We start from the raw sequence: 57,671 nt of genomic DNA, 5'->3' as shown, positions 1-57,671 counted from the left end.
GATCAATCATATCGTTAAAATTTTCAGCCAGTCGGCCAATTTCATCTCTGCGTTTAAAATGAAGGCGGATATCCAGATTCCCGTTTTTCACCTCGGTGGATGCTTGCGTCAGTCTGGTCAGCGGGATGGTAATATGCCTGGAAAGAATATAGGAAAACAGAAAGGCTGCCGCAAAAATCGCCAAGGCAATATAGAGAGTAATCTGCCGAATCTGTCCGGTTTGTTCGTAGAGTGAGCTGAAATCTTTGTAAAAACGCAGTATGCCCACCTTTGAACCGTCTATAACAACCGGATAGGAGAAAAGGACAGTCGTCTTATTACGATCATAAGTAATGCTGTACGCTGTATTGCCATCAATCGCCTGCTGTAGATCGCTTTGCATTTGCTGCTGAAATAAGGAGCTGTCCGGGGCATAAAGCAATTTGCCTTTCACCGTATATACGCCAACACTGCTGTCCGTGGTATGGTTCAGATCAGTTGCTATCTCCCTGGCAATCTCTCCAAAATACAGCTCATTGCTGCTGAAATGGTTAATCAGGAAAGCCTGGCGCACATACACATTGCTATTGTTTTTCAGTCCGACCAATTCGGAGGTAACCAAATTCTGATTGCTTGTCCGGATAAATTCCTTGACTGTCTGATTAAGCACGACAAAAGAAAACGAAAAAATCAGAAAAAAACCGATCAGAAATTTGATGCTGATTTTACGTATCATGCTTATCCACCCATTTTTTTAAATTTGTACCCGATTCCGAAGACGGTAGTAATGCATCCAGTGGCATCCAGCTTTTTGCGGAGTCTTTGGATATGCGTATCAACCGTACGGGTATCTCCGGCAAAATGATAACCCCATACCAGATCAAGCAGTTCGGAACGTGTAAAGTTTCTGCCCGGATGTTTAACCAGCATCATAAGCAGGTCAAATTCCTTGGGGGTCAATTCAACGGGACGGCCCTCTTTTTGGACAAGCCGTTCTTCTTCGATCACTTCAATATTTTCAAACCTAATGACGGCTTTCGCGGCTTCTTCCCTGTCCGGGCTGCTCGCCTGCTCCACTCTGCGCAAAATGGTTCGAATGCGTGCAACAACTTCGCGCAGATCAAAAGGCTTGGTAATATAATCATCGGCACCGAATTCAAGGCCGAGAATCTTATCGGTAATATCCGATTTGGCCGTAATCATGCAAATCGGTATGTTATAGTCCATAGTCACCTTTTTGCAAATATCTAGACCGCTCTGGTCAGGCAGCATCCAATCCAGCAGCAGCAAATCGGGCTGAAACGACTGCAACTCATGCATTCCCGCTGCTCCGCTGGCCGCTGTGCGTGTCTGGAACCCCTCCATAGAAAGCCCGTACGAAAGCAAGTCGGCAATCGGGGCATCATCTTCAATAATAAGAATCTTTGCTTTATTCATAGCAATCCTCATCTCTATTTTTAATACGGCAGGTTTATGACATTGTCCATTATATTAATCATTCAGGGGAAAACAATCAAATGTATATTGTAAATGTTTTTACGTAAAAAACCACGCGCAAATGACTGCGCATGGTTTTGATTACAGCATAGAGAGCTATGAAATATTCGGAAACAAAAGGAGGCTGCTTTAGCGATCCAATAAATTCAAGGAAATATAATCACATGTTTCCAACAAGTATGACATCTTACAAACTAGTAATTATTAAACAAAATATTTCTCCCGTTTAGACTCGGTGCATACTACAATTAATCTTAATTATAATTGCAGATAATTCTTATTCAGTAATTCCTCTTCTAATAATTACTCACATGTGTGGTGTCATAATTAATGAGAAAACAACAGCAGAATACATGCATTATTTGAGGATCATTTTCATAATTAATGAGAACTCATTGACTCGAAGTTATTAAATCTGCCCTAATTTTCATATTTCATGAGAATATCCACAACTCTAAAAATGAGTATTTATACAATCAATAATTTGTATAACTTCTTCTTTGTCAATTATGATGATTTTTCTCGTATAATCTGAAAATTTTTTCATTAAATATGACACCTCTCTTCAGACAATAAAGTTGTGTACTAGCGAGTCAACTAAAATTTGTGCGATAAACAATAAAATTGAGTACCAAAATCCAATATCTTTGATAAGGAATTCTCTATCTTTTTTATATATTTTTATTAATTGGTTCAGAACAAAGGACCTTTGGACCATATTTTCACAAAAAAAACCAAGCTGACGATTATAAGATGGACTTTTTCTTGTACAAAAAAAGAGTCTGCCCTTGGGCAGACCCGATACAAATGAACAGTCTCGTGCAAGTTGTGCTCAGATAGATTGAACCTGCTGGATGGAGGCTGTTTCAATTCGGATTAATGAAAGCGCATGCTCTACCGATGCCGCTGCTTCTTCGGGGGTACTCCCCCCTCCCAAAAAATATCCTATATAGTTTTTGTTGCTAGTCGCCGGGACGAGCTCCGAGTGTTCTCCTACATCTAAACTGGATTCGATGGATTCCATCCATATGCTCCGCCTCGTTTACTCCATTGACGCTCATAATGACGACCTTTCCTTCCACTTGTGGCAGCAACAATTTTATGCAGCAGAACGGATATTTCACCTTCTCTTTCACATAAGGAATGTCGAGCAAATGACACACGGTAGCACGCTGCATGTTAAAGCCTGTGGTTAGCCGAACCATATCCCAAATTTGATTGCCACCGTATCGTGTGTGAGACTCGATAATGTACGGTATGCCTCGCCGTAGCTTGATTTCTGTATGTGAGGGGCCTTCAAGATGTCCAATGGAAGTGAGTAAACTGCATACCGTTTCTTGAATAGCCTCTCGATCTTCCATTTTCAAAGGTGCGGGTAACAGGTGACCAGCCTCTATGAAATAAGGCATTACCACCTCTTTGGTTGTGATTGCAAGCACTTCGTGCCTTCCATTAGTCGTCAGCACCTCAACGCTGTATTCTTCCCCGTCGTCTATATACTCCTCAATCACCAGCGTACCATCCAATATATATTCATCCTGCTGTGTGCTATGACGCAACGCGTCTTCAATCTGTTCGAAAGAGCGGATAATTGAAATCCCCCCCTACCTTACTGGGCTATCAAAAATATCTCTTGATAATCGTATAAGATGGACTTCTTTGTTTTCTTGTTTTCGGCCGATTATTTCGTGATAAAGTCAAAATGATCAGCGTTAAAGTTCAATTCCCTCACCAGCTTCAAGAACTACCCCTACCCCGGTCGGCAGTAACGAAACAAAGAAATGGGGGTCTTGCTTAATGAACGGAAACGTGTTGAAATGGATCGGTACAACCTGTTTGGCCTGAAGCCATTCTGTAGCCACTGCGGCGTCTTCTGGACCCATAGTGTGATTGTCCCCGATGGGTAGAAAAGCCAGGTCAATTGCATTGCGTTCTCCAATCACCTTCATATCGTAAAACAGGCCTGTGTCCCCGGCATGAAACAGCGTTTTGCCTTCGGCGGTAAACAGTATTCCCGTGGGCATCCCCGTATAAATAATTGTTTTTGTTTCTTTGTATACATAACTTGAACTATGAAAAGCTTGTGTCAATTTTACTTTCCCAAAGTCAAATGTATACGCTCCTCCGATGCTCATTGCATGTGTACGTACGCCTTCCCATCCGAGCAGGTCCGCCAGTTCTGCCGAAGCAATAACCAGCGCGTTGTTACGTTTGGCAATCTCTACGGTATCTCCCACATGATCGCCGTGCCCATGGGTTAACAGAATCACATCCGTCTTTACCGTGGATGCATCCAGGTCCGTATTGGCGTTCCCTGTAATAAACGGATCGATCAGAATGATTTTCCCGAGGGTCTCAATTTTTACAACAGAATGTCCATGATAGGTCACCTTCATTATGCTTCCTCCTTGAATTCATTGATTGTTGCCGGGTTTTCTGCGGGTGAAGATCATATAAAACGCAACCATGTTGGATAACACAATAATTAGGCCCATGGGTATGGCCGATTTACCCCCACCGAGGCCGGTCAAAGGTGCCGCTTGTACATAGTTTTGCATCGCAAGGGAGAAACCGGTTGTGGTTACGATACCGACGCTGGAAACGGTGAAAAATAGAGGGGTGCAAACGGCATACAGTCTCCCACCACTGATCAGCACAATGAATAAGATTAAACCACTCACAGTTGCCAGCGTAATTTCGCTTATAAACAGAGTTTGCCCGCTAATGCTCACTGACAGTCGCCCTGTAATCTGACCTGGAATGATTAGTCCCAGTCCGTTCAGGGCAAACAGTATGCTGAATAGCTGCGGAGACGTACCGAACAGATTTTGAATGACAAACGTGAGCCGGAGATGTATGCAAACATGTTTTACGATACATGCTTCATCATTGCTTAGAAGTTTTGCGCTGCTGTACGTGCTTGTCCAATGGCTTCGGCTTTGATCTGAGGCGCACGCTCTCCTGCTGAAGATATACCCTCGATGTATAGATGATCCACGTCAGTAATTCCCACAAAATTCAGTACGGTTTTCAGGTGACGGCTGCCGTTCTCCCGATCAGCGACAGGACCTGCGGAGTACACGCCGCCACTAGCTTGGATGTGGAACGCTTTTTTGTTTTTGAGCAGGCCGACCGGGCCGTTTTCGGTGTATTTGAATGTTTTAGCTCTGACACAGAAGGAATCAATGTATGCTTTCATCACCGGAGGATATGAGAAATTCCACATCGGTGTCACGAACACATATTTGTCTGCGGTCACGAACTCCTCCAGAAGTTCATTTAACTGAGTTACTTTTTGCTGCTGTTCCACTGTCAGTTGATTGAACGTACCGCCCGTTTGCAGCTTGCCCCACGCTTCCAATACGTCAGCATCAATGTACGGAATGTTGCGTCGATACAGATCCACATAAATAACCTCATCCTGTGGGTGGCTTTCGCGATAAGCTTGTACAAATTGTTCGCCGGCAGCAAGGCTGTAGGATGCTTCCGGGTTACCAGGGTGAGCAGTAATATATAATAATGTTGACATGGTTATGACTTCCTTTCTTATATAAACGAAATTTATGATGGGTAATGAGTTAGGCGAGGAATGGACCAAGACCATTGCCATACGACCAGTTTTCTTTCGTAACCTCAATAAGATTGATGAATACATCCTCTTTACGAATACCAATCTTCTGATGCAACTGCTCGGCAAGTGCCGCGTAAAAATCTTTTTTCACTTCATCAGAACGACCGATGTTCAAAGTGATTTGAATGATAAGAAATCCATCACTTCTTTCAATGTCGAGACACGTTGGATCAAAACTCAAATTTTCGCGATCCAGTTCTTCAATAATCAAAAACCGATCGTTTGCAGGTACATGCAGTTTATCCACGACAGTTTGCAAGACAACTTCCCCGATCTGCGTTTTCTCTTTACTCGGACGACCCTTCAGTGTAACAATGCGAGTTAAAGGCATCAGTGTTACCTCCTTGTTTTGTTTATGTTGATATGGATTATTTTATCTGCTACAATCCAGAGCACGAATGTACATAAGTTCGTGTTTGTTCGTGTGTTCAAGTTGCTCAAACTATGAAATTCAGGTGATTGAATGGATGACAGTAAATACGCAAAAGATTGGCCCCATGAATGGATCAAAAAAATTCGTACAAGACCTTCCAGACAAGAGACGTCAAAAAAGATGCGGCAAGTGGATCTGGCGAAGCGGGTTGGTGTTGATCCAAGGACGGTACAGCAATGGGAAAGTGGAGATCGTCTACCCAGCATCGGAAACCTCAAGCAGATTATTCAGGTTTTTTGGGAAGAAGGGTTGTTTCTGAAGGGAGATCCTCGCCAGGAAGCTGAACAGCTTTGGATGGCTGTAAAGCGTTTATCGGAAGCGCGTTCAGCCACGAGACGCGAGTTTGAGGATTTTGATAAAGCCTGGTTTGATACGCTGATGACAACCAAAGCTATACAGCCGGAGACAGGCAAAGAAAAGCGAGGTACCGCGGTCACGGCACCAGCCCGATTACGGAAGATGCCATCCACCTTTGTTGGACGACATCAATCCAGAGATGCCTTGGCGGAGCAGTTAACTCACCACGCGCTAGTTTCCATCATTGGATCTGGTGGAATCGGCAAAACGTCCCTTGCTGTCGAACTGGCTTCGACGCTTACGGAACGTTTTCCGCAAGGCATCTGGATGTTTGAATTTGGTGCAATCAGTGAAGCGCATGACGTGGGTCCGTTTCTTTTATCCACGCTGGGGCTGTCAAACCAAGGGAGCCAGCCCGATGTACAAGTTGTACTGGAAACGGCAATCAACCGTAATATGCTATTTATTTTCGATAATTGTGAGCATCTCATTGATGTCATCGCCACGGTGGCCGAGTCTCTTCTGGCAGAGGCACCAGAGTTATCCATTTTGGCGACCAGTCGAGAGCCACTTAACATTGCAGAAGAGTATGTTTACCGAATCCCTCCGCTTTCTTTTCCCGTGGATGAAGTCACACTGGATGAACTTTCCGAAACGGAATTGATAAACTATGAATCCGTACAACTGTTCCTGGAACGAGCCAGCATTCAGGCTCCCCATTTTGCGGTCTCCCTTCCCCATCTGAAACGGATTGCTTCGATATGCAAGAAAATTGGGGGCATCCCGTTAGCGATTGAGCTTGCTGTGGCACGAATGAATATGCTGACCCTGGAACAGATTGAAGAACGTCTGACGAATCAGCTGACCCTGCTGACCGTAGGCAAACGAACAGCCACGCCCCGGCACCAAACGTTACGTTCAACAATTGACTGGAGCTATAATCTACTTACGGGCAGGGAACGTCTTTTATTAAGACGGCTTAGTGTATTCGAAGGAGGTTTCACACTGGAGGCGGTGGAAGGAATCTGCATCTGTGAACCAGACATACCCGATCGGGAAGACCGCATAACTGTGGTAGACGTGGTTGATCTCTTGTCGAGCCTAGTTAACAAGTCTCTAGTCTCCACACAAATCAGCTCGCACTATGGCTCCATTCGCTATTTTCTGCTGGAGGCCATCAAGGAATATGCGAGTGACAAGTTCCGTGAAGAATCCGATGATCGCAAGCGAGATGCTCTCTATGAGCGTCATGTGAGGTATTACATGAAGTACCTTCTACAGGCTGAATCCCAATTTCGGAGCATTGAACGTGAGTCCTGCATCGAGGCGGTAAGACGGGAATATGCCAATCTGCGTTCTGCACTTCAATGGTCTTATTCAAGTGTTCAGGTCCGTCCTAGTGGTCTTCATATGGCGGCGCATCTGTATTGGTTCTGGCTTCACGAAGGCAGGTTGAAAGATGGGTTGTTTTGGTTGGAGAGATTTCTGTACACGGAAGAAGAAAGCCATGCCTTTCGTACGGATTCAGCCAAAGCGTGGCATGGATTGAGTATTATTCAATTTATACAGGGCCATACAAAAACAGCTATGGAAGCAGCGACACGAAGTGTGGAAATTGCCCGTGAACAACAAGAGATTTCCCTGTTAGCCTCATCCCTGCGTTTGCTCGCTTTTCTCCACATTAAGCAGAATTGTATCGAGGAAGCGGAAACGGTTGTACAGCAGAGTGCAGACTTGGCGAGAAGCGCTCATGACTCATGGAATCTTGCCTCTTCTCTGCATGCATACGGCAAAATACGGCTGGAACAGCACCGATACAATGATGCTTCCGTATTGCTGAGAGAAAGTGTACATCTCTTTGAAACGGTACAGGATCAGTGGGAAGTGTCCGGTCCCTATGAATGTCTTGGGTATACCGCTTTGAAACTCGGGAAGCTGGATCAATCAATCGAATATTTCAAGAAATGCATTGCCGCAAGCCAAATATATCGAGGGTCCTGGGTTCTCTCCCGAGGAATTGAGGGGTTAGGGATTACCTTATGCGCTCAGGGAGCGCTGACCGATGCAGCGATCCTTCTTGGAGCAGCCGAGAAAGGTCGTCAAGCCTATGATGAGGGTAGCATACCCAATTTTCCTGACGAACATCGTAAGAGTGTAAGCGCCATTCAGCAGGGTTTGCAGGAACAGGAATGGTATAGATGGTGGAACAAAGGGAAAGAGATGACCCAAGCTCAAGCGCTTGCCTACGCTTTGGAGATATAGAGGGTTGCCAATCGAATGAATAGATAAACTAGACGAACCATACGCTGTCCCCCTTGAACTACAAAGTGATGAAATTCATTTGCTTGTGGCCAAAGGGATTTTTTGATAACAACAAAAGTCGCCATAACACAACATTAAGCAAAACGAGCATACCTATGTTGTGTTGAAAAAGATTCTGTTTCCGCAAGTCAGGTAACCAGAACTGATCCAGGTCGGAATCACTGAAGGTGCACCCTCGCTAACAGTTTTTTCAGAAGTACAGACGGGTCATTACCTCGCACTAAAATTGTTAATAATCCTGATTCACTGGAAAATAAAGCATTAAAGATATAAACCTCGAATAATCTTTTTTCTTGAGCCCTCTCATATGATGAAAGTAATTCAATTTGCGCCTTGGAAACCACGTTGAACCAGAATAACGAGTGCACAGCAGAACTATGGTTACGATACCAACAAAAACCGGACTTTTCACTGGTTTACTTTACGGGCTGTGACAGCTTCGCTGGTACTACCCCGACCTACAATATACGCCTCCTCAGCCAGAGAGCAAGAAGCAGCTTGTCGCCAAGCTGGAGGAAGCAAGGCGCCACATGCATGAGATTGGGGCGTCGCTGCAGAACATAGACCCAGAGCGGCTGGACGCTCTCTTACAAACTGCAGTGTTATTTGGCTAACGGGACACGATGTTGAATGTTGACCACAACAGCGGCCAGTCTAGGATTTTATTTTCGCTTCCTTATCTGCCGCTGTTGCATTTGTCGGATCAGTCGAAAAACATATTTCTCAAAAGCTGACGACCTTTGAAATGGACAATCGCGTAAAATCAGCAACTCCAGTCTACAACTTTATTTTCTTCGAACATCAATTATGATAATTTTCTCGTTTAATCTAAAAATTTTCTTATTTAATATGACACCACTTTCTTCGAACAATAAAGTTGTGTACTAGCGAGTCAACTACAATTATTTCCCCCTGTGCGGATACAATAAAGTTGTGTGCCCGTCTTTACCTTTTCTAATATTTCTTTACGGGGTAACGTCAGGAAAATGCGGAATTACAACGTTCAGGAAATCCTCATATTAAAAGCCTGATTTTTCAATAAATGCTGGGAAATAAGACTTTTTTCGTTACTCCATTACAGCGCCCGTTTCAAGAAAAACCGTTTATGGTTTAGCTATAGGTATTAAGATTTCAAAATGAGGGTCGCTTGAGTCTGAATCATTTGCCTATTTTTCATGCTTTAAGCTGCTATTATGGAGGAGAAAATGTAACTAAGGCCTCCGGTTGCCTTAACAAATAATTTCCTCTCATGACCAGTCTCTTGTGTGTTTCAATGTAATATCGATAAACTTTGATAGAGCGGGGGAAATCCACTTGTTTTTATGATAAACAACTTGGGCTGAGATCTGTTTAAGATCACCTTTGCAAGGAATAACCTTTAACCTTCCATCCTTGATTTCATTATTTACAGTTATTAATGGTAAACAAGCAATACCCAGCCCACTCATTACGCAACGTTTTATCGCCTCAATACTCCAAAGTTCCATCGTGTTGGAAAGTAAGATTCCTCTTTCTCGAAGATATTCTTCAAACATGGTTCGATAACTGCATTCTTTCTCATTCGTGATCAAACACTCGTTTAACTTTTGGTTTTCATAGCTTTGATCTAAAACATTCAGCGGGTTGTCATGACTTCCAACAAGGACAATAGGCTCGTCCAATAAAGAATGTACGATTAAATCTGAATCCTGAAACGTTGGCATCATAAGAAATGCAATATCTGCACTACCATTAAGTATTGCTCTCTTGTTATCTCCGCAAGTAGCGTTACTTAGAATGATGCTTACATGGGGAAACTTATTTCTATATTCTCTTAATATAGGTTCAAGTCGATAAACCGTTAAAGATTCAGGAGCAGCAATCCTTAACTCGCCTCTTATTTCATCACCATCATTTACAATGCTTTCGATTTTCCCGTAAGTATCCAAAATTTCTTGAGTATAGTGCAATAATTTCTTGCCTATATCAGTCAATCTTACCTTTCGACCCATCCGATCAAATAGAGGTGCACCCAAATGTTCTTCAAGTGCTTGAATATGAGAAGTGACCGTGGATTGAGTGTAACCTAAATGTTCTGCTGCTTGTGTAAAGCTACCAAATTGAATAACTTTTTTAAATGTAATAAAATGACGTATTTCCATCAGTTCACCAACTTTCAATTTAATCTCAATTCTATAGTATCAAAAAAATCAATGGATAACTTCTCGAATTTCAATTTTACTAACAATTAGTTCCGGGTTAATCTTAAGGAAATTTGAAAACAGAAGGATATTATGTGAAAACCATTCTGGACGTACCTTTTAATTAAGGTATTTACAACGCTAAATAGTCAGGGAGGAGAAATGACATTACGAAAGTTAAAATCAAAAAAAATCCCCTAAACTGGGATGTGTTAGTGTCAAAGCGTCAAGGTCTCAGTAGAGATTTACCAGAAGGACAAGATTTGCTGAAGTGGGTGGCAAATACGGTCACGCTTATCTATGGTGAACAAGACGCAGTCCTCATTGATACATTTCTTACTATTAAAGAAAATCAAGCATTGGTAGATTGGGTTGTCAAAAGTGGTAAAAACTTAACCACAATCTATATCACTCATGGTCATGGTGATCATTTCTTTGGTATAAAGATGCTTTTAGATCGTTTCCCTGATGCAAGAGCGATAGCAACTCCAGGTGCTGTCAAAGCCATGCAAGAACAAATATCTCCTGAATCTTTCTGGCATAAACTCTTTCCTGGTGAGATACCTGAGGATCTAGTCGTCGCTCAGGAACTTGAAGGAAGTGAGTTCGAGCTAGAAGGACAAAAACTTATCGTGGTGAATACTGGGTTTACTGATACTGGAGATACAACGTCTCTACACGTCCCATCAATTGATTTAATCGTTTCAGGGGATGCAACTTATAACGACATTCATCTTTACTTGGCTGAAACCACTAACGAAACTCGAATTGAGTGGATAGCTGTGCTCGACAAACTTGAGGTACTAAAACCACGTGCAGTGGTTGCTGGACATAAGAAACCCGAAAATGAAGATAATCCCAAAATTATCGCCGAGACACAAAATTACATCCGAGATTTTAACCGATTGAATGAAATAACGGAAACAGCACAGGAGCTCTACCATAAGATGTTAGAACTCTATCCAAATAGAGCTAATCCAGGTGCACTTTGGGGAGCAGCAAAAGCAGCGAAATCTTAATAAAAGGTATATATAATAGCATTCTTTTAATAAACACGGTTGGAGGAGTTAATAAATGATTACGGTTTACGATGATAGTTATAAAGAAGAAGTCATTAAATTAATATTGCATGTACAGAATGTCGAATATGAAGTGGGTATTAGTCTTAAAGAACAACCGGACATTCTGGACATTCATTCAAATTATATAAATGATGGCGGTAATTTTTGGATAGCGTTAAATGATAACGGAGAGGTCGTAGGTTCAATTGGTTTGCAAAAGAAAAATAAGGAGGTTGCTGTATTAAAGAAATTTTTTGTTTATAAAGACTACCGTGGTAAAGAATTTGGGACAGGAAAAAAGCTTTATGAAGCACTGCTTGATTTTGCTAAGAAACAAGGTTTTTCTAAGATAATTTTAGATACCCCATCTAAAGCCACTAGGTCACACGGTTTCTATAAAAAGGCTGGATTTAAAGAGATTGATAAAGAAGATTTGCCAATTAAATATAATTATCCTGACCGCAATTCAATTATATTTCTATTAGAACTATAACAAAAGGAAAGAAGGTCTTATTTTTATGGAATAGTTAAACGGAGGGTTTGTCTTTGAAGAATAAGATTATATTGTTTTGTTTACTAAGTACTGTATTACTCGGAGTAATGAATAGTTTCTTTTTTAATTTAGCTCTCGTACCAATTGCTAAAGACTTAAATATTTCTATATCTTTTAGCAGTTGGTTTATCTTAGGGTATTCAATTATGGTTACAGTAGGTTCAATAATATACAGTAAGCTTGCTGAAAGCATTCAATTAAAAAAACTATATCTATTTGCTTTAGTTATCTTTGTTCTTTTCTCTATCTTGGGCTTTTTTATGGATCATTTTTATTTACTTGTATTATCTAGAATGGCACAAGGAGTCGGAGGGGCAGCCTTTATTTCACTGACAATGGTTGCAATTATAGATGTACTTGATCGAGCATTATTACCGATAGGTCTTGCTTTTATAAGCTTTGCTATGGCTTTAGGATCAGGTTTAGGACCTTTACTGAGTGGTATTATTCTATCCATAACGGATTGGCACATGTTATTTTTATTTATGAGTTGTGCAATAATTTTTATACCAATTTTATATTTTACTTTTCCAGAAAATAAGGTAGAAAATAAGACTCCATTTGATTGGTTAGGGACGTTTTATTTATTATTATGTATTCTCTTTTTATTATGTGCCTTGAACATTAATTTTCTTTTTATTGTTTTTTGTAGTTTATTTTCCCTAGTATTCATTCGCCATATCAATACCGTTTCTTACCCAATTATTGATAAAAAAATATTTAATAATACAATTTTTGTTAGAATAACTAGTCTTAGTTTTTTGTTATTTTTTTTGCTAGGAGCAAATGTTTTTCTTCTCTCTTATATTTTTTCTTATACTTTTAATCCCATACAGTCTGGAATCCTATTTTTTATAAGTGCTTTAATAGGAGGGTTTGCAAGTATAGGGATTGGGAAGAATATGACTAATAAAAATGTGAAAAAATTCTATAGAATAGGATTATATATTTTTTTCATAGGTTATTTAATTAGTATTTTTAACTCAAAAATAGGCATAGTATACATTTTAACAAGTGTTTGTTGCTTCATTGCCTTTTCTGTTGTACAAGTTGCTTTAAATAATTTATTAGATTTGGAACTGAAAGAATCCAAGAAAATAAGTATTGGTGTTTATAATTTATGCAATTTTATCGGTATGAGTATTGGTGTAGCATTATTTAGTAAATTAGTTATTATATTTAATATAAATATTTGTTTTATTTTTTTATTAGCGACTGTGATTACAAAAGGATTCATGTCAAACAATATTAATACAGCAAAAGGAAACTAGTACTGAGTGAAACTGAAGGGATTTTTCAGACAGATCGGTCATTGGCTGGTTAGTTAATCAGCTTTCCAACATACCCATTTATATTATTCCTTTGGATAGTAAAATAATATTTAACAATGGTAAGGAGATAACTGGATATGAAATATATTCGTTCAATACCTTTAGTTAGTTCCTAAGAGGGGTACGGAAACGATTCGGGGATTGAGAGGCCACATATAAAATAATCCCCAGTTATTATACCCCTTTTTCCTCTATTTCCTTTAAAACGCTGCCTGACTAACCCCTGTAATAGTACAAATTTCCTTTACAGTTTTATCTGTTGTTTTTCGTAATTCAATTGCATGGTTCATTCCTGGGTGTTTATCTGTATTTTTTTTACCCTTCCTTGATATTTTCCCTTTTGCTTAGCCAATTTTATCCCCGAACGTTGCTTTTCTTTAATCATTTCTCGATCTAGCTCACTGAATACTGCCATAACAGTTAAAAAGAATTTACCAGTAGGTGTTCTTGTATCAATTCCTAAGTTTAAGATAATAAAATGTATGTTTCTTTCACGAAGTTGTTCAACCAGCTGCAACAACTGTCAGTATTTCGATCAAGACCTTCCATTCTAGTCACAACTAAGGTATCCTCGGCAGCTATCTTGGAAAGAAGTTCACCCAATTGATGCTTCTGTTTAGAAACACCACTAATTTTCTCCTTTTACAATTTCGTTCACTCCAAATTATTAATCATCACCATTTAAAGTAGAAATGCCTTGATCCATCGGTACTTCTGATGAGTCAAGGCCCCCACTCTGTCCAAAACATATATTAAATAAAATTTCATTTATTAATTACATTTCTCACTAATTACGAAAAAAATTCTCATTAATTATGACACCACACATCACACATCGACAACAGCTTCTTAAATCTTGTAAGCCTTCATAGCTTTTCTTAACTCTTTGAATGAAGGACGTTTACCATACATTAAGACACCCGTACGGTAGATCTTGGCGGCCAGCCAACCGAACAACAAAATGGAGGCGACCAGAATACCAAGGGACAGCCAGATTTCCAGCAGGCTCGCCCGCTCCAGACCAATCCGCAGCAGCATGACAGTCGGCGAGAAAAATGGGATGTACCCGGCCACCTTAACGAAAATCGTATCAGGTGCGGCGATATTGAAGATACCGATATAAAAGGCTGCTAGTGACAGCACGGTAATCGGCATGATCGCCTGTCCCAACTCCTCGGTACGGCTAACGATGGAGCCCACCGCAGCGAACAATACTGCGTACAGAAAGTAGCCGAGGATGTAGAATACCAGACCATAACCCAACACCGCGATATTCAGTTGCGACAGATCCAGCCCGGCTGAGCTAAGAATGACATTATTATGCGGCAGCATAAGGTTGGCACATACAACGGCTGCAAAAACAGCAATTTGCAGTAGACCGACCAGGAAGATGCCGATAATTTTTCCGAACATCTGGGTCAACGGCGATACGCTTGTGATGAGAATCTCCATGATACGTGAGCTTTTTTCCGATGTCACCTCTGCAGCAATCATATTTCCTGTCATCATGGAGGAGGTGAAGAATAAAATCATCAGTACATAGACCAAACCATAGTTAATCATAGAGGTTTCTTTTTCCTCTGTCCCCACAGCTCCTCCTGCCTCAGATGGACCGTCTACTTCCCTGCTATCCACCATTACAGGTGTGCTAATTTCACGAATTTGATCGCTGGTCAATGCATTGCCGCCCATAATGGCTTTGACCTTAGCTTCCTGAAGTCCCGTCTGTAACAAAGTAATTACAGCAGGAGATGGCTCTTTTTCTATAGAGACGTACTCCACTTTAGGAAACGTGTCTCCCTTGGCGTCAGGCTCCGTGAACTGCACGTAACCTTGCAGCTCCCCGTTTTTCAAGGCTTGCTGCATGGCCGGCGTTTGTACGTTGTCATAACGCACCCAGATGGCTGCCGGGTTGGATTGCTTCTTGGTGAATTGCTCCAGCTGATTCGCCACTTCTATCCGGCTCCCAGCAATCAGTCCCAAGCGATGATGCTCGGCTGCCGTTGTGCCCGAACCTCCTGCCCCATCTCCTTTAAACAAAGAAATCATATACGGCAGATTCATACCAATTGTAATGAGCAAGGCCAGTACCAGCGTTGTAATGATAAAAGATTTGGTTCTCGCCTTCTGACGAAACGTAAAACCGATCACCGTACCCAGTCTATTCATGGGAATCACCCACCTCTCTTATGAAAATCTCGTTCAGCGTAGGTTCCTTGATCTCAAAATGCTCCACATCCGTTTGCTCCAACGCCGTTTGTAAAATCAACTTCGCCGCATCCGGCTGCTCAATATGCAGCATCCAGCCGCGATCCATAGGCTCTGCACGGCGCACGCCGGGCAGCTGCTCCAGTCCGTTCACTTCACCTGTAGTAATGAGACGAACTTTTTCACGTGGGTAACGGCCCTTAATCTCCTGCACACTTCCCTGCACAACTGTATTTGAGCGATGCAAAATCGTAATATGGCGGCATAGTTCCTCCACATGCTCCATGCGGTGGGTCGAGAATAAAATCGCAGCCCCATCATCCCGCAGCTCTTTCACCGTATCCTTAAGCAATTCAACGTTCACCGGATCAAGCCCACTGAAGGCCTCATCCAAAATAAGCAGCGTCGGGCGATGCACTACAGCAGCAATAAAACCCATTTTCTGCTGATTCCCCTTGGATAGCTCCTCAATCCGCTTGTCGTAATATTCCGGCACCCCAAAGCGCTCCAGCCAGTAGCGTAGACTTTTGTCCGCCTCCTTGGCCGACATGCCGCGCAGCCTGCCCAAATAGTTAATTTGCTCGCTCACCTTCACCTTGGGGTACAACCCTCGCTCCTCAGGCAAATAACCCATCGTCCGTTGGAGCTCCTTGCTGTAGGGCTTGCCCTCATATTGAATGTTTCCTCCATCAGGGTAAATCAGGCCGAGCACCATGCGCATCGTTGTCGTTTTGCCTGCTCCATTGCCTCCCAGTAGTCCGTAAATCTCCCCGCCGTTCACATTCAGCGAAATTCCGTTCACCGCCGTGTGGTTCCCATATTGCTTCACGACCTCTTTCAATTGCAGCATGCTCATGATTACTCCGCTCCTTTTTTCTGCGTATATATCTCCGCATCTTCTGATAGTTGTCCCGCAGACCAATGTACTAAAATATCATCCAGTTCCAAACGCCGCACACGGATGGGGCGTATGCCCGCTTGTTCCAATATGGCGCTGGTCTCTCCGGCTGCCAACGTTACAATTCGTTGCAATCCGCCTTCGCTCTCCGTCTCTACCACTCCCGGAAGCTCCGATGCCTCCTCTGGCGTGCCTTCAAACCACATTTCCTTGCTATTTTCGAGCAAATGGTCTTTTTCCAGCTTGCCGAGCAGCCTGCCATCATGCATCAGAACAATATAATCCGCCAAACGCTTAATCTCGTCTATAATATGAGTAGCAATAATGACCGTCGTTTTGCCGTTCTCCATACAATCCCGCAGTTCTTCCAGCATGATTTTCCAGGCAAAAGGGTCTAAACCCGACGAAGGCTCATCCAGCAGCAACAAACGGGGGTGAGGCGCCAAGGCTGCAGCCAGCTCAAACTTACGGCGCTCTCCCTTGGACATACGCGATAATTTCGTATGCTGAGGAACCTGAAATCGTTCCATCAGACGCTGAAAACGTGTTTCATCCCAGCCGGGATACCACAAGGCTCGAAAAGCCGCTGCTGCTTCTGCTGTGAGTCGATCTTCCTCACGCGTCGGCTGCTCTGACACATACCCAACCCATTGTCGTGTATCTGCTGGCATGCCGTCTGGATACGCTTGACCGAACCAACGAATTTCACCGGAATCCGGGTGGATAAGCTGAGTCAGCAGGTGAATCAATGTACTTTTGCCCGATCCGTTATGTCCAGCCAAAGCGACTACATATCCCGGTTCAATGGTTAGATTAATCGGTCCAATTTCCCGGTTACCCCGGGTTTTATAGACTTGGCTCATCTCAATAATCGGTGTTTTTATCTGTATCTCCATAGGAACTTCCACATGATGGTTTACATCGTTCTTCACGGGCGTCACTCCTTCACTTGGACTTCATACCTTCTCTTCACCATTTCTGCGAAAAGCACCAACAATTCCTGTTCTGTCATCTGCACAGCGATGCCTGTGTCAATCGCCGTTTCCAACGCCTCGGTCACTGCTTTAAGGCGGTAACCTGAGCGCTTATCGTCCTCAACCAAAGCTACGAAGGTGCCCGTCCCCTGCCGGGTACGAAGCAAGCCCTCGTTCTCTAAATCCTGATAGACCCGCCGGACGGTGATGACGCTGCAGCGGAGCGTCCCTGCAAACTCCCGAATGGAGGGAAGCAGCGTTCCCGCTGCAATCTGTCCGGTTACGATGAGTGAACGAAGTTGCTTTTCAATTTGTGCATACAGCGGTTCCGCGCTATTCTCATCAATTTGCACTGGTATATTCACCTGCTTCTCCCCCCTTTTTATCTATCTTTGTACACATACCGCTAAGTCAAGTCCCGTTTCATAAGCCTACGCTGTGTCACCTTATAGGACACCCACATACCCAGAACTCCTGCCAGCAACGCTCCCCACATCACCGGAGACAACAGCTGCCATTCCTTACTATAAAATGCCGTTATCAATACCAGATTGGCCCCACATACTCGAACTATAATCGTAACTATCCCACAAATAAGCATGATGACAATGGATATCCAAAAGTAGGACTTTCCTTTTTTAAGAAATTCTAAATGAATATAAATGGCTTGAATCAGCATTCCGTAGCCTATCCAGGTAAGTGCAAACGATACAAAGAAACCTGTACTGGCATATACCCGAAACGTAGCTGACAACGTAAAAAAGAGAGTGAAAAATATTACACTATTCATAACAAACGCCAAAAGCGCCTGTTGAATTCGACTCATAATCACCGCATTCATCGGTATAGGCAAGGTGCGGAAAAAGGCTAGCATATGCGTATAGGAATCTTCCTGAAGATATTTAAATGCACGACGGTTATAAATGAATCCGAGAAACGGAATCAGCACCAGCATGATAAAATCGGCTACTGGACTCAAGTTTCCACGCTCATCCCAATGCACACTTACAGCAAAACTCATGGTAAATCCCAAATACGCAATAAACAGCAATGTCCACAGCATGACATATGGATTGTTGCGAAAATCGTGCCGGGTAATCTTCCATGCCTGCTTGATGATTGTCATTTTCTTATCCTGATCCCTTCTGCACTGCCTGTAATGACGACCTCATTCTCTCTTCATACGAAGTTGTTATTACAGTAATCAGTGTTATTACTGTATATATCCTTATACACAGTATATAAACCATGAATTACAACTGTCAACACCTGAATGTAAATTGTGCGTACAATCACAAAAGCTCGCCAGGACCTATGCTACTCTGTAAATGATAAACGTTCTCAATCAAGGGGATGAACAAATGGATAAGCTACTGCACTGGGATGAGCCGATATTTAACCTTGTTAGCCGTTATCCCGAAGTGAAGGACATTATGGTAGAGTTGGGTTTTCACGATATCGCCAAGCCTGGCATGTTACAAACCGCAGGTCGTTTTATGACACTGTCCAAAGGTATTTCATTAAAAAAAGTAGCTATGGAAACCGTGGAACGCACGTTTTTGCAACATGGTTTTACCATTCAAAAATAAAGGAGCTAACGATCATGAGTGAGCTAATTAACAACCGTGAACATACAGCACAGGAATTAACGGAACGCCAACAAACGCTAAAGGAAATTATAAAAGAATTACATGCCGGGAAAAGCGTGGAGGAAGTCAAAGCGCGTTTCGCAGAGGCTGTTGGCGGAGTAAGCGTAGCCGAAATTTCGGCTATGGAGCATGCATTGATGACTGAGGAGGGAATTCCCGTATCGGAAGTGCAGCGTCTTTGTTCCGTGCATACATCGATATTCAAGGGTTCCATTGAGGATATCCACCGTCCTTCAGGACCAGAGGAACAACCGGGACATCCCGTTCATACCTTCAAGCTGGAAAATCGGGAGATCGAACAATTGGTCAACTTCAAGTTGTCATTGCACGCGGACCAATTTCAAAAGGACGACAGCCCCAAAATCATCTACAAGCTACTGGAAGATTTAAGTCTGCTGCTCGATCTCGACAAGCACTATAGCCGCAAAGAAAATCTGGTCTTTCCTTATCTAGAACGCTATGGAATTTTTGGCCCAACCAAAGTCATGTGGGGTGTGGACGACAGCATTCGTGCTGCGATTAAGGAGGCAAAGAGTCTGCTCACCGAATATAACGGAGATCGTGAACAGATTGGGAAGGCACTTGCCCATATCATGAGCGAAGTGAATGAAATGATATTCAAGGAAGAGAATATTTTGCTGCCGATGGCACTCAGTAAGCTGACAGAGGATGAGTGGCTGAAAATAGCCCGGGAAAGCGAAGAAATCGGGTTCTGCCTGACTGCTCCCGAACGTGAATGGATACCCGAACGGGCAGAGGAACCTGCAGAAGCCCTTGAGCAAACGGAAGGCACATCCGGAACACCGCAAGGCTTCGTGAGATTCGAGACGGGGATTATATCCGTACAACAATTGGAATTGCTGTTGAATCATCTACCCGTTGACCTGACTTTTATCGATGAAAATGATGTTGTTCGCTATTTTTCCCATGGTAAGGAACGAATCTTCGCGCGCACGAAAGCCGTCATTGGTCGTACCGTACAGAATTGCCATCCGCCCCAAAGCGTGCACGTCGTTGAGAAGCTGCTGGAAGATTTTAAAGCAGGCCGCAAGGATGTTGAAGATTTTTGGATTCCAATCAAGGACAAATTTGTCTACATCCGTTATTTTGCCATCCGTGATGCTGAGGGCCACTATCTGGGAACGTTGGAATTTACGCAAAATATTGCACCAATTCGTGCCTTGGAAGGACAAAAGCGTATTCTATCCGAATAGTATCCAACCGTAAGCCACCATGTTCAGGTTTTTGCCACCCAAACTTATAATATGTTGTTCTACTATAAGTTTGGCCCCCAGCTTTTCATAAAAAGTACATGCTGGATTATCTGCTAGCACCCATACGATTACAGAGTGAATATCCATACTATTAAAATGTTGAAGCAGACGTAAAAATAGTCTCTTTCCCAAGCCTAAACTATGGTATTCACTCAAAACGTAAATAGCCGTTATTTCTCCCCCATACGGGGGATATTCACCTGACTTTTCCGGACCCCCACTCACAAATCCGATGATTTCCCCCTTCTCATTTTCAGCAACGTATACCCGATGGCCGTCTTCACTGGATAGATTCGCATTCCACAGTTCTGTTCTTTGCTCATAGGAAAGCTGTTCCAGAACCTGGGCAGGCATTATATCTTTGTACGTCGTCCTCCAGCAATCTACGTGCACCTTGGCGATGCCCTCGGCATCTGATATCGTTGCTTCCCTGATGTTCATGTGAGTTCCACTCCTAGTTTCCAATATTATGCACTCTATTATATCGACGATCCAAATCTTGATCTATAATAAGAATATTCATTGTTTAGTGAAGTTGGATAGGATAACCCGTTCACTACACTACTCGTTTACTGGGGGATTCTACTTGAATAAAATTGTTTCATTTTATGTGCCGCTTGGCATTTCGTCATTAATTGCTGCACTAACGCATGTCATCGTCAATGCCGTGCTTGCTCGTTCGGAACATCCTTCGTTTACATTAAGCAGCTATGCGGTCGCCGTCAGCCTGTGCCTACTGTTGGAAACTCCGTTAACCGCTGTACGGCAAATGACCACGAAATTCGGTTATGATCGCAAGTCCGTTCATTCTATCGGTATTTTATGTACGTTCGTCGCTGTGGCTGTATTGATCATAGGCTGGAGCATCGGGTTGACGCCCGTAGGCAATCTGGTCTTTCAATATGTATTTGGTGTGTCCCCAGTATTGATCGAACCCACCAAGAACGTATTTCAGGTTCTTACTTTACTATACATATTGGTAGCTGTCCGTAACATATATCAGGGACTTATTATTAACAAGCACCGAACGGCATGGATGACATTCAGCTCGTCCATACGTATTATCGTGATGCTAATTGCTTCCTGGTTTTTGATCCGTGCTGGCTGGACGAATGACGGACGAGTCGGTGCCGCCATTTTTATTGCAGGTATTCTCATAGAGCTGGTCGTTACTTTTTTAGAAGGCCGGGTTCTCAAAAGAAAGCTGCCTCCTGACAACGCGGAGCAAACCATCCATCATGCGAAGCATCTCCTACCTTTTTATCTTCCTTTGCTATATTCGGCGCTGGTGCTGGTTATCCTGAATCCTTCCATCCAAGCTGCGCTGAACAATACAACTGATCCACTTTTGGCCGTGGCATCCTTTTCTGTAGCACTGCAAATCCTAAATCTATTGGTCTGGTTTTGCAGCTCTTTGCATCAAATTGTGATTCAATTTTATACGTCCAAGCGCAGGGAAGTGCTGATATTTTTGAGCTTTTTGTCTATCCTGTCGCCGCTGCTACTACTGTTACTTTCCTTCGGATTTGCTGGCGATCCTGTGTTACGGAATGTATTGGGATTGGAAGGAAAATTGTTGCTAGAAACCAGAGGATTGCTTCGCATACTGGCTGTCTATGTCGCATTTTATCCTTGGGTGGAATATTTTATTGGGCGTTCGATATTGATCGGCAATACCAAACCTATCTTTATCGGCAGGCTGTTTTCTGTAAGCTTTGCGATTCTCGCGCTTATTCTGTGTATCTGCTTTTTTTCAGGACTGGACGGCAAAGTGGCGGGAATTGTGATGGCTGTTTCCTCCCCTGTCGAGCTGGGTATTTATCTGTTGCTTTACCGAAAAATCTCTACAACCACGATGAATGTGTCATCCTGAAAAAACTTACCTAGAGAGCCTTATGCAAACGCCCCGCACATTGACTCCCTATGGCACAACTCTCTTTTATGAGGTCAAAATATAAGGGCCGTTCTTTGTAATCGCAATCGTGTGCTCGTATTGAGCCCCCCAACTGCCATCTGCTGTGCTGATGGTCCAGCCATCGTCCCCCCAGAGCACGGCCCCCTCGGTTCCGAGGGTAAATACCGGCTCAATGGTAATCACCATCCCTTCGCGCAGTGGTAATCCCGTTTTGGGACGACCGTAGTGCAGAACCTCTGGCGGCTCATGCATTTGGCGGCCAATGCCATGCCCGATCAGAGGCTTGACGTTGCCGAACCGCCGCCAGCCTGCTGTTTTTTCCACAGCATGCCCGATATCCCCCAACGTCCTCCCCGGGCGGGCAACCTCGATACCCCGTACCAATGCCTTATGGGTCTGCCGCAACAGTCGTGCTACCGGGCGGCTAATGTTACCTACCGCATAAGTCCATCCTCGGTCAGCCAGCCAACCATCTTTGTTAACCACAATGTCGATGGTCACAATATCCCCATCATGAAGCACCCGCTCCGAGGGAAAACCGTGACATACCACCTCGTTGACCGAAGCACAGGTGGCATAAGGGAAACCTTTATAGCCCTTTTGTTCAGGCGTGGCTCCACGCTTGCTTAAAAACTGCTCCACCCAAGCATCGATTTCAAGCGTTGTAATTCCCGGAAGAATACGACTTTCCAGCGCACGATGGCAATCTGCCAAAATACGTCCGGCCTCCCTCATGTAGCCGATTTCCTCCGGTGTTCGTATCGCTATCTCTATTGGAATCCGCCTCCTTTGAGCATACAAATTCACTAAACCTATCCCATTGTATGCACGGCGGACACAAAAAAACCGTCTCCTCTGTGGATAGACGGTTTATAAAAGTCGTATTTCTAGTTTTTCGGGTAATCGAACCCTTTAAGATACTGAAGAATTTATGCGACCGAGTTCGTTTTCCACCACCATGGTCAACTCTTCCTCATACCCTCCTGTAATCCGGTATTTTCGCACATATTCCTTTACAAATTTTTTGGGATCCTTAGGCCGGAAAATTCGAGTCATTTCCCGCAGACTTTCCTTAACTTCATTGTGACCTTTCGTTGCCATGTAACTCCCTCCCAAAACGTTGAAAATAAGTGCTCCGTTGAAGAGAATGCCGAAAAGTATTGATGTCCTTATGCAGTGAAGTAGTATGTCTAATTGCAGCTTAGGTCGGGAACACCTTATACAAGGCATGTACCTGACACTATTATTAACCGATTTTCTTTTGGCTGAATCACTACCCCATTATAACATATTCAGATACAGCTTTCAGCTTTCCAGTAAATTTACATTGATTTTACCTATCTTTTACGCATCATGTCATTTGGGGTACTCAATCAGCTGTTGCACAGGAGGTATACCTTATTTATCGGTTTTTGGAGTGTATGTGTTTGGGGTAAAATAAATAAACATAACAAGGAGGGAAAAGGATGCGCCGCTATGCTCCGCTGTTCACTGCACCTGTTGCCCGTATGTCTGCCCTGAACATAGGAACTTGTGAAGAGGAGGGCATCAATGTCTCCCTACTTGATCAGGCAGACCGTGAAATCCAAGCCAAGTTTCCTAAAATGCACAGCTTCCTGCTGCTGCGCCACGGCAAACTGATCTGGGAACGCTATTATAATGGGCATGAAGTAAGCTCTCTGAACGATTTGCGATCCGCAACCAAAAGCTTTACTTCCACGCTCATCGGCATAGCTATGGCTCGCGGTGATATGCCCGGGCCAGAGACGGCTGTGCATAAGCTGTTGTCTGAGTATTTACCTAGGCGGAAGGAAACACTGCTAGAGCAGATTACGATTCGCCATCTGTTGACCATGACATCCGGCTTGTATTGGCAGACGGGCAAAAAGCTCGGAGAAGCTTTTATCCACCGTTTTCATCGCAGCAAAAGCTGGCCGTCCTTTGCCCTACGTTTACCTGTACAGGAGGACCAACTCGGTGTATTCCAATATCGTAGTGTTGATTCTCACCTGTTGTCCGTGCTGCTGACCCAATGCTGTGGGATTGACGCCTATACGTACGCTCTCCAGCATCTGTTCGAACCCTTAGGTTTTGGAAGAAGTGGTTGGGCACAAGATCCAGAGGGCTACACCATGGGACACATCGGGCTATATCTGACATCGCGTGACATGGCTAAATTCGGCGATTGCTGCCTTCATCAAGGCAGCTGGAACGGAAAAGAATTGATTCCGGCCGATTGGCTGCATCAGGCGACACAGCGACAGGTTGAAGGCTATCCAGAATTCGGAGATTACGGATTCCAATGGTGGACAGGACGACTCCACGGCATCAACTACGCGTGTGCGCACGGACATGGAGGACAGCAAATTTATCTTGTGCCAGAAGCGAACGCAGTCGTGGTATTTACAGCAGACAGCAAGGTGAGCCGTTGGAAAAATCCGCGAACACTGCTGGAGCGCTACGTTTTTCCAGCCGTATCCTCCCTCAACTTAGAACGTTCCTGATATGAGCTTCATGTGCTTATTGAATATAGGGGGCTAAACAATCATGGAAGTCTCAGCACCAAAAATTCTAATATTATACGCCAGTTACGGGGAAGGCCATGTGCAGGCCGCTCGGGCAATTATGGACAGTTTGCGAAGACTCGGACGCTGCGAGGTACAACTTCTCGACCTGATGGCTGAATCTCATCCCTGGTTGAACGGTCTGACCAAATTTGTATATATGCAAAGCTTCAAAACCATTCCTCAGCTTTACGGCTGGGTCTATAACATCACGCGCGGTATGCAGGCTAAATCGGCCTTCGGCCATGTGTTGCATTCATTCGGAATGCGTCAACTTACGCTCACTCTGAAAAAGGAGTTGCCGGATCTCGTGATACATACGTTCCCGCAGCTCGCCCTCCCGGCGTTACGCCGCAAAATGGGAATGAATTTGCCTATTGTCAACGTGGTTACAGATTTCGATCTGCATGGGCGCTGGCTGCATCCCGATATTGACCGCTACTATGTAGCCACTGAGGATATTCAGCAGGAAGCCGCCCAGCGGGGAATACCTATCGAACGCATTATCGCTACGGGTATTCCGATTCACGCTTCTTTTTATAACATGTCTGCCGACGAAATTCCTGTTCAGGAACAGGTAATTCCATCACTACAGTCTGAGACTACTACGCTACTCATTATGGCTGGCGCCTATGGTGTGCTATCCGGCATACTGGATATCTGTCGGCAATTAAGCCAGCTTCCTCAGTTGCGGCTACTGATCGTCTGCGGACGTAACCAGCAACTGAAAGCAGAAGTGGATGCGCTGTATGCAGACCACCCGGATATTTACACCTATGGATTCGTGGACTTTGTTCCAGCACTTATGCGTGCGAGCAATCTGGTGATTACGAAGCCCGGCGGCATCACACTCTCGGAAAGTATTGCATCCGGTTTACCTATTCTTGTGTTCAAGCCCGTACCCGGTCAGGAGCTAAATAATGCTCTGTATTTGCAGCAAAAAGGAGCTGCCCGTATTGCTCGCACTACGGAGGAGCTGATTCAGCATTGTCTCGACCTGATTTCCACCCCCTCTCTTGCCGAAGAGATGATGCAGGCGATTGAGCTGCTTCGTAAACCTCATCCCGCAGACCAGATTGCCGAGGATATTTTGCATCAGCTTGTGGATAAAAGACCTTCCGTCCGGACAAATTAACGAAGAATAAAGTCAGACGGAGGGGATACCTATGGAACACAAAGGGAAGGATTTGCTCCCACTAACAGGAGAAAAGGTAGAAGTGGATGGTGTTTATATTGATGAGGATGGACATGAGCAGCATTTGCACAGAGGTCAGCATTTTCCCGCTGATGTTGTTCTGGGTACTTCCGAGTGGAAAATGACCGAATACGCCTTTGATAATCATCATGAAGGACGTACTGATGAACGACTTATCCCCAAAGAGGACGATGAGGATAAAAAGGGTAAAATCACACATCCACGCCGTCGTTTACAACGCGGAGATCGCTAAATAAGACAACTTATCCACGGTTAATACCAATCTGTTGATATTTTGTGGACAATCTGTGTGCAAAATGAGCTTAATCGCTATATTGTCTACAGTTTGTGCACAATTTGTGCATAACCCATGCTTATTTTGTGGACAAGTAGTAGCGTATAGTGGATAAAATGCATACAACATGTGCAAAACCTGTGTATAACCCTGTGAATGACTGAGCGAATCCTTTTCGTTCAGTCTTTTTCGTGTTTTTATACACATTCCCTGATTGAACTTTTTCTGGCGTTTCGGGTATATCTTTAATTCCTGTCCTCATAGCTTGTATAGTACGGATAACTTATAAAGGGGGATTTGCCTGACATGTCAGTCTATAAGTCTTCCACGGGATTGGATGAAAATATAGCAGCTGTCCTGTGCTATCTGTTCGCATTTATTGGCGCACTGGCCTTTGTCATGCTGGAAAAGAAAAGTCGATTTGTATTATTTCACGCGCTGCAATCCATATTTCTGTTTGTCACCCTCATGATCGGGCATGTGCTTGTTGGATTCATTCCGCTGCTCGGTCCTCTGCTCGCTTCCCTGCTAACGCTGGCAGGCCTTGTATTGTGGGTCATCCTGTTAATTCGCGCGGGACAAGGCAAGTGGCTCAAGCTTCCCTGGGTAGGTGATCTGGCTCTTCATCAAGCCCGGCAGTTGTGAAGACAACAAAAAACCTTGATCCTTAGCAGGATTCAAGGTTTTTGCTGTTTCGATGATTACTTTTTATCGCATGTTCGCTTCTTCTGTCCTATATGAATGTATCCCAGCTTATCTGGGTTGACCATTAAATAAAAACTCTGAATATGCTCCCCGTCTGGTGTCAGTCTGAGGCATAAGGTTTCTCTCACTTTTCCATCTTCCAGAAATGCCAGCTGGACCTCGCCATTGATGACGGTGTGGAACACATCTCTTTCTCGTAAAACGGTTAATACCCGTCGAGAAGTCAACAGGGCAAGAACGCCTTTGCGCACAACCATCGGTCTCATCACCGTATGCACATTACCTCCGCCATCTGACACGAATACAGGTTGTTCAGCCAGTAGTTCCAGCATAGCAGTCACATCGTAGGCAAGAAAGGCGGTTGTAAAACGTTCTAGTAGTTTTATTCGGGATGAGTTATTCATATTACGACTGGACTGAGCCTCAAGAGCAGATTCTCCTGAAGATAGAATACGACGGGAGCGACTGAACAACTGACGACAGTTGCTCTCAGTCTTCCCCAGCAATTCCGCAATATCTTTGTAATCATATTGAAAAGCTTCCCTCAGCACAAAAACAGCCCGCTCTATCGGCTTTAGCTGCTCCAGCAAAACCAGAAAAGCGTAAGATATCATGTCTTTACGCTCTAACCAATCCGCAGGGAGATCTGCGCTTTCACCCAACGGCTCCGGCAGCCACTGTCCTACATATGTCTCTCTTTGCTTGCGCGCAGAGTTCAGCAGATTCAGACACCGGTTCATCGTCATTTTGGCTACATAGGCTTTGGGATTGTGTATATCATCCAAGGGCTTATTCTTCAGCTCGACAAAGCAGTCTTGAACTACATCCTCGGCATCCGTAACCGTTCCAAGCATGCGATAAGCAATGGCAAAAGAATATTTGCGATATCTTTGATACAGCTCCTCCAGATTTAAATCCACCGATTCTTGTTCAATTCTGTGTTCTTTGCCAGACAAAGCATAGCCCCCTGTTCATTAAAGAATGCCCGGATACATTCCCGTTGCAATTGCAATCCGGTTCCAACTGTTAATCACGTTAACCGCGGTTATCAAATCTACGTATTCTTCCTCTGTAAAATGTTCTCTGACCCTATTGTACAAATCCGTAGGTACCCCTTGTTCAGAGATACGGGTAACCGCTTCAGCTAATTCAAGCATAACACGTTCTTTTTCCGTGAACAAAGGAACCTCCCGCCATAAGGCTAGCTGCAAAATGTGGTCAGCATAATCCCCCAGCTTGAGCAAATCCTTCGCATGCATATCCAGACAATAGGAACATCCATTGATTTGGGATACTCTAATTTTCAGTAGTTCGTACAATACTTTGTCTGTAAAACGACCGGAAATGTATTTTTCCATCTCCATCATTACCTTGAATGTGCTAGGACTCACTGCTCTGTGATTGAATCTCAAACTCACGATACATCGCCTCCATTATTGGTTTACATATAGAAGACAAATGAACATGTGATTTTTGTGACAATGTGTAATACATCAATTGGGAATTGCCCTCCATTGACATAGCATGTATTATAGATAAATGATTTTATGTAAAGAAGGTGCGCACTCACATGAGCGGAAAAGGTATTATAAAAGAGTTTAAAGAATTCGCTGTACGGGGTAACGTGATTGACCTCGCGGTCGGTGTTATCATCGGTGGAGCGTTTGGCAAGATTGTCACTTCTGTGGTAAACGATATTATCATGCCTCCGATTGGTAAACTTCTGGGCGGCATGAATTTTCCAGACTTGTATGTAGCTTTACAAAATGCCGATCCTTTAAATGCTGACGGTACACGCATGACTTTGGCACAGGCCAAAGAAGCAGGGATTGCAGTCCTCGCCTATGGTCAGTTCATTAACGTCCTGCTGGACTTCCTGATCGTGGCCTTCTGTGTGTTCATGCTGGTCAAAGGGATTAACATGCTGAAACGCAAAGAGGAAGAAAAACCTCCTCAGGAAAAGACGATCAAGGAATGTCCACATTGCCTATCCGAAATTCCTGTAGCCGCTACCCGTTGCGCACATTGCACTTCCAAGCTGGAGGGGTACGTCGAAGCACGCTGACTCAACCCACACCTATATGACTACAACAAACGGCTTAAGACGATGTACCGTCTTAAGCCGTTTTGGTATGGTGTGAGAGATCTGATTAGTTGAAATTGGTGATAATGCCACGGGGTCTGACGGGCAAGCCCTCAGCGTACAGATGGGAAACATCACCGAAGCCGATGCAACGGGGAACTGCCCATTCCTGAGAGCGCTCATCAAACAAGATCGTGGTTACGGAGCTAGGCGGCATCCAAAAGCCGGACCAGACCAAGGCCAATGGCAACTCCAACAGATGGGCAAGCCAGGTCAGCCCGAAGCCGCCATGACAAAATACGGCCACCTGATCTTCGGTGTGCTTCAGAATCCGGTACCTGCCCTCCACCCGCTCAAAGCCTTGCCGTTTCAGGAATTCATCGGAATGAAGCTTCAGCCGCTCGAAGGTTTCGGGACTCTGCGTTCCCTGATAATAGGAAATCTCCTGCCAAGAGTCATGAGTCGGCAGGGGCATTTCGGAACGGATCACTTCACCTGGCAAATCCCAATGGGAAAGACGGCCGTATGGAGTTTCCTCCAGCTTTAGAGCCAGCTCCTGTGTCCAGTGTTCCACTTCATGAGTCATACCCAGAGAGTCGGCGGTGTAGCGCATTGTATCCAAAGCCCGCCCCAAAGGAGAGGCATAAATTCGATCCAGTCCGTGACTGGAAAGCCGTTTGGCCAGTGCCTGGGCTTCCAAATGCCCCTCCGGCGTGATGGTGTTATTGGGGTAATCGGGGTCTGCGTGTCGGATAATATACAATCTCATTATTGGTTCTCCGTTCCTATGAATGGCGACAGGATCACTTTATCTCATTCCATCGATTAGTTCTCCTGATCTTTAACGTTTATTCAGCAAATTTTCCAAAATCGCGCGCAAATCCCTGTCTTCCTGGTAGACTTCCTCACCTGTATCCAGTTCAATAACCCGGATATATGTATAATTAGCTCTGACATCGACTGGTTTAAAAATCAATTCCTCCGGATTGTCTGGGCGGACATCATAGCCCATATTTTTGAACATATCCGTGATTTGATCAATCCCCGGCTTGCCTCCGCTTTCCAGCATAATCAACCCGCGCAGTTCCTTGGGTTCCTCCGGATGCATGACTCGAAAATGTACTATACATTCCATGTAAAATCGCTCCTTTCAATCGTAAATCTGTGTGATGTTGCAAATCCTCATGTTCCCAGCATACCCCAAATGCCACTCCACATTCCACACCCGCCTTCATATCGTCAGGACAGAAAACACGTTATACTGTAAAGAAGACCTTTGATTTCTGCTTACTATAGGAGGAACCACGATGACTAGCGAGCTTCTGGATATCTACGATGATGAAGACAACCCTCTTGGCACAGCCTCGCGACAAGACGCACATGCCAAGGGATACTGGCACCATACCTTTCACTGCTGGCTAGCACGAGACACTTCGACAGGCCGTCGCTTGCTGTTCCAACAGCGTCAGGATACGAAGGACACCTTCCCCGGATGCTACGATATTACAGCAGCCGGTCACTTGACGGCAGGCGAAGATATGTCTCAGGCGGCTCGTGAGCTGGAGGAAGAACTGGGCATTCATGTTCCCTTTACCTCATTAACACCGCTGATGACCGTTCGGTATGAAAGCAAAGGTACCGCACAGGGCACCTCTTTTTGGGATCGGGAGGTTAGCTCGGTGTTTGGACTGCTATCGAACCAGCCATTGGAAGCTTATCACCTCCAGCAAGAAGAAGTAGCCGGACTGTACGAAGCAGATCTTGACCAAGCACTGGCCCTTTTTGAAGGCCATATTCCCTTTATCGAAGCCCATGGCATTACGTCGGGGCCAAATCCAGAAAAAAACCGCCGCCTGATTACATCGGATCAATTCGTGCCTCATAAGGCGGGCTATATTACATCTATATGCCGGGCACTGATGGAACTTCCTACCCGGTAATCTTTAGCTATTCTCCAGCTGACATATATTTGCCGATAATGCCTTCATACCGCCAGCCATACCGGGTCGACAGTTCTCTGCCCATATCATGCTCCAGCTCATACAGAATAAGATCCTGAGCAAAATGATTAAGCAGCAGGCCTGTCATTACCGGATGCTCGGTAATAAGCGCCTGTGTCGGGCAATTCTCTCCCCGCATACCCAGCATGCACCAACGCCGATCAATAACAAAAGAAAACTTCCGCCCTGCTGGTTCCTGTCCGTCTGTACCAGACCCAGACGGTAACCACGGTCCCATCATGCTTTCTCCGTTATCGCAGGACCAGAGCAGACGCACACCTCGACTCTCAGCTTTCTCCAACTCTGTCCGCAGCAGCTCAGCTTCCTCGCGCCACAAATCCAACACAATCTCATGCTCTGCCCGTTCCAATTCACGTGTCAGACTTTCCAGCACCTTCCGATCGCCTTCCGCATTATAAAAGGTCGGCTTGGTTGGTTCTGTTCGTGGCATTTCTTTCTCCACTGCGCGTAGGGACTCCTGCATTTGTCCTTCGATCATCCGGGTCAGTTCACCCGGTGGCAGCATGCTGTAACGTACAGGCTCTCCAGCACTGGTTCTGAGGTATCCCTGCCCGGCCAAACGCTGTAAAGCCGCGTACACGTTGGAGCGCGATGCACCCAGACGCTTAGCCACTTCATAGCCGGAAGCCGCATTTTGCCTCGAAAGCTCGACCATAACCTTGGCTTCCATTTCCGTAAAACCCAGATTCCGCAGATGATGCAGCAAACGCTCCATATATTCTGTTCCCCCTATGCTGCCCGGCGTTATGTCTGTGTCCTGCAGCAGCCTGTTCGGCTGCGTCAAATCTGTTCAGCTCCGCAACGCGGGCACCATTTGGACCCTTTAGGTAGTTCTGCAGTACAGATTTGGCATTTTACATTTTCACGTACTTGTGCAGACGGCGTTGCCGGCTTCTCGGCCCCGGAGTTGTTGGCCTTCCAATATCGGATTCGCTCGTCCAGCTCCTCCTGGCGCTCACGCTCGCGTTCCAGTTCTTCAAGACGACGGTGTTCTTTTTCCAGTTCTTCCTGACGACGGCGCTCCCACTCAGCGTCGAATGCCGCTTTTTCTTCCGGTGTAAAATCAGATACTGTGTAATCGCGGTCTAGTCCCGCTGGTTCGTGTGTTTCATACCGCTCATCCTGTTCCTGTTCATGCCGATCGACTACTTCCTGTTCTGCATACTCCGTGTAAGCAGGCGCAGCATCCTTCACTACCTCTGGCTTGCGCAGATCAAAAGAATAGACGTCCGTTGGCACCTCTTCACGCACAGCAGCTACTTGTTTGGAAGCAGCCTGTCCTTCATTGAGCTTGCGTCCGCATTTGGGGCAAAAGTTCGCATCCAGAGGCACAACCGCTCCACAGGTGCATAAATGAGCGTTTTTCAATTCTGCAATTCTACTGCGCAGCTCGTCAATTTCATCCTGAAGCTCATCACATGCAGTGGATAGCTGTGTCATCTCGGTTTCTGCCACCGACATGTCGGATGCACGGTAACCTTCGTAAAAGATCTGACCCATTCGTAAGAAATGAACATCCATTTCCTGCTGAATCGTTGTAATTTGTGAATTGATCTTACTAATCTCGACAGCATGCTGCGCCTTTTCTGTTGCGCGATTAGCGCCTTCCTTTATACGTTGAATCAGCTTCATCGTTATTTCCTCCCCATTATCCAGCCGGATTTCACTATACCGTCCGTATATCCCAAAGTTTTTTTCTGTTGGCAAACCTCGAACTCCTGTATAATGGAATGCGGTCATATTGCCTGTTTGAAGGCTATTGGCATTAGCGTCAACGTATTGACGTTCTGTCGCTCCGGCAAGATCCGCATGAATTTCAGCATTATTTTAGTCCATCGCCTTGTTCTTATCGTCAGCTAAAGCTGACTAGAACTCTATCATACCAAAAACTACCCCCATTTGTGAAAATGGAAGATTTTAAGAACGAAAGGGGTTTCAGGATTATGGACCCAAATCCTTCTTTTTACCCCCGACCCATCGGGGTTCCTTATTCAACGTCGAGCCCTCAGGCACGTCGTGCTTCCATGGATACCAGTATGACGCTGGTGCCCGACACCGACCAAGACTCGGCCTATTTTCGTGCTTTAGAGAACGCCGGCATTCACCTGAACCGCCCGCAGATCCAGGCCGTCCGCCACGGCAAAGGCCCCCTTCTGACCCTTGCAGGGGCTGGCTGCGGCAAAACCACAGTGCTGGCTGCCCGCGCAGGCTACCTGATGGCGATGCGGGATGTCCCTGCATCGTCCATTCTGCTGGTGACCTTCACCAGCAAGGCAGCTGCCGAAATGAAACTGCGCATCGCGGGATTACCCGGTGTGCGCCCTGCCGCTGCACGTGCAGTTCAGGCTCGCACGTTTCACTCATTCGCTTTGGCGATGCTGCGTCATCGCGGCGTGCAAGATGAAGTGTTCGGTGAAACGCAGGCCCAGCATACCGTCATGAAAATGATGCTGCGGCAGCTTGGACTCAGCGAGGCTTTCCAGCCGGAAAGCCTGCTGTCTGCTCTCTCCGCTTGGAAAGCGGAAGGCCGCAGCGCGGACCAGCTACCGGAAACCGTGCGCGAGGAATCGGATGCCAAGCGTGCCATGCTCGCCTATGAAGCGTGGAAACAGGAGCGCAATAAAATGGATTTTGACGATATTCTGTTGCGTGCCTCCGCACTGCTGCGTGACCCGGATGTGCTTAAGCCGCTTCAGCAGCGTTTTTCACATATCATGGTCGATGAATTTCAGGATACGAATGCCCTGCAATATGAGATGGTGCAGCGATTGGCTGCCCGACATCGCAATCTGATGGTCGTGGGGGATGATGACCAGACGATCTATACCTTTAATGGGGCACGCCAGGAATCCATTCTAGAGTTTGACAAAGTCTATAAGGATGCAAAGGTCATTACCCTGGATATTAATTATCGCAGCGATGCGCGGATTTTGGGGCTGGGCTCTAACATTGTCGCCAAAAATGTTCATCGACGCTCCAAACGTCTTTCAGCTGCCGGGCGTGAAGGCTTGCCGCCGCAGTTTGCCACCCCATCCGGACCCGAGGAGGAAGCGGGGCATATTGTTACCCATCTACTCGGACAGGTAGAGGAAGGTCGGCTGCGCTACCGGGATATCGCTATTTTGCACCGGACAGCCAGCGGAAGCCGATCTATTTTTGAGCAATTAATTATGCGAGATGTCCCATTTATTCAGTACGGAGCAGGAGCTGTATTTTATGATCAGTCCCTGATTCGTCCCTTAATGGATCACCTGCGCTTGTCGCTGAATCCCCGGCGTATGGAATCCATTCCGAGCACTCTTGGGCCGCTGTACGTCTCCCGTGAGGCGGGTATGGAATGGATTATGCGCGAGGAGAAACAGCAGGCTAAAAAATACCCGTTGATTCATCTCAGCCGCTGGGATCGACTACGTGATTTTCAGCGTGAGCAGGTGAAAGAGCGTATTCGTCTGATTCGCAGTCTCACTACAATGAAACCCGCCTATGCCATTCAAGAAATGCGGCGCATCTTTTATGACAAATATTTGGAAAGCGGAGATACGGGCGCGTGGACTCATTATAAGGAAACGATGCAAGAAAGTCTGGAGGAGCTCGAAACGGCAGCCAAGCGGTTTGACACCGTGGAGGCGTTCGTCAGCTTTGCGGACGAGCTTTCCGAGCGTCACCGCCAAATGGAATCGCTGCGCAGAGAGGAAGACAGCGATGCTGTTCGGCTCATGACGATCCACCGCGCCAAGGGGCTGGAATTCCCTTGCGTATATTGGATCGGAGCCAGCGAAGGCATTCTGCCGCACAGCTCGGCGCTGCACAGCGAGCTGCCGGAGGATCGGCGGGCAGGCGCCGCCCCGACTACGGCTGTGGATAACGATGCAGCGCTTGAAGAAGAGCGCCGCCTCGCTTACGTGGCCGTCACCCGGGCGAAGGAGTTGCTGTACATCACCTCTCCCGCCTCTAATCATGGCAAGCCTGCCGCCGTGTCACGCTTCCTGCTGGAAGCCTATGGGGTCACCCCTGAGGTTTCCAAGCCAGAAGCACGCCGCAGCAGCTTCGGCCAACCGAAGGGTGCTTCCGGGTATAGCAGCCGTGCTGGCGCTGGATCGCCAGCGTCTGGCACAGCGACCCGCGTGAGCAGCAGGCCGGGACCAAGCAGCGCTACGGCACGGACGACCTCGTCGGTGGCAGGGTCTTCGGCAGAGCCACGTATCAACGTGCCCGTGTGGAAATGCACCGACGGCGCCTGCAAGGCGTGGATGCGGCGCGACACAACAAGCGGACGCCGTACAAGCGCGGCTAGCACAGGCACGCCGCCGGTATGCCCGCTCTGCGCCTCCCCGATGACAGAGGGGACACGCAGCATCCCGGCCAGATAGGTATAAGGCGTATAGCTGGTATTGGAGAACTGTGCTTTTACTGGATTGGTGACACTCGTGATTTCCAGCCTAAACTGTTGCAGATTTTAATGAATCAAATAAGCTTTAGACAGACCAATAAAAGAAAAAGCGGCAGACTAGGACGTGAAAATAAAGTCCTAGTCTGCCGCTATCTGTTTCAACTTGCTATTGAAGGATCGTATCCCGTTAGGTTCAATGTCCTGCCTGTTGTGAAGTTATATATTTTACGGATTAAACAGCCGATCAATCATCCAATAGCTGTTCCATCAGGTAGTTTGATATCTGGTTTCAATAAAACCACATCCCCCTTTTCGGGAATTCCTCCAAGGACTAACACCTCTGAATTAAAGCCTGCTATCCGTCGAGGTGGAAAGTTGACTACACCTATGATTTGTTCCCCTATAATATCTTCAGCCACATATCTTTTTGTGATTTGTGCACTCGAAGCTTTTATTCCGATATCTTGTCCAAAATCAATTTCAAGTTTAATAGCAGGTACTTTTGCTTCTGCAAAAAACTCAGCTTTAATTATGGTTCCAACTCGAATATCTAGTTTCAAAAAATCATCAATCGTTGCCATCTGAACATTCTCCTCATCGATTGTTTTCTTCAATTTCGCGATAATGAATTTCAAATTTAATATTTTGCAACCGTAGTATACTTTAAAGATTTTGCCCAAAAATACATCCCCATACCGAATAAAGTCATGATTCCACCTATGAATTGAAATGCAGAGATTATTTCTCCCAAGAATAAGTAGGCGAGAATTATGGCAAGAACAGGCTCTCCAATAATACCAACTGAGACCGTAGTTGCACCCATCGATTTCAACAACAAATTAAAAATATATTGTCCAAAAATAGTTGGGATTACTGCAAGTAAAAAGAAATACATCCAATCCGACGAGTCATATTCGATCAAGGAATAATGATTCAACAAATTGTAGACCAGCATGACGCTGCCACCAATAAAAAAAACAATAACACTATATAAATTTGCATTTATTTTGTGGCTTACTTTCTGTCCTGCCAACATATATGCTGAAACCAAGATTGTTCCTACTAAAGATAATCCATCTCCGATTAATGCCTCTCTCGAAATCCCTATGTCTCCCCAAGCTATAACGATTGAACCGACAAGAGCGGCGATCAAACAAAGAATGGTCAATATATTTGCTCGTTCTCTGAACATAAAGTATGAACCCATCATTACAAATAAAGGCTGTAAGGATAAGATGACCATGGAACTCGCAACTGAGGTATATACTAAAGATTCCATCCAGAATAAGAAATATAACCCGAGAAAAAGACCAGCTATGAAAACAGTACTCCAATCTTTTTTGTTCATTTCTAAGGAACGAAACATTTTCCAAGGTACAAAGGGAAGCATTATGAGTACTGACATATACAATCTGTACATCCCAGCCACAGAGGTTGGAGTATCTGAGGATTTTATCATGATAGATGAGATAGAAACAGACAGTATGCTGATTAAAAGCAAAATATACGGATGAAACGGTAACGACGATTGATTTATTTTCACATATACGCCTCCAAGATGTCTTATCCAATCGCCTGTGCACAGGATTGTAATGATAAGCCGAAGATCTGGTATAATAATATCACCACTTTTATTTTATTTGTGTAACTATATCTTTAATTTATATAGAAATATCGTCATCAGAAAGGACCTCGCTAAAATGGAAAAACAATTGCATGAGACCATTCTATATCCCGATGCTTCATTTCCATACATCATGTACACCCATACTATTCATGCAAGTAGTCCTGAGGGTAGAGGATTCAACGATTTACATTGGCATGAGGAACTACAAATCACTTTGGTTACCAAAGGAAAGCTAGTGATACAAGTTAACGGCATTGATCATGAATTAGAAACAGGTCAGGCCATTTTAATTAATAAAGGTGTTCTTCACGTTACTACACACCTTACACATAACGGTCAATATGTCAGCTTTAATTTCCCTGAGAAGCTGCTGGCCTTTTATGCAGATAGTGCGATGGAAAAAAACTATGTACTGCCTTATACAAACTCTCTCTTATTGTCATTAGTAATCAAAGGAGATGCTGAATGGCAAATTCAAATACTGCAAATGCTTTGGGATATGAAACAGAAATTTGATATGAAAAAAAAATGGGGCTGGGAATACGAGGTTTCCATCAAAACGGCACAATTATGGTTAGTCTTAATATCTAATATTTCGCTGTCTTCTGAGGAAGCACCTAAATACATGAAATTGCAACAGGAGCGACTTCAATTGATGCTCAGCTTTATCCATCAAAACTACTCAGACAATATAACATTGCAAGAAATTGCTGCTATAGCACATTTAAGTATTTCGGAATGCACTCGTAGTTTTAAGAGAACCATTCATATGACACCTTACGACTACTTAATTAAGTACCGTATCAAGAAAAGCAGCGAGTTATTAATTTCAACAGATTCTACAATAACTGAAATAGCTCACAGAGTGGGGTTCAACCATGTAAATCACTTCATTCAGTCTTTTAAGAAACATCATAAAAAAACACCTAAAGAATTCCGTAAATTTAGAAATGAATTCATTAATTAAGGAATGAAGCAGCCGTCAGCGTAACGACTTACTCTGTTGATGATCCTGTTTTCAATCAACATTCAAATGTAACTCCTACATCTTCCTCAGTTTCATGTCATTCATCATTCGTATAAAAAAATGGCTTCCCCCTCCTCAATCAGTACAGCTGCTGTACGCAAAATGCCCCTTTTCATACAAAAAGGGGCATAACTCAATCGATTGTCTTTTCTCTTTCAGCAGTTGTACTGTTGTACTGTCCTTTAAGCCTTACCGGACCTTATTGCCCGGAGCCTGAACCATCCACTTTCATAGTCTTTCTGTCTGTAGAGAAGAGGGAGGCCCAACTTCATAAGCCGATCCCCCCCATGGATAGACTTTTGCCCGCTATTTCCTGACTGAACTTCATATTCGAGCTCTGGATTTAGTCCGTCAAGGCGCAGGGCTCGCCAAGGCGCGTTCGGGACAGCCATCACTTGGAAATAGTAGACGATGGCATCCTCTTGGTCTTCAGAAACAAACATCCAAGCCGATTCGTTATCTTCAAACGGGTTCTTTAAGCGATACAAGTCACCTTTCTGTACTAAGCCACGTATCTGCTTGTATACTGCGATTTGGCGTTTGACCGTCTCTTTTTCCTCATCGGTGAATTTCGTGAGATCAAGCTCATATCCAAAATTTCCGGACATGGCGACATCACCTCGAAAATCAAGGGGCGTTATGCGTCCAACTTGATGGTTCGGAACTGCCGAAACATGCGCTCCGATTGCGCTTACAGGATAGACAAGGCTAGTTCCATATTGAATCTTCAGGCGTTCCACCGCATCGGTATTATCACTAGTCCAGACTTGAGGCATGTAGTAAAGCATGCCTGGATCAAAGCGTCCTCCGCCACTTGAACAGCTCTCGAAAAGAATATGTGGAAATTCGGTGGTGATGCGCTCCAACAGCTCATACAATCCAAGAACATAGCGATGGGCAGTCTCGGATTGGCGTTCCGGCGGCAGAGCAGCAGAACCGATTTCCGTCAGACAGCGGTTCATATCCCATTTCACATAAGAGACTGGCACGCTGGAGAAAATGGCAGCAAGTGAATCGTAGATGAAATCGCGCACTTCCTTGCGAGTATAGTCCAGCACTAGCTGCCATCTGGCTTCGCTGCGCCTGCGTCCCGGAACGTGGAGGCACCAGTCCGGATGCTCCCGGTACAACTCACTGTCCGGAGAGATCATCTCTGGCTCAAACCAGAGCCCGAATTTAAGACCCAGCCGATTGATACGGTTCGCGACATCCGCGAGTCCGTCTGGCAGCTTCCGACGATCCTCGTACCAATCGCCGAGAGACGAATTGTCAGAATCCCGTTTTCCGAACCAACCGTCATCTAAGACAAATAGTTCGATGCCTAGCTCAGCCCCCTCTTTCGCTATCGATACCAGCTTATCTGCATTGAAGTCAAAATAGGTAGCTTCCCAGTTATTGACCAGAATAGGGCGTTCTTCGTCCCGATATTTCCCTCGGCAAAGTCGAGTCCGATACAAGCGATGATACGTCCGCGACATATCTCCCAGTCCCTGACCGGAGTAAACCATAATTGCTTCTGGCGTTTGGAAGCTCTCCCCTGGGCTCAGTAACCACGAAAAGTCAAAGGAGTTCACGCCGATGTTAAACCGTGTTGAGCCAAATGAATCCATTTCCGCTCCCGCCTCAAAGCCCCCGCTGTACACGAGGCTAAAGCCGAATGCCTCGCCATAGCATTCCGTTGTCCCCCGAGTGACCAATGCAGTAAAAGGGTTGAGTTGATGGCTGCTCATGCCCCTTTTACTATCAATTCGGGTTTCACCTTGAAGAATCGGTTTGCGGGTAATATTCCCCTCCCGAGCCCATGCTCCCGAAAGATACATGAACTCTAAATCGCTTTTACCCGAAAAATCGACACAAGCACTTAGAGCACGGAGAAGTCGAAGATTCTTGGCTCCCGTATTACTCAAACGAGCCGAACGAGCGATTACGTTTCGATCCGCGAAGACGGTGTAAAGAAGAACAACTTTAAGACCTGAAAAGTCATCTTTTAACTCCAGTTCCAACGTATCCGCTTCGTCTTCATTCTCGGTATATACGGCCGGAAGCCCGGTTAATGATGGCTTTCCCTTGATGATCCGGTAACCGTCGTACTTTAACTCCGTGATACGAGTTCCATCTTCAAGTTCTACTTGATACGCAGGGTTACGGAAGTCCCCACTCCCATACTGCGGGTACTCTTGCGGTAGCCGATCCAATCCAGCCGTCGCAGAAGTGTGAAGCAATAGATCGGTCATTGATTCGCGGTGCTTCAGTCTATCTCCCCAATATACATGCACAGGAAATCCATCCACAATCTGAATAATATAACTCATGCCCGACGACTGTAGATGAAACAGCCCCGTTTGCTCTTGAACAATGATACCCATTGGAAAAACAACCCCTCCCTCTAGATCATACCCCTCGGAAATCCGCACCTAAAAAAGGACATAGAAGAACCTTTTTGTAACACCACCAACTAAGTCCACATGGTGTAAAGCTTGATAAGCTCCTCATTAGTCGCAATAGGTTCTACAGAAATGATATATTAATTTTAGATATGAAGTACATGGCATGGTACTCACTATTTATGTTATAATGCTTGATAATTTACATAAGGAGATTTAGCGTGATAGAATATTTGCCACGTAGTAAACAGCACTCTGAATTGTATCTAACTCAGTTTGGCATGGAGGAATGCATACCGGGGCACTTTTTTGGACCTGCGATAAGAGATCACTATCTGCTCCATTATATTTTGGACGGAGAAGGTACCTTCGAGGTCGGTGGATTCAGTTATCGCTTGCGGAAAGGTCAGTGGTTTCTAATCTGCCCCCAGGTCATCACTTTTTATCAAGCCGATGCAGTGAATCCTTGGTCTTATTGCTGGTTTGGTTTTAACGGAGCACTGGCAGAAACGCTCCTCAAGCAATCAGGCCTAACGATGACGCATCCAATCCTCTACTTTGAAGGAGACCATTTGATTTATCAATATTTGCAGCTAATGAATGAATCAAGTGGATGCCATAAAGCTCGGGAAACCAGACTAACCGGTCTGCTATGCTTAATGTTATCGGAGCTTATAGAGTTCGGCCCGGTAACGCCCCCCGAACAAAAGGAAAGCCGGGCGGAAATTTACGTGGAAAAAGTGAAGGATTTTATTGAAATGAATTATGCTCAGAAAATTACCATTGAGCACATTGCAAATTTTATCGGACTCAATCGAAGCTATTTATGTTCGTTATTCAAACAACAAGTAAACACAAGCATTCAGGATTATTTGGTTCGCTATAGGATCAACAAAGCATGTGAAATGATGGGAAACGCCGAACTTTCGATAGGTGATATTTCCCGTTCAGTCGGCTATAACGACCCTTTACTCTTCTCGAAAATTTTTAAAAAGGTAAAGGGATTCTCCCCCAAACATTATCGAACTGAAACCCATGCTCAAACTCAAGCCGACTACTAAAAATACAATCGCTGACTCATTTGGAGGATGGGACGACATCAACTCAATGTTTGTCACCTATTCGGCATGGACTCCAAGAGCAGAGATGACGTTCTACCCGACTACTGGTAAGAGGCCTCTTACGAACAAAAAAGATCAGCCAGAAAAACTGGCTGATCTCATAAGTTTATTTTGTTGTAGTTTGTCCTTCCAAATAAGAAACCGGCTCTTTAACCTCTACTTTGGTACCGCCAAATTCATCTTTAATGTATTTTTGAGTATCCTCGTTATGATAGAGATCCGCTAACTTTTGCAGCCCTTTGTCATTCGCCTTATCAGATGAAGTAACCAGGACGTTAATATTATTTTTGGTTGCCTGACTGATTTCCTCATGGAACAAGGAATCTTTCAGTACATTCAGACCCCCTTCTAAAGCAATTGTATTCCCAATCAGCACCAAGCCTACATCTTGAATCACTCGTGGTCCTGTTTTGTCATCAATTAGTTCAAATTTCAGGTTTTTAGGATTGCTAGTAATATCATTGACAGTACCCAAGGCATCATTAAAGTCAGCCTTAAGCTTAATCAAACCGGAGGCTTCCAATAACTTTAAACCTCTTGCTGTATTGGCCGGGTTATCTGCCAAAGCTACCAGAGCCCCGTCGGTCACTTCATCGATGCTTTTGAATTTTTGCGAATAAATCCCCATAGGCTCCAGGTAGGTTGTGGCTATAGCCTTCAAATCGGCTTTGCTCTCTTTGTTATAGCTAACCAGGTACGCCCATGATTGGAATGCATTCACGTCTACTTCGCCTTCTTTGGTCGCATTGTTCGTTTCGATTCCGCCGTTAATTTCTTTCACTTCAATGTCCAGCTTGGCATCCTTGGCGGCCTGGGACTGGGCAATATGCTTCCATATCTGGGCGTCAGAGCCCATGGAGCCGATGACTACTTTTTGCGTTTCCGAACCGGACGCGGCGCTGGAGCCATTGCTGTCTGAACTTTTATTACCGCATCCTGCAGCAACTAATAATAAACTAATCCCTAATAGTAAAACGAACGATTTCCTCATGTTGTTTTCCCCCAGATCATGCTAGTATGCTAGTGCATCGTCATTCCACCTGTAACATTAATCGCTTGTCCTGTCATATATGCAGAGAGCGGACTGGCCAGAAACAGCACCACATTGGCGACATCCTCCACCTCGGCCGTTCTCCCCAAAGGTACCTGTGAACAATCTTCTTCGTATATTTCTTGAGCGGTCATTCCGCGAATGACGCCCCCTTCAATCCGTTCACGATGCTTCATCGGCGTTTCTACAATGCCGGGGCAGACCGCATTTACCAAAATATTTTGCCGGGCAAGCTCAATGGCCATTACCTTGGTCAAGCCGAGAACCGCATGTTTGGAAGCACAATATCCGCCCATGGCCCGATATCCATTTTTTCCAGCCTGCGAAGCAATTTGAATAATTCGGCCTGATTTACGAGCGGCCACCATTTCTTTGGCAAACCGTTTGGACGTTACATATAATCCGGTTGAATTGATCGAAAATACTTTCTCCCAATCAGCCAACTCACTATCAATGACATAATCCATCGTAGAAGTACCTGCGCAGTTCACCAATATATCAGGAACTCCCGCTTCGCTGATTAGTAGATCGCACCATCTTTCGATATCATCCGGTTTGGATATGTCCAATTGCGTTTCAACCAACTGTGGATTAACCACTCTATACGGCTCTTCATAAGAAATATCAGCAGAAATCACTTTAGCTCCGCTTTTAATGAAAAGCTCTACAATTCCCTTGCCTATGCCTGACTTGCCGCCTGTCACTACCGCCGTCTGATGAGATAGGTCAATCGAAATCATAAATTTTAAAATACTCTTTCGAAAGGATCGCGGCTAATACCCGCCTCTAATACAATCTTCACATATTCCTGCGCTGAAAAAAGAGAGTGGTCCTTGTAGTTCCCGCATTCCAAAGCAGTAACAGCCGGAACCTCTGTCGTCTCCAGAATTCTTTTCAAGGTTTTTTCCAAAGCGAGTGCAATTTCCTCAGGCTCATGTTCATTCCACAAAATCAAGTAGAACCCCGTTCTGCATCCCATAGGAGAGATATCAATAATTCCTTTGATTTCATCTCTCAGGTACGTCGCTAATAAGTGCTCCAGCGTATGTACAGCTGCTGTCGGAAGTGCGTCTTCATTAGGTTGTAAAAATCTCAAGTCATACTTTTGTACTGTGCTTCCTTTTTCGTCATGCTCTACTCCCGCTGCTCTTACATAAGGAGCCTTTACAATCGTGTGATCTAATTGAAAACTTTCTACTTTTGCCATTGTTCTTTTCCTCTTTTCTGTAATTTATATTTTTAATCTAATGATGGATACTCTACATTTGTGATTTTTTAAGAAAGAATTAAATGCTTCAAATCAGCATTTTTGTAATTATACATCGGATTACTCGGTTTTACCACCATAATTCTTGTCGTATTTCTTTTTTCTTTGACTGTCTCTCCTTTGCCTGTAGGTTTTGACATAGTGTACAATGTATACGATAATGCATTTTTACGAAAAAGATCGAGGACATCATAAGCCTCATTTAGGAGAATGCTCTGTGAATGAACCGGATTGGAAGCACCTGAATGCTGTCCCATTACCCTTGCAGGAATTTCAGCTACAGCTGGATCAAAACAGTGTTAACGCCAAGCAACTAGAGGAGTGGAGAAAGATTCCCGTCCTTTATCAGCTGGCTCTGGAGGAATTAAAGAATAAAATTAAGCTAATCCAGACGGAATGGAAGCTGTTAGACGGTTTTAGCCCGATTGAGCATATTAAAACCCGGATCAAAGAGCCCCACAGCATCGTGGAAAAGGTTCGGCGCAAAGGGCATGAAGTGACCTTGGACAATATATTGCGTGAAATTCATGATATCGCGGGAATGCGCGTGGTATGCGCTTTTGTGAAAGATATTTATCGTCTGATGGATCATCTTCACACACGGGAAGACATTCGTATTCTGGAGGTCAAGGACTATATAGCCCATCCTAAGCCCAACGGCTATCAGAGCCTGCATGTCATTGTGGAAATTCCGCTGATCCTGTTTGAGGGCACACGCTGGATCAAGGTTGAAATTCAATTGCGCACATTGGCTATGGATTTCTGGGCCAGTATGGAGCATATTTTGTACTATAAGTTCGATAAGAAAGTGCCTGAACATGTCGTTAATGGATTGACCGAAGCCGCACGTGCAACCTACGAGCTGGATCAGAAAATGCTGAAGTTGCGCGGCGAAATTTTATCACTTAGCGAGGAACAGGATGCGGAAGAATCCCCGGCGAAACAATCCGAAGAGTCGTCCTTGAAGACACTCTCCCTCCCTGCAGATCACGCCACTTCACGGCCACAAACCTGCTAAGTTTTTGTGCACAAGATAACTTAAGAATTCAGTCGAGGCTGCAACAACTATGGTTCATTCTTACGCTGGATTCTTATGTATTAGGTATAAATAAAGAGCCATCAAAACCACGTTCATCATGGTTTTGATGGCTCTTTTACACATTTTCTGATCAAATATTACTGTTTCTCGCGAATTTCTGTGCTGATTTTCTCTACGATGTCCGCAATGCTGAGTGATCCCAGATCGCCTTCGCCGCGTTTACGAACCGCTACAGTACCGGTTGTTTTTTCATTTTCCCCGATAACGAACATATATGGAACCTTCTCCAATTGCGCCTCGCGGATTTTATAACCAAGCTTCTCATTGCGAGTATCCACTTCGACGCGCAGACCTGCTTTCAGCAACGCATCCTGTATCTCATTGGCAGTCTCGATATAGTTCTCGGATACTGGCAACAGCTTCGCATGAACAGGAGCCAACCACAATGGGAATGCACCTGTAAAATGCTCAGTCAGGATGCCCATGAAGCGGTCAATCGAACCATAGATGGCACGGTGAATAACGACTGGACGGTGCTTCTGGTTGTCCTCGCCCACATAAGTGAGGTCGAATTTTTCAGGCATTTGGAAGTCCAATTGGATTGTTCCGCACTGCCAGCTGCGTTTGAGCGCATCGAGAATGTGGAAGTCAATTTTCGGACCGTAGAATGCTCCATCTCCCGCATTAATACGGTAGTTGATGCCCAGGTGATCCAGCACGTTTTGCAGAGCTTGTTCCGCTTGATCCCACAGTGCTGGCTCGCCCATAAAGTCATCTGGACGTGTGGACAATTCCACTGTGAAGTCAAAGCCAAACACACTATACATTTCGTTAATCAGCTTAATTACGTCTGTAATTTCTTGTTCAATCTGACCTGGTGTGACAAAAATATGCGCATCATCCTGACAGAATGTACGAACACGCATCATACCGTTCAACGCGCCGGACAGCTCATGGCGATGCACTTGTCCAAATTCGGCTATACGAATTGGCAGATCGCGGTAAGAGTGAAGCTCATTTTTAAACACAAGCATATGCCCTGGACAGTTCATCGGTTTCAGAGCAAATGTAGTTTCATCCACTTCGGAGAAGTACATGTTTTCCTTGTAATGCTCATAGTGTCCCGATTGTTCCCACAGACGATTGTTCATCATCAGCGGTGTACGTACTTCCTCATAGCCATGCAGACGTTGAATGTCACGGGAGTAATCTTCCAATGCAGTGCGGACAACCATACCTTTAGGCAGGTAGAACGGCATGCCCGGTGCTTCTTCGGAGAACATGAACAGTTCCAGCTCTTTACCCAGCTTGCGATGGTCGCGTTTTTTCGCTTCTTCCAGCAAATGCAGGTGCTCATCCAGTTGTGCTTTTTTCGGGAATGCTGTTCCGTAGATACGTTGCAGCATCTTGTTGTTGGAATCGCCTCTCCAGTATGCGCCCGCTACACTCAACAGTTTAAAAGCTTTGATGCGGCCAGTAGATGGCAAATGCGGGCCACGACACAGGTCAAAAAATTCGCCTTGATCATAGATTGTAATTTCCGCTTCTTCCGGCAAATCACGAATCAGTTCCAGCTTCAGTGGATCTTCCAACTCTCCAAAAATACGAGTGGCTTCCTCACGGCTAACCACACGACGTGTAATCGGCAGATTTTCCTGTGCGATCTTCGTCATTTCCTTCTCAATCTTGGCCAAGTCGTCAACGGACAATGGGTTTTCGATATCAATGTCATAGTAGAAGCCGCTGTCGATGACCGGACCGATACCCAGCTTCACGTTTTTCTCACCGTAAATGCGTTTGAGCGCCTGAGCGAGCAAATGCGCTGTACTGTGGCGGTAAATTTCCAGACCGTCTGCACCGTCCAGCGTAATAATTTCAAGGTCAACGTTCTGATCCAAAACGGTGTTCAGATCTACAGCCTTCCCGTTCACTTTACCTGCTACTGCGTTCTTTTTCAGCCCGGAGCTGATCGAACCCGCCACGTCGGCGATCGTTACGCCCTGCTCGTACTCGCGTACGGCTCCATCCGGCAATTTCACTTGAATACTCACGATTAAAGCCTCCATTTCAAATTGTGTGCTATATCAAAATTGAACGCAAAAAAACGCCTCTCTCCCTCAAGGGACGAGTGCGTTCAGCTCGTGGTTCCACCCTAGTTCGGCCCGCTCCTGTGCGTACATTTATGTTCATCGGAACATACTCATGCACGACATGCGTGACCCTCCATTGGTATCCGTTAACGGGGATAAAGCGGTAGGCGTTTACTGATGTTACTGCCAGATTGCACAGCTACATGTTCAACGTCACGGCTACAAAGGGGTAACTTCACATGCGGTTGCCGGAAAAGCTCTCAGCCTCGTCTTTTCTCTCTGAACGGCCCTTCAAGGAAATCATGTCTTTGGTCAATGCCTTGAATATCACTATATGCTACAGCATTATAGATCAAATTCGCAGGTATTTCAAGTGGGCGTTTATGTAAGTTCATGCCTCCTATGCATCAGCTGGCTCAGGGAGCTAATGTGCCCATATTTACACAGCTCTAAAAACACTATAATATATACTCATCTAGACGATACCGTACAGAAAGGGAGAGGGAGAGATGCCTAAAATTATTGTCACAGAAGAACAATGGATTCAGAAAGGAATCGAACGTTTTGAACAGGGTGGAATAGATCAACTCGTAGTTGAAAAAATGGCCGTTGCTTTAGGGTGCAGTAAGAGTAGTTTTTATTGGTATTTTAACAATCGCAGCAGCTACATTAGACAGATTGTGGAGACATGGAAGGAACAGACGACACAACAGATTATTGCAGCGTCCATCATCCATGCTGCCGCAGATGAGCGGATCAGAGAGTTGTTAACCCAGATGTTCGGGAAGACGAAACGAGGAGATTTTCTGTTTTATCTGCGAAAACTGTCATTGAAGGATGATAGTTACCATTCCCTGCTCAATGAAGTCGAACAGATGAGAATGGAGTTTATGAAGCAGCTTCTAATACAGAAGGGAATGCAGCCAGAGAAAGCCTTTCAGAGATCATGGATGTTGTACCATTACTACTTAGGCTGGTATGAGCGTCACAAGCAAGAGACATTAAGTGACGAAGCCATTCAGCAACATATTCATATGATTTGGACAGAATGGATTTCGATTTAAGGAGGGTGTCACATGTTGGAGTTACTTACATGGGCAGTTGGCGGAATTCTATGGGTACTGAGCGGCATGCATCTATATTGGGTATTCGGCGGACAAAAAGGTGCAAAGGCAGCGATCCCAAGCACAGGAACAGCTTTGCTCTTTGAGCCCTCCAAGATAGGGACATCAATTGTAGCTATTCTACTAGCTTTAGCCGCTTGGTTCGTACTAGAACTAGGTGGAGTTACACAATTCCTGTTTTTTAGTTCCTTTCATTCCTACGGTGCAGGCTTGTTGTCGTGCGTATTTATTTTACGTTCTATAGGAGATTTCAAATGGGTAGGGTTCTTCAAGAGAAAAAAAGGAACTGTTTTTGCAAAGTGGGACACTGTGCTCTACTCGCCCCTTTGTTTTCTCTTGGGAACAGCCATTTTAATCATTATGTTTTTGCGTACGGCATAGCTTAAAGCTGACCTCTATCAGGTGGTTTGTTTCTTTCGCACGTCTCCACTCGTTTCTTTCTCAGTGAAAAAGTACAGCAAAGCCAGCACAGGCAGGACGACTCCAATCAGAGAACTGAAATTCCAACCTCCTAACGCATACGACCAACCCCCTAATGATGATCCAATCGCTCCGCCTATGAAAAAAATAGACATGAATAATCCGTTCAAACGCCCTCTCGCTTCACTTCCCAAGGAGTAAATCACACGTTGTCCAAGTACAAGGTTTCCCGATACAGCCATATCCAGTGTAATCGCTGAAATAAAGAGAAGTACGAGCGCAACGGTCGAATGACTTTGAAAAAGATAGATGAGCAAAAAAGACAAGGCTGCAATGATCATAGCTAACCCGGTTAAACCTTTGCTCCAGCCTTTATCAGCCAATCTCCCAGCAATCGGAGCAGCTACTGCACCGCCTACGCCTACCAAAGCAAACAATGCAATCCCTTGTTGAGACATTCCGAAATCATCCGCCAATCGTAAAGGAACAACAGTCCAAAATAGGCTGAAGGCCCCAAATAGGCAGGCTTGATAGAGGGCACGGCGACGCAATGCAGGCGTTTGTTTTAAAAGAGTGCCTAACGAGAAAATCAATTTACTGTAAGATACCGTAGGCACAGGCTTGCGCTCTGGAAGAGCTCGCGAGAGCAGAATCGTCAACAGCGTCAAGACAATGGCTGACAAAATAAATACGGCTTGCCATCCCCAGATGCTGGTGATAAAGCTTGCTACTGGCCGTGCGAACATAATGCCTAGCAAGAGTCCGCTCATGACATTCCCAACAACGCGGCCGCGCTGCTCTTCGGATGCTAAATAGGTGGCGTACGGCACCAGTATTTGGGCTACCACAGATCCAATTCCAATGAATAAGGATGCGGTCAGGAACAACGGGGCATTGGTGGCAAAAGCGGCAACAACCAATGCACAGACTGTGATGATTAGCGATATGACCATGAGCCGTCGATTTTCAATAATGTCGCTGAGCGGTACGATAAATAGTAATCCCACCACATAACCGATTTGAGTCAAGGTGACAATGAAGCCCGCTGCTGTAGAAGAAAGACCCATAGCAATGTGAATAGGTCCTACAAGGGTTTGAGCATAGTACAGGTTGGCAACAATAAGGCCGCATGCGGCTGCCAACAAAAACATCATCCAATTTGAGATACGGTTACTTTCTAAGGCTTGTTGTTCTCTTTGCATGATAATCCTCCTCATTAATTTAAATACTAAACGTATAGTTCATTAATTCGATAATTAAATAATATACTGAACGTTTCGTTTTGTAAATAGGCGAAATCAACTTTTTTATTTCACATAATATTTGATATACTGAACGTATAGTTTATTTTTCGCGTTTACTTATATCCGTTAAGAAGGTGAGCATTCCAGTGCAGAGCAAAAGAGGACGTCCACGTAATGTCGAGACGCAAAAATCTATCCTTAACGCTTCCTATGATCTACTGTTGGAGCAAGGCTTTGGGGCGGTTACGGTAGAAAAAATTGCTGAGCGAGCGAAAGTTAGCAAAGCCACCATTTATAAATGGTGGCCTAACAAAGCTGCAGTAGTGATGGATGGCTTCCTGTCAGCCACCATAGCAAGATTGCCCGTGCCCGACACGGGTTGTGTATTAGATGACATTCTCATTCATGCCACGAATTTAGTGCGGTTCTTAATAAGCCGAGAGGGTAAAATCATTACAGAGTTAATAGGCGAAGGGCAACTTGATTCAGGATTGTCAGAGGCATACCGGACCCGATATTTCCACCCTCGGCGACTTGAGGCTAGGCTTCTTATTGAGCGCGGAATAGAGCGCGGAGAATTGAAGGAAAATCTCGATATTGAATTATGTATCGATCTCATTTATGGGCCGGTTTTTTATCGATTGTTGGTAACTGGTTATCCATTAGACGATTCCTATGTGCGACAATTAGTCATACATGCGTTCAAAGGAATTGGCTTGGACTGAATGACGTGGCATCAAGCAGCCCTCACAGAGTATCCTCTGTGAGGGCTGCTTTTTCTTTTACCTGCCACGATCCTCTGGCTAACTCCTGATTTGTTTATTCGTCAGGGTCTATACTAATTTTTTGCAGTAAATCGATAAGAAGCTCCTCTTCCTCTTCGGATAGATTGTAGACAAGGCTGACATTGGACTCGTCCAATATTCCTTGTAGGACAGGGGAAAATTCTAGCGCCTTGGCCGTAGGAGACAAAAGATGGGAACGGCGGTCATTTGGGTCTGTTTTCCGTTCAATGTAGCCTGATTCCTCCAATTGTTTCACAGAGCGTGCCGTGGTTGCCTTGTCAAATTTAAGTTCATTCGTCAACTGCTCTTGTGTAATGCCCGGCCGCTGCAAAATGAGCTTTAAAAAGCTGTGTTGTCCTCCACTGCCGATTCCGTAAGGAGTCAGTTTTTTGGACAATATTTTTTGATTACGACGGTACAGGTGGGAAATTAGCTTTCCAATCGGTTGTTTTTTTCTCATCAAATACACCTCATTGGCTTAAAAATGACACATCCCCAGTTGGGACCAAAGCAAAGTTTACAATAATATTGTTGCACACGCAACTAATTTGCTGTACACTAGAACCGTTCATTTAGTTGCGCGTGCAACTAAATAGAAATTGTTAACGATAACGAGGTGTAATGATGAGTTCAACTGCTATAACGGCTACAACCTATCAAGAGAATATCGACGTCCAGAAGAAACGTTGGCTGATTTTAATTGTTTTGAATCTGTTTACATTTATGTCCACATTGGATGGAAGCATCGTCAATATCGCTCTTCCTGTGTTGTCTCGCACGTTACATTTACCCGTGGCACAGATTGAATGGGTGACAACCGCCTATTTAATGGCGATATGTACCGCTATCTTATTTTTTGGCAAGCTTGGAGATATCGTTGGTAAAATCAAAATATTCAAAATCGGCACAATCGTATTCATTCTTGGCTCCCTATTGTGCGGTCTTAGCTCTTCGCTCTCTATGCTGCTGATTTCCCGTATTATTCAGGCGTTTGGAGCGTCCATGACCATGGCGAACAGCCAGGGGATCGTGACAGATATCTTCCCGTCCAATGAACGGGGCAAAGCGCTTGGCCTCATTGGAACCTTCGTTTCTCTGGGTAGTATCGCCGGGCCAAGCTTGGGCGGTATTATTGTCTCGTCGCTGGGCTGGCAGTATATTTTCTGGGTCAATGTACCGGTAGGGCTGGTCGCTGTCTTTCTTGGCTGGAAGCTTTTGCCGAAGGATCTGATCAAGGTGAAAGATAAAATTGACGTTCCCGGTAGCTTGGTGTTTGCTATTTTTATTCTCACTTTGTTCGTCGGATTGTTGCTGGGACAGCAGGTCGGGTATGGAGACAAACGTATTGTTGCTTCGCTGGTGGTGGCTGTAGTTGCTTTTGCCATATTCATCAGGTTGGAACTTCGTCGTCCAGGGCCGCTGTTACAGCTCGCGCTATTCAAAAATCCGTTATTTTCGCTCAGTATTTTGTGTGCTTTTCTGGTGTTCGTCGCTAATTTTTGCTTTAACATCATTTCGCCTTTCTATGCGCAGAATATGCTGAACTTGTCGCCTTTTCATGCCGGGTTCCTGCTGATGCTGCTCCCCATCTCGATGGTTATTGTGGCCCCTCTCAGCGGTGCGCTTTCCGATAAAATCGGATCTGAACTGCTTACATTCGCCGGGCTGGTCGTTATGGTCATTGCCCAGATTGGATTGGCCCAACTGCATGCAGGCAGCTCCATCCCGCTCGTGGGTCTGTGGATTGCCATGCTGGGCATTGGCAGTGGTTTATTCCAATCGCCGAACAACTCGCTGATTATGTCCACGGTACCCCGCACACAGCTCGGCTCAGCCGGGAGTGTCAATTCGCTGGTTCGCAACGTCGGCATGGTTGTGGGGATCACTTTGGCCACATCGATCCTCTTTTATATTATGAGTAAAGAGGCTGGTTATCGGGTCACCGGCTTGGTCCCGGGTCATCCAGAAATTTTTCTGGCAGGCATGCATGTAGTCTTTATGACGTCCGCGTCCATCTGTCTTGTGGCGGCATTGTTAACAGGCTGGCGGCTGATTGGGGCTAGACGGGCAAAAACGCAGCAAGAAAAGGGATAAAGACCAAGAGAAGAAATAGAGCGTCCGTAGACAGAACAGTGATCGTAGAATTAAGATGATGAGTATTGCTGTACAAACACGGTATTAAAAGCAACATTTACAATTTTAAAAATGTGATACAAGGGTGGCGCTTACATGAAATATTGCTATGAATGCGGAACAAAATTGATGGTGAAGGAGTGTGAAGGCGAGGGCCCTATCCCCTTTTGTCATACATGTCAGGTCTTTCGTTTCCCGATATTCAGCACTGCGATCAGTACCGCTGTATTGAATAGTCAAAGAGATAAGGTGCTGCTCATACAGCAGTACAATATTCAGGGCTTCATTTTATTGGCTGGTTATGTGAGCAAGGGTGAATCCGCAGAGCAGACATTGGTGCGTGAAGTTAAGGAAGAAGTAGGATTACAAGTCGATGAGTATCAATATATGCGCAGTGAGTATTTTGAACGAAGCAATACACTGATGCTGAATTTTGTATCCATTGTGAATGACGATCAGTTGGATGTTCTTAGTACGGAGGTAGATCAAGCACGTTGGTTTACACTGGAGGAAGCCAAGCAAGCTATTTTGAAAAACAGCTTAGCGGAATCCTTCTTGCTGACCATTATTGAAAAGATTGAGGCAGGCTTATTTTGAAGTGATATAAGCGTGGCGATGCGATATTGATGAAAAAGATGGTTTTACAGATATATTGAATTGCTAAACCGCAAGATGGCTGCTCTTTCCAAGGAACCCTCTTGCGGGTCACAGCATGTTTATACTCTTTGTCATTGCTGGAATCTCAGCTATTCCCCTCACATCCCCTACATTTCTACTAAACGTCCATTCTCTTTCCATGATTGCAGTATTTTCTCAAGTACCCACTGATTTTTGTAGCCGTCCTCGAATATGGGAGCACGATCCACAGACTTTCCCCTTGCCAGCTCAACAAAATCTTCATAAGCCGTATGATTATAGATTACAGGGACAGCCCAAGTCTCGTATTCGGCACCCGGGTGTTCCAGGTCACGCAGCACGATGCGGATACTTTCCGGGTTATTGAGGCTGGCGTGCAGTGTGCCAAGTTCTCCATAGATATCGACTTCGATATCGTGCCGTATGCCGATGGCATTTTTATGAGTGATAAAGGTTCCCACGGTATTGTCGCCTACGATGCCATGAAAGGCAGCAAGATCTTCCACATCTACTTTTACAGGCAGACCCGTGATCGGATCGAACCGCTCAGGTGTAATGGTATGTAACAGCGCTGCGACACTTTTAAATTCACCCACCAAAAAACGGGCCAGATCAATGATATGTGAGGCTGTATCCCCCACTACTCCAGAACCAGCCTTGGCTAAATTGTGACGCCATGTATATGGATGCTGACGATACGGCGCAAATGCATCCATTAGATAACGAAATTGAATGTTATAGATTTTACCCAGCTTTTGCTCATCCAGCAGTTGCTTGGTATATTGGAAGGCCGCCCCGTAGCGATGCTTATAGTGAACCAGCAAAGGCACCGGATTCGCTGTATATAGCTTTTTCAACTGATCCGCTTCTTCCCATGTGAGAGTCAATGGTTTTTCTGCCAGTACAGCTTTGTGTTCTTCCAGCGCAATACGAATAATGTCAAAATGCACATCATTGGGTGTCAGCGACAGAATCGCATCTACCTCTGGGTCACGGATTAATGCTTCATAATGGGCGTACCGCTTGGAAGCAGGTAGTTGCAATTGTTCTCCGATGGCTTGAAGGCGATTGGGATTCACATCACTAACGGCCACAATAGATACCCCCGAGATGGTGTGCAGTGATCTCATGTGATATTCAGCGATCAGACCCAGGCCAATGATACCCATCCGAACTTGTTTGGTTGGGGAGGTGGAGGTACTCATATGTTCAGAATTCCCTTCTCTTCAATTTGATTTGAACTCTGTAGCAAATTCCTTTTTGCTATGCAGTATCACCCGTTGCTTTGTAGAATAGTCACCACAGGAAGTGATCGTCACAACCTTCAATTCAACAGTCTGATGCCGGGCAGTGAATACAATGTTCCATAAAAAAGGATCTGCAGCTCCGTTGTCCGGTGTTGCAGATCCTTGGTATTCCTTCTCTATATCGACTACATCAAAAATGTACCTACCACAAAAGACACCCCGACGATGACCGAGCGCAGCAGCTGTGCCAGAGCCACATTGCCGTTGGCAATTTCCTCGCACACTTTGGTACGCGGCGTCACCAGATCAAAAATCACATAGACCAGACACAGCACTACAATGCCCACAGCCGACCAGGTCAGCATATCTAGCCATGAATGACTGCTGTACGACACCATTCCCACGATGATACACAGACCTAGCAGCTTTGCACCCATATAGATGCCTGCCGCCTCATTGCCGCGTGCGATTTCTTGATTATCGTTATAACGTGTCAGCAAGCTGAACACAAAATAACCTACGATTAAGATGGCAAACAGGATAAGCAGGCCGATACCTACATTGCCCAATGCGTTGCCCAAACTGATATGAGAGTCCAATTTTCTTCCTCCTTATGATACCTCAGGATTTTGCAAAATCCTCACTTGTGAAAATAACAGATATGTTCGAATATGGTACATTGTTTAATTCAGCTTATATAACGGGCGGATTAGGAGGTACGGTGGCAACAGCGGCGGCGCAATAATAGGCCATATCACCTGTTACCTTTTCACCGATTCGCGGCAGGACACCCGCAAAACGCCCCCCGATCACGAATATGCCTGTCAGCACATAGCCGTGAAATAGCCCTTCCTCGGTCTGTACCTCTGCGCTCTGCATCGGCCACAGCCGCTGATAAATCTTAGGCTGTCCCTCGTAATAAGCGGCAATATGTGCGGCTTCCTCCTGCTCAGGCGTTCGTGGACCATCAGCTTGGTGAAGCAGATCAGGGTTGTCAGTCTGCGCAGGTTCAACCTCTCCCAAAGCACCTTTCAGCATCTTTTCGGATTGAGGATGTTCAATCAAGTGCGTCCCTTTACCCTCCCGCCCCCATATACCTTTGGCCACATAAGGCTCTTTATTTTGCATAAACACCGAGGGTTCAAAATACGTAGGTAGCAGGTAGGTTCGTATCACCTCCAGCTCGCGATCGTCAAACAAACGAAAACCACAAAACTCTGGTGTCTGCTCATTGCGCTCATATAGCGACCACACGGTTGCGGTGAACCCTTTGCTCTGGGTAATGATATGCTGCGGCGGGTTGATTAATCCTATTTTCCCGTCTGCCACCATATCCATTAGCGCCTGCCCCACCTCAAGCCCCGTATCCTCCTCCCGGTCATCAATTAGATATTCCAGCGGATACAGGCGATAGAGAATGTGGATCTGCTCTCCCCGGTGATACAATCCTTCATTCGGGATAATCTCCAGTTCTTCCAAAGGCGCATAAACCACTTCAAACCCGGCTTGTTCACATAAATGCATGATATACTTGGTGTTCGTCTGATCCTCGATGTGCCAGTCATAGCAAGTGAAATACACCTTTGTTCCTAATCCCTTATTGCTATAAAAATGAATGAACTCCGTCAAGGCAGACTGAATCGCCTCGTCCATTCCAGATGAGGGTCCATGTAATGCATTGTCATCCGCCGATATTCCATCCCTACTCAGCACCTCCAGCAGCTTTCCTTCGAGATAAGCCACCTCGGGAATCCCGGTTGGGGTATCGGTGTTATTCTCTATGCACTTGATACCCGCTTCCCCCACAATCCAGTCCTGGCGGGTTATCCCATCCGGCTCGGCCTCCATTCGTGCAGCACGCAGCAAGCCTGGATGAATCCCCAACCGTTCCACCAGGTATTCATCCGGCATATAGCGCTGGACGAATTGCTGAACCTTGCGATAAATACGATGTACCGCCTCAGAAGCAGTCTGAAGCTCTGCCAGCTCGCTTTCCCGATATACCGTTAAGGCTGGCACGCAATAGGATTTACCATACATGCGATGATACGGAATTCTACGGCTGATTTCACCCTTAAAAAGCTCATCATGTTCATAAGGCAATTGCCGAATCGTACGCATGCTCATCTTAACCCCCAGAGAAAAAGCCGCTGCGTGAGCCGCTGCTGCCAAAACCGCTGTGTGAGCTGGAAGATGAGGATGAGCTTTTGCGGTAAGAACTGGAAGATGAACGACTACTATGGTATGAGGAACCTCCACTATAATATGTCGATCCACCATAGTAATACCCGCTGCTGCCTGAATCCCGACACGCCGTTTGTTCCGATACAGGAAGCTCATCGCAGTCATAATACTCGTCGTCACCGCAACCCGTCAGAGCGGCCGGGACAGCCAACATCAGGGCAAAGGCCGCCATCCGTGTACGAGAGCCGGGCTTGGATTTCATTTTTTCCCAAGAATGCTCCATCACAGATCGACCTCCTTCACAAACAGATGTACCTTTTTCAGCTGAGGGTCCAGTACCGAATATATAAATTCATATGTTTTGCCACCCAGTACTGTATAGTGATCTAATAGTCGTTGGGCCAACTCCAAAGTAAATACCGAGCCTTCCCGCTGATCCATACTACGGAATGCAGGTTCATGCCATATCCAGTACATTGCACTGAATGTGGAAGTGTAACCTCCCTCACTGGCAAGCACGAGGTCTGTGATGGAGGCACCGTAAGGCTTTGCGCGTTCCCCTGTAAATTCAGTCACATAGACGGAATGATCCGTATGTTCCTCACTTTCATTCGAGATATGCGACCATAGTTTGTCATGGAGACGCGTAGCGTCTACAAGCTTGCGTAGAAACAGCTCATCTCCCGATACGGATTCCCGTGTCAGGCTGCGCAGTTCCTTTTGAGTGTCTTCCGACCATTCGCGATACGTTAATGAATAATAAATGATGATTCCCTTCCCTTCCTGTACGCTTCTGTCATGAGGTTTGCAACAAATCAAAGCGCTTCTGTCGTCGTT

At 45.2% G+C, this 57,671-nt stretch carries 59 protein-coding genes and 1 pseudogene (2 of these 60 running past the window's edge); 22 read left to right on the top strand and 38 right to left on the bottom strand.

What is annotated here, in order from left to right:
* The 8 genes from NSQ58_RS16820 to NSQ58_RS16790 all read right to left on the bottom strand — a co-directional run.
* Positions 1-715, bottom strand: partial view of a sensor histidine kinase gene (locus tag NSQ58_RS16820; protein ID WP_341057891.1) — the beginning only. It extends 746 nt beyond the left edge of the window; the window shows 715 of its 1,461 coding nt (coding positions 1-715); it begins with the start codon at positions 713-715; its stop codon lies off the left edge, out of view.
* Between the two features lie 2 nt (positions 716-717).
* Positions 718-1,416: a response regulator transcription factor gene (locus tag NSQ58_RS16815; protein WP_028541108.1), complete on the bottom strand. Its 699-nt coding sequence runs from the start codon at positions 1,414-1,416 to the stop codon at positions 718-720.
* A gap of 892 nt (positions 1,417-2,308) precedes the next feature.
* Positions 2,309-2,500 carry a hypothetical protein gene (locus tag NSQ58_RS26800; protein WP_053324559.1) on the bottom strand — a complete coding sequence of 64 codons (192 nt, stop codon included), beginning with the start codon at positions 2,498-2,500 and terminating at the stop codon, positions 2,309-2,311.
* The gene (locus NSQ58_RS16810) at positions 2,439-3,047 is read right to left on the bottom strand and encodes an ATP-grasp domain-containing protein (RefSeq protein WP_341058526.1); all 609 of its coding nucleotides are present in this window, start codon (positions 3,045-3,047) and stop codon (positions 2,439-2,441) included. The genes NSQ58_RS26800 and NSQ58_RS16810 overlap by 62 nt, the downstream gene beginning before the upstream one ends.
* A gap of 141 nt (positions 3,048-3,188) precedes the next feature.
* Positions 3,189-3,872, bottom strand: coding sequence for a metal-dependent hydrolase (locus NSQ58_RS16805; protein WP_341057890.1), 684 nt, complete (start codon positions 3,870-3,872; stop codon positions 3,189-3,191).
* An 18-nt stretch (positions 3,873-3,890) separates the two neighbouring features.
* Positions 3,891-4,208, bottom strand: a complete 318-nt coding sequence (locus tag NSQ58_RS16800; protein WP_053324556.1) for a hypothetical protein — start codon at positions 4,206-4,208, stop codon at positions 3,891-3,893.
* A gap of 161 nt (positions 4,209-4,369) precedes the next feature.
* On the bottom strand, positions 4,370-5,005 hold the full coding sequence (locus NSQ58_RS16795; protein ID WP_341057888.1) for an FMN-dependent NADH-azoreductase: 636 nt from the start codon (positions 5,003-5,005) through the stop codon (positions 4,370-4,372).
* A gap of 49 nt (positions 5,006-5,054) precedes the next feature.
* Positions 5,055-5,438 carry a tautomerase family protein gene (locus tag NSQ58_RS16790; RefSeq protein ID WP_023986848.1) on the bottom strand — a complete coding sequence of 128 codons (384 nt, stop codon included), beginning with the start codon at positions 5,436-5,438 and terminating at the stop codon, positions 5,055-5,057.
* 132 nt (positions 5,439-5,570) lie between these two features.
* Here NSQ58_RS16790 and NSQ58_RS16785 point away from each other — a divergent pair, with 132 nt between their 5' ends.
* Entirely contained in the window at positions 5,571-8,099 is a 2,529-nt protein-coding gene (locus NSQ58_RS16785) for a helix-turn-helix domain-containing protein (RefSeq protein ID WP_209940910.1), read from the top strand.
* A gap of 1,307 nt (positions 8,100-9,406) precedes the next feature.
* On the opposite strand, the gene NSQ58_RS16780 is transcribed toward NSQ58_RS16785, so the two are convergent.
* The gene (locus NSQ58_RS16780; protein ID WP_264454225.1) at positions 9,407-10,318 is read right to left on the bottom strand and encodes a LysR family transcriptional regulator; all 912 of its coding nucleotides are present in this window, start codon (positions 10,316-10,318) and stop codon (positions 9,407-9,409) included.
* A 236-nt stretch (positions 10,319-10,554) separates the two neighbouring features.
* Here NSQ58_RS16780 and NSQ58_RS16775 point away from each other — a divergent pair, with 236 nt between their 5' ends.
* The 3 genes from NSQ58_RS16775 to NSQ58_RS16765 are packed head-to-tail and all read left to right on the top strand — an operon-like array spanning position 10,555 to position 13,224.
* Entirely contained in the window at positions 10,555-11,358 is an 804-nt protein-coding gene (locus NSQ58_RS16775; protein ID WP_209940909.1) for an MBL fold metallo-hydrolase, read from the top strand.
* Between the two features lie 55 nt (positions 11,359-11,413).
* A complete protein-coding gene (locus tag NSQ58_RS16770; RefSeq protein WP_076295406.1) occupies positions 11,414-11,893 on the top strand; it encodes a GNAT family N-acetyltransferase in 480 nt (159 codons plus the stop codon).
* Positions 11,894-11,946: 53 nt separating this feature from the next.
* Positions 11,947-13,224 (top strand): MFS transporter, encoded by a 1,278-nt coding sequence (locus tag NSQ58_RS16765; RefSeq protein ID WP_028541115.1) that lies wholly within the window; start codon positions 11,947-11,949, stop codon positions 13,222-13,224.
* A 260-nt stretch (positions 13,225-13,484) separates the two neighbouring features.
* Here NSQ58_RS16765 and NSQ58_RS16760 read toward each other — a convergent pair.
* From NSQ58_RS16760 to NSQ58_RS16735, 6 genes and pseudogenes are all read right to left on the bottom strand, one after another.
* Positions 13,485-13,948 (bottom strand): annotated as a pseudogene (locus NSQ58_RS16760) (recombinase family protein); the annotation flags it as partial.
* 185 nt (positions 13,949-14,133) lie between these two features.
* Complete coding sequence (locus NSQ58_RS16755; RefSeq protein ID WP_341057886.1) at positions 14,134-15,453, bottom strand: ABC transporter permease; 1,320 nt, start codon at positions 15,451-15,453, stop codon at positions 14,134-14,136.
* Complete coding sequence (locus NSQ58_RS16750) at positions 15,446-16,348, bottom strand: ABC transporter ATP-binding protein (protein ID WP_023986841.1); 903 nt, start codon at positions 16,346-16,348, stop codon at positions 15,446-15,448. Before NSQ58_RS16750 ends, NSQ58_RS16755 begins: the two co-directional genes overlap by 8 nt.
* A gap of 2 nt (positions 16,349-16,350) precedes the next feature.
* A complete protein-coding gene (locus NSQ58_RS16745) occupies positions 16,351-17,286 on the bottom strand; it encodes an ABC transporter ATP-binding protein (protein ID WP_341058525.1) in 936 nt (311 codons plus the stop codon).
* A gap of 41 nt (positions 17,287-17,327) precedes the next feature.
* Positions 17,328-17,729 (bottom strand): GntR family transcriptional regulator, encoded by a 402-nt coding sequence (locus NSQ58_RS16740; protein ID WP_013308618.1) that lies wholly within the window; start codon positions 17,727-17,729, stop codon positions 17,328-17,330.
* 41 nt (positions 17,730-17,770) lie between these two features.
* Complete coding sequence (locus NSQ58_RS16735) at positions 17,771-18,490, bottom strand: hypothetical protein (RefSeq protein ID WP_160788822.1); 720 nt, start codon at positions 18,488-18,490, stop codon at positions 17,771-17,773.
* A gap of 235 nt (positions 18,491-18,725) precedes the next feature.
* Between NSQ58_RS16735 and NSQ58_RS16730 the strand changes: the two genes are divergently transcribed.
* Positions 18,726-18,953, top strand: a complete 228-nt coding sequence (locus NSQ58_RS16730) for a DUF1858 domain-containing protein (protein WP_023986837.1) — start codon at positions 18,726-18,728, stop codon at positions 18,951-18,953.
* 14 nt (positions 18,954-18,967) lie between these two features.
* Positions 18,968-20,227: a DUF438 domain-containing protein gene (locus tag NSQ58_RS16725; protein WP_028541119.1), complete on the top strand. Its 1,260-nt coding sequence runs from the start codon at positions 18,968-18,970 to the stop codon at positions 20,225-20,227.
* Here the strand turns inward: NSQ58_RS16725 and NSQ58_RS16720 are convergent.
* A complete protein-coding gene (locus NSQ58_RS16720; protein ID WP_028541120.1) occupies positions 20,216-20,728 on the bottom strand; it encodes a GNAT family N-acetyltransferase in 513 nt (170 codons plus the stop codon). The genes NSQ58_RS16725 and NSQ58_RS16720 overlap by 12 nt on opposite strands.
* A gap of 145 nt (positions 20,729-20,873) precedes the next feature.
* On the opposite strand from NSQ58_RS16720, the gene NSQ58_RS16715 reads away from it, so the two are divergent.
* Positions 20,874-22,160: a hypothetical protein gene (locus NSQ58_RS16715; protein ID WP_023986834.1), complete on the top strand. Its 1,287-nt coding sequence runs from the start codon at positions 20,874-20,876 to the stop codon at positions 22,158-22,160.
* A 66-nt stretch (positions 22,161-22,226) separates the two neighbouring features.
* On the opposite strand, the gene map is transcribed toward NSQ58_RS16715, so the two are convergent.
* Both map and NSQ58_RS16705 read right to left on the bottom strand, forming a co-directional pair.
* The gene (gene map, locus NSQ58_RS16710) at positions 22,227-23,009 is read right to left on the bottom strand and encodes a type I methionyl aminopeptidase (RefSeq protein WP_080751590.1); all 783 of its coding nucleotides are present in this window, start codon (positions 23,007-23,009) and stop codon (positions 22,227-22,229) included.
* 105 nt (positions 23,010-23,114) lie between these two features.
* On the bottom strand, positions 23,115-23,303 hold the full coding sequence (locus tag NSQ58_RS16705; RefSeq protein ID WP_007428354.1) for a hypothetical protein: 189 nt from the start codon (positions 23,301-23,303) through the stop codon (positions 23,115-23,117).
* A gap of 365 nt (positions 23,304-23,668) precedes the next feature.
* Here NSQ58_RS16705 and NSQ58_RS16700 point away from each other — a divergent pair, with 365 nt between their 5' ends.
* From NSQ58_RS16700 to NSQ58_RS16685, 4 genes are all read left to right on the top strand, one after another.
* Complete coding sequence (locus tag NSQ58_RS16700; protein ID WP_341057885.1) at positions 23,669-24,706, top strand: serine hydrolase domain-containing protein; 1,038 nt, start codon at positions 23,669-23,671, stop codon at positions 24,704-24,706.
* A gap of 43 nt (positions 24,707-24,749) precedes the next feature.
* Positions 24,750-25,901, top strand: a complete 1,152-nt coding sequence (locus NSQ58_RS16695) for an MGDG synthase family glycosyltransferase (RefSeq protein ID WP_076158728.1) — start codon at positions 24,750-24,752, stop codon at positions 25,899-25,901.
* Between the two features lie 31 nt (positions 25,902-25,932).
* Positions 25,933-26,214 carry a hypothetical protein gene (locus NSQ58_RS16690; RefSeq protein ID WP_023986830.1) on the top strand — a complete coding sequence of 94 codons (282 nt, stop codon included), beginning with the start codon at positions 25,933-25,935 and terminating at the stop codon, positions 26,212-26,214.
* 348 nt (positions 26,215-26,562) lie between these two features.
* Positions 26,563-26,901 (top strand): DUF4870 domain-containing protein, encoded by a 339-nt coding sequence (locus NSQ58_RS16685; protein WP_023986829.1) that lies wholly within the window; start codon positions 26,563-26,565, stop codon positions 26,899-26,901.
* 56 nt (positions 26,902-26,957) lie between these two features.
* Here NSQ58_RS16685 and NSQ58_RS16680 read toward each other — a convergent pair whose 3' ends face one another.
* Entirely contained in the window at positions 26,958-27,917 is a 960-nt protein-coding gene (locus tag NSQ58_RS16680; RefSeq protein ID WP_028541124.1) for a sigma-70 family RNA polymerase sigma factor, read from the bottom strand.
* Positions 27,918-27,935: 18 nt separating this feature from the next.
* The gene (locus NSQ58_RS16675; protein ID WP_023986827.1) at positions 27,936-28,379 is read right to left on the bottom strand and encodes a carboxymuconolactone decarboxylase family protein; all 444 of its coding nucleotides are present in this window, start codon (positions 28,377-28,379) and stop codon (positions 27,936-27,938) included.
* 152 nt (positions 28,380-28,531) lie between these two features.
* Between NSQ58_RS16675 and mscL the strand changes: the two genes are divergently transcribed.
* Complete coding sequence (gene mscL / locus NSQ58_RS16670) at positions 28,532-29,026, top strand: large conductance mechanosensitive channel protein MscL (protein ID WP_028541125.1); 495 nt, start codon at positions 28,532-28,534, stop codon at positions 29,024-29,026.
* 85 nt (positions 29,027-29,111) lie between these two features.
* On the opposite strand, the gene NSQ58_RS16665 is transcribed toward mscL, so the two are convergent.
* Together NSQ58_RS16665 and NSQ58_RS16660 are read right to left on the bottom strand one after the other, a co-directional pair.
* Positions 29,112-29,813 carry a histidine phosphatase family protein gene (locus NSQ58_RS16665; protein WP_023986825.1) on the bottom strand — a complete coding sequence of 234 codons (702 nt, stop codon included), beginning with the start codon at positions 29,811-29,813 and terminating at the stop codon, positions 29,112-29,114.
* Between the two features lie 72 nt (positions 29,814-29,885).
* Complete coding sequence (locus NSQ58_RS16660) at positions 29,886-30,179, bottom strand: hypothetical protein (protein WP_023986824.1); 294 nt, start codon at positions 30,177-30,179, stop codon at positions 29,886-29,888.
* A 172-nt stretch (positions 30,180-30,351) separates the two neighbouring features.
* Here NSQ58_RS16660 and NSQ58_RS16655 point away from each other — a divergent pair, with 172 nt between their 5' ends.
* Complete coding sequence (locus NSQ58_RS16655) at positions 30,352-30,984, top strand: NUDIX hydrolase (RefSeq protein ID WP_053324547.1); 633 nt, start codon at positions 30,352-30,354, stop codon at positions 30,982-30,984.
* Between the two features lie 7 nt (positions 30,985-30,991).
* Here the strand turns inward: NSQ58_RS16655 and NSQ58_RS16650 are convergent, their stop codons facing one another.
* Both NSQ58_RS16650 and NSQ58_RS16645 read right to left on the bottom strand, forming a co-directional pair.
* Positions 30,992-31,780 carry a TrmB family transcriptional regulator gene (locus tag NSQ58_RS16650; RefSeq protein WP_023986822.1) on the bottom strand — a complete coding sequence of 263 codons (789 nt, stop codon included), beginning with the start codon at positions 31,778-31,780 and terminating at the stop codon, positions 30,992-30,994.
* A 65-nt stretch (positions 31,781-31,845) separates the two neighbouring features.
* Complete coding sequence (locus tag NSQ58_RS16645; RefSeq protein WP_028541128.1) at positions 31,846-32,697, bottom strand: zinc ribbon domain-containing protein; 852 nt, start codon at positions 32,695-32,697, stop codon at positions 31,846-31,848.
* A 311-nt stretch (positions 32,698-33,008) separates the two neighbouring features.
* Between NSQ58_RS16645 and NSQ58_RS16640 the strand changes: the two genes are divergently transcribed.
* Positions 33,009-35,435: a UvrD-helicase domain-containing protein gene (locus NSQ58_RS16640; RefSeq protein WP_069079837.1), complete on the top strand. Its 2,427-nt coding sequence runs from the start codon at positions 33,009-33,011 to the stop codon at positions 35,433-35,435.
* Positions 35,436-35,703: 268 nt separating this feature from the next.
* Here NSQ58_RS16640 and csaA read toward each other — a convergent pair whose 3' ends face one another.
* Complete coding sequence (gene csaA, locus NSQ58_RS16635) at positions 35,704-36,036, bottom strand: chaperone CsaA (RefSeq protein WP_341057883.1); 333 nt, start codon at positions 36,034-36,036, stop codon at positions 35,704-35,706.
* Positions 36,037-36,092: 56 nt separating this feature from the next.
* On the bottom strand, positions 36,093-36,998 hold the full coding sequence (locus NSQ58_RS16630; RefSeq protein ID WP_068941256.1) for a DMT family transporter: 906 nt from the start codon (positions 36,996-36,998) through the stop codon (positions 36,093-36,095).
* A 157-nt stretch (positions 36,999-37,155) separates the two neighbouring features.
* Here NSQ58_RS16630 and NSQ58_RS16625 point away from each other — a divergent pair, with 157 nt between their 5' ends.
* Positions 37,156-38,049: an AraC family transcriptional regulator gene (locus NSQ58_RS16625; protein ID WP_341057882.1), complete on the top strand. Its 894-nt coding sequence runs from the start codon at positions 37,156-37,158 to the stop codon at positions 38,047-38,049.
* Positions 38,050-38,291: 242 nt separating this feature from the next.
* Here the strand turns inward: NSQ58_RS16625 and NSQ58_RS16620 are convergent, their stop codons facing one another.
* Entirely contained in the window at positions 38,292-40,475 is a 2,184-nt protein-coding gene (locus NSQ58_RS16620; RefSeq protein ID WP_340959425.1) for an alpha-galactosidase, read from the bottom strand.
* 239 nt (positions 40,476-40,714) lie between these two features.
* On the opposite strand from NSQ58_RS16620, the gene NSQ58_RS16615 reads away from it, so the two are divergent.
* Complete coding sequence (locus tag NSQ58_RS16615; protein WP_341057881.1) at positions 40,715-41,554, top strand: AraC family transcriptional regulator; 840 nt, start codon at positions 40,715-40,717, stop codon at positions 41,552-41,554.
* A gap of 166 nt (positions 41,555-41,720) precedes the next feature.
* On the opposite strand, the gene NSQ58_RS16610 is transcribed toward NSQ58_RS16615, so the two are convergent.
* Genes NSQ58_RS16610 through NSQ58_RS16600 form a run of 3 tightly spaced genes read right to left on the bottom strand, consistent with a single transcriptional unit; the run spans position 41,721 to position 43,872 of the window.
* A complete protein-coding gene (locus tag NSQ58_RS16610) occupies positions 41,721-42,605 on the bottom strand; it encodes a MetQ/NlpA family ABC transporter substrate-binding protein (RefSeq protein WP_025719774.1) in 885 nt (294 codons plus the stop codon).
* Between the two features lie 29 nt (positions 42,606-42,634).
* Positions 42,635-43,405 carry an SDR family NAD(P)-dependent oxidoreductase gene (locus tag NSQ58_RS16605; RefSeq protein ID WP_023986813.1) on the bottom strand — a complete coding sequence of 257 codons (771 nt, stop codon included), beginning with the start codon at positions 43,403-43,405 and terminating at the stop codon, positions 42,635-42,637.
* Positions 43,406-43,410: 5 nt separating this feature from the next.
* Positions 43,411-43,872, bottom strand: a complete 462-nt coding sequence (locus tag NSQ58_RS16600) for an S-ribosylhomocysteine lyase (protein WP_007428584.1) — start codon at positions 43,870-43,872, stop codon at positions 43,411-43,413.
* A 277-nt stretch (positions 43,873-44,149) separates the two neighbouring features.
* On the opposite strand from NSQ58_RS16600, the gene NSQ58_RS16595 reads away from it, so the two are divergent.
* Positions 44,150-44,950, top strand: coding sequence for a GTP pyrophosphokinase (locus tag NSQ58_RS16595; RefSeq protein WP_023986812.1), 801 nt, complete (start codon positions 44,150-44,152; stop codon positions 44,948-44,950).
* Positions 44,951-45,108: 158 nt separating this feature from the next.
* Here NSQ58_RS16595 and thrS read toward each other — a convergent pair whose 3' ends face one another.
* Positions 45,109-47,022 (bottom strand): threonine--tRNA ligase, encoded by a 1,914-nt coding sequence (gene thrS, locus NSQ58_RS16590; RefSeq protein WP_013308583.1) that lies wholly within the window; start codon positions 47,020-47,022, stop codon positions 45,109-45,111.
* A gap of 548 nt (positions 47,023-47,570) precedes the next feature.
* Between thrS and NSQ58_RS16585 the strand changes: the two genes are divergently transcribed.
* Both NSQ58_RS16585 and NSQ58_RS16580 read left to right on the top strand, forming a co-directional pair.
* Positions 47,571-48,125: a TetR/AcrR family transcriptional regulator gene (locus tag NSQ58_RS16585; RefSeq protein WP_025719768.1), complete on the top strand. Its 555-nt coding sequence runs from the start codon at positions 47,571-47,573 to the stop codon at positions 48,123-48,125.
* Between the two features lie 12 nt (positions 48,126-48,137).
* Complete coding sequence (locus NSQ58_RS16580) at positions 48,138-48,566, top strand: DUF3995 domain-containing protein (RefSeq protein WP_209940894.1); 429 nt, start codon at positions 48,138-48,140, stop codon at positions 48,564-48,566.
* Between the two features lie 17 nt (positions 48,567-48,583).
* Here the strand turns inward: NSQ58_RS16580 and NSQ58_RS16575 are convergent, their stop codons facing one another.
* Positions 48,584-49,807: an MFS transporter gene (locus NSQ58_RS16575; protein WP_023986807.1), complete on the bottom strand. Its 1,224-nt coding sequence runs from the start codon at positions 49,805-49,807 to the stop codon at positions 48,584-48,586.
* 188 nt (positions 49,808-49,995) lie between these two features.
* Here NSQ58_RS16575 and NSQ58_RS16570 point away from each other — a divergent pair, with 188 nt between their 5' ends.
* A complete protein-coding gene (locus tag NSQ58_RS16570; RefSeq protein ID WP_023986806.1) occupies positions 49,996-50,574 on the top strand; it encodes a TetR/AcrR family transcriptional regulator in 579 nt (192 codons plus the stop codon).
* Positions 50,575-50,668: 94 nt separating this feature from the next.
* On the opposite strand, the gene NSQ58_RS16565 is transcribed toward NSQ58_RS16570, so the two are convergent.
* On the bottom strand, positions 50,669-51,094 hold the full coding sequence (locus NSQ58_RS16565; RefSeq protein ID WP_023986805.1) for a MarR family winged helix-turn-helix transcriptional regulator: 426 nt from the start codon (positions 51,092-51,094) through the stop codon (positions 50,669-50,671).
* A 164-nt stretch (positions 51,095-51,258) separates the two neighbouring features.
* Here NSQ58_RS16565 and NSQ58_RS16560 point away from each other — a divergent pair, with 164 nt between their 5' ends.
* Both NSQ58_RS16560 and NSQ58_RS16555 read left to right on the top strand, forming a co-directional pair.
* Positions 51,259-52,728 (top strand): MFS transporter, encoded by a 1,470-nt coding sequence (locus tag NSQ58_RS16560; protein WP_028541136.1) that lies wholly within the window; start codon positions 51,259-51,261, stop codon positions 52,726-52,728.
* 135 nt (positions 52,729-52,863) lie between these two features.
* Complete coding sequence (locus NSQ58_RS16555) at positions 52,864-53,364, top strand: NAD(+) diphosphatase (RefSeq protein WP_023986803.1); 501 nt, start codon at positions 52,864-52,866, stop codon at positions 53,362-53,364.
* A 167-nt stretch (positions 53,365-53,531) separates the two neighbouring features.
* On the opposite strand, the gene NSQ58_RS16550 is transcribed toward NSQ58_RS16555, so the two are convergent.
* The 5 genes from NSQ58_RS16550 to NSQ58_RS16530 form a co-directional block, all read right to left on the bottom strand.
* Positions 53,532-54,608 (bottom strand): Gfo/Idh/MocA family protein, encoded by a 1,077-nt coding sequence (locus tag NSQ58_RS16550; protein ID WP_341057876.1) that lies wholly within the window; start codon positions 54,606-54,608, stop codon positions 53,532-53,534.
* 227 nt (positions 54,609-54,835) lie between these two features.
* A complete protein-coding gene (locus tag NSQ58_RS16545; RefSeq protein WP_023986801.1) occupies positions 54,836-55,249 on the bottom strand; it encodes a DUF350 domain-containing protein in 414 nt (137 codons plus the stop codon).
* 94 nt (positions 55,250-55,343) lie between these two features.
* Complete coding sequence (locus NSQ58_RS16540; protein ID WP_076158754.1) at positions 55,344-56,777, bottom strand: glutathionylspermidine synthase family protein; 1,434 nt, start codon at positions 56,775-56,777, stop codon at positions 55,344-55,346.
* Between the two features lies 1 nt (position 56,778).
* Positions 56,779-57,117, bottom strand: a complete 339-nt coding sequence (locus NSQ58_RS16535) for a hypothetical protein (RefSeq protein ID WP_023986799.1) — start codon at positions 57,115-57,117, stop codon at positions 56,779-56,781.
* On the bottom strand, positions 57,117-57,671 hold the 3' portion of the coding sequence (locus NSQ58_RS16530) for a hypothetical protein (protein WP_226887799.1). The gene runs 3 nt beyond the window's last position; 555 of the gene's 558 nt are visible here — the last part of the coding sequence; the start codon falls outside the window, past its right edge — the gene reads right to left on this strand; it ends in the stop codon at positions 57,117-57,119. Before NSQ58_RS16530 ends, NSQ58_RS16535 begins: the two co-directional genes overlap by 1 nt.

This window comes from Paenibacillus sp. FSL M7-0134, from assembly GCF_038007865.1.
GTDB classification, from domain to species: Bacteria; Bacillota; Bacilli; order Paenibacillales; family Paenibacillaceae; genus Paenibacillus; species Paenibacillus polymyxa_B.
This window is presented reverse-complemented; position numbering and strand designations above follow the sequence as displayed.

Bases quoted from the DNA above. Each gene is read 5' to 3' on its own strand.
- NSQ58_RS16815 (WP_028541108.1), bottom strand. From the start codon at position 1,416: ATGAATAAAGCAAAGATTCTTATTATTGAAGATGATGCCCCGATTGCC.
- NSQ58_RS26800 (WP_053324559.1), bottom strand. From the start codon at position 2,500: ATGGAATCCATCGAATCCAGTTTAGATGTAGGAGAACACTCGGAGCTC.
- NSQ58_RS16805 (WP_341057890.1), bottom strand. From the start codon at position 3,872: ATGAAGGTGACCTATCATGGACATTCTGTTGTAAAAATTGAGACCCTC.
- NSQ58_RS16795 (WP_341057888.1), bottom strand. From the start codon at position 5,005: ATGTCAACATTATTATATATTACTGCTCACCCTGGTAACCCGGAAGCA.
- NSQ58_RS16790 (WP_023986848.1), bottom strand. From the start codon at position 5,438: ATGCCTTTAACTCGCATTGTTACACTGAAGGGTCGTCCGAGTAAAGAG.
- NSQ58_RS16785 (WP_209940910.1), top strand. From the start codon at position 5,571: ATGGATGACAGTAAATACGCAAAAGATTGGCCCCATGAATGGATCAAA.
- NSQ58_RS16770 (WP_076295406.1), top strand. From the start codon at position 11,414: ATGATTACGGTTTACGATGATAGTTATAAAGAAGAAGTCATTAAATTA.
- NSQ58_RS16755 (WP_341057886.1), bottom strand. From the start codon at position 15,453: ATGAATAGACTGGGTACGGTGATCGGTTTTACGTTTCGTCAGAAGGCG.
- NSQ58_RS16750 (WP_023986841.1), bottom strand. From the start codon at position 16,348: ATGAGCATGCTGCAATTGAAAGAGGTCGTGAAGCAATATGGGAACCAC.
- NSQ58_RS16745 (WP_341058525.1), bottom strand. From the start codon at position 17,286: ATGGAGATACAGATAAAAACACCGATTATTGAGATGAGCCAAGTCTAT.
- NSQ58_RS16735 (WP_160788822.1), bottom strand. From the start codon at position 18,490: ATGACAATCATCAAGCAGGCATGGAAGATTACCCGGCACGATTTTCGC.
- NSQ58_RS16730 (WP_023986837.1), top strand. From the start codon at position 18,726: ATGGATAAGCTACTGCACTGGGATGAGCCGATATTTAACCTTGTTAGC.
- NSQ58_RS16725 (WP_028541119.1), top strand. From the start codon at position 18,968: ATGAGTGAGCTAATTAACAACCGTGAACATACAGCACAGGAATTAACG.
- NSQ58_RS16720 (WP_028541120.1), bottom strand. From the start codon at position 20,728: ATGAACATCAGGGAAGCAACGATATCAGATGCCGAGGGCATCGCCAAG.
- NSQ58_RS16705 (WP_007428354.1), bottom strand. From the start codon at position 23,303: ATGGCAACGAAAGGTCACAATGAAGTTAAGGAAAGTCTGCGGGAAATG.
- NSQ58_RS16700 (WP_341057885.1), top strand. From the start codon at position 23,669: ATGCGCCGCTATGCTCCGCTGTTCACTGCACCTGTTGCCCGTATGTCT.
- NSQ58_RS16695 (WP_076158728.1), top strand. From the start codon at position 24,750: ATGGAAGTCTCAGCACCAAAAATTCTAATATTATACGCCAGTTACGGG.
- NSQ58_RS16690 (WP_023986830.1), top strand. From the start codon at position 25,933: ATGGAACACAAAGGGAAGGATTTGCTCCCACTAACAGGAGAAAAGGTA.
- NSQ58_RS16685 (WP_023986829.1), top strand. From the start codon at position 26,563: ATGTCAGTCTATAAGTCTTCCACGGGATTGGATGAAAATATAGCAGCT.
- mscL (WP_028541125.1), top strand. From the start codon at position 28,532: ATGAGCGGAAAAGGTATTATAAAAGAGTTTAAAGAATTCGCTGTACGG.
- NSQ58_RS16665 (WP_023986825.1), bottom strand. From the start codon at position 29,813: ATGAGATTGTATATTATCCGACACGCAGACCCCGATTACCCCAATAAC.
- NSQ58_RS16660 (WP_023986824.1), bottom strand. From the start codon at position 30,179: ATGGAATGTATAGTACATTTTCGAGTCATGCATCCGGAGGAACCCAAG.
- NSQ58_RS16655 (WP_053324547.1), top strand. From the start codon at position 30,352: ATGACTAGCGAGCTTCTGGATATCTACGATGATGAAGACAACCCTCTT.
- NSQ58_RS16650 (WP_023986822.1), bottom strand. From the start codon at position 31,780: ATGGAGCGTTTGCTGCATCATCTGCGGAATCTGGGTTTTACGGAAATG.
- NSQ58_RS16645 (WP_028541128.1), bottom strand. From the start codon at position 32,697: ATGAAGCTGATTCAACGTATAAAGGAAGGCGCTAATCGCGCAACAGAA.
- NSQ58_RS16640 (WP_069079837.1), top strand. From the start codon at position 33,009: ATGGACCCAAATCCTTCTTTTTACCCCCGACCCATCGGGGTTCCTTAT.
- csaA (WP_341057883.1), bottom strand. From the start codon at position 36,036: ATGGCAACGATTGATGATTTTTTGAAACTAGATATTCGAGTTGGAACC.
- NSQ58_RS16625 (WP_341057882.1), top strand. From the start codon at position 37,156: ATGGAAAAACAATTGCATGAGACCATTCTATATCCCGATGCTTCATTT.
- NSQ58_RS16620 (WP_340959425.1), bottom strand. From the start codon at position 40,475: ATGGGTATCATTGTTCAAGAGCAAACGGGGCTGTTTCATCTACAGTCG.
- NSQ58_RS16610 (WP_025719774.1), bottom strand. From the start codon at position 42,605: ATGAGGAAATCGTTCGTTTTACTATTAGGGATTAGTTTATTATTAGTT.
- NSQ58_RS16605 (WP_023986813.1), bottom strand. From the start codon at position 43,405: ATGATTTCGATTGACCTATCTCATCAGACGGCGGTAGTGACAGGCGGC.
- NSQ58_RS16600 (WP_007428584.1), bottom strand. From the start codon at position 43,872: ATGGCAAAAGTAGAAAGTTTTCAATTAGATCACACGATTGTAAAGGCT.
- NSQ58_RS16585 (WP_025719768.1), top strand. From the start codon at position 47,571: ATGCCTAAAATTATTGTCACAGAAGAACAATGGATTCAGAAAGGAATC.
- NSQ58_RS16580 (WP_209940894.1), top strand. From the start codon at position 48,138: ATGTTGGAGTTACTTACATGGGCAGTTGGCGGAATTCTATGGGTACTG.
- NSQ58_RS16575 (WP_023986807.1), bottom strand. From the start codon at position 49,807: ATGCAAAGAGAACAACAAGCCTTAGAAAGTAACCGTATCTCAAATTGG.
- NSQ58_RS16565 (WP_023986805.1), bottom strand. From the start codon at position 51,094: ATGAGAAAAAAACAACCGATTGGAAAGCTAATTTCCCACCTGTACCGT.
- NSQ58_RS16560 (WP_028541136.1), top strand. From the start codon at position 51,259: ATGAGTTCAACTGCTATAACGGCTACAACCTATCAAGAGAATATCGAC.
- NSQ58_RS16555 (WP_023986803.1), top strand. From the start codon at position 52,864: ATGAAATATTGCTATGAATGCGGAACAAAATTGATGGTGAAGGAGTGT.
- NSQ58_RS16550 (WP_341057876.1), bottom strand. From the start codon at position 54,608: ATGAGTACCTCCACCTCCCCAACCAAACAAGTTCGGATGGGTATCATT.
- NSQ58_RS16540 (WP_076158754.1), bottom strand. From the start codon at position 56,777: ATGAGCATGCGTACGATTCGGCAATTGCCTTATGAACATGATGAGCTT.
- NSQ58_RS16535 (WP_023986799.1), bottom strand. From the start codon at position 57,117: ATGGAGCATTCTTGGGAAAAAATGAAATCCAAGCCCGGCTCTCGTACA.